Consider the following 57,671-nt stretch of genomic DNA (forward strand, 5'->3'; position numbering starts at 1 on the left):
ATCTTGTGCTGTTTAATTATTGAAAAAGTTTATTTAAAGAAACTTTTAATTTTTTTAAAAAATTATTTCGAAAGGCGAGTTTAAATGGAAGAAAAAGAACTACCAGAACAACAAATTTGGGATCAAATTTTAAAAGATTTGTCTCTTATTTATAGTAACGAAGTTTTTGAAGAAACTTTTTCTAATATTAAAACTCCATATAAAATAGAAGATGGAATTATTTTTATTTTAGTTGAAAACGATTTTATAAAAAATAAAATTGTTTATATTTATTTAAAAAAAATTGAAGAATTATCGAAAAAATATTCTAAAAAAAAAATAACTTTCAATTTTATTACTAAGGAAGAAATTAAAAAAGAAAAAGAAGAAGAAATTCAAGAAAAAAGAATAAATTTTAACAGTTATCATTTAGGGAAATTAGAAGCTGATTATAAATTTGATAATTTTGTTGTTGGTCCGAGTAATATTTTCGCCTTTAAAATGGCTAAACAAATCGCTGAAGCTAAAGTAGTACAAACAAATCCTTTATATATTTTTGGTTCAGTGGGTTTAGGTAAGACTCATCTTATGCAAGCGATTGGTAATTATATTTTTGATAAACATCCTCATAAAAAGATTTTATATGTTAAAGCTGATGGTTTTATTGAAGATTTCACTAATCAATTAAGAAAAGATAAAATGGAAGATTTCAATAATAAATACCGTAATATTGATGTTCTTTTGGTAGATGATATTCAAATAATGGCTGATGCTAAAAGAACTCAAATGGAATTTTTTAAACTTTTTGATTATCTGAATTTGAATAAAAAACAAATCATTATTACCAGCGATAAACCCATTTCTGAATTGAATAAAATTATGGAAAGATTGACTAATCGTTTTAAAGCGGGATTAATAGTAGATATTAAAAAACCCGATTCTAAACATCGCTTAGAAATTTTAAAGAAAAAAATATTTGAGATTGAAGGCGCCAACACCAAAATAAAAAAAGAAATTTTAGAATTTATTTCTTCACGTTTTGGCGATAATATAAGGGAAATGGAAGGAGCTTTGTTAAGGCTTTTAAATTATACTCAAATTTATGGGTTAGAAATTAATTTAAAAAATGTAACAGAAGCTCTAGATCCTTTATTAAAAAATAAAAAAATTCTTTCCAAAGAAGAGATAGACGCTAAAAAAATAAAAAATATAGTTAGTGAATTTTATAATATCAGTGTACGCGATTTAATTAGCGAAAAAAAACATAATAAATTTTCTCTACCTCGTCATATCGCTATTTATTTAATTAAAAAAATAAATAATGCTTCATATGAAATAATTGGACTACACTTTAATAAAAGGCATCATTCTACTATTTTAAAAGCTTACAGAAAAATAGAGAAAAAAATCAAAGAAAACGAAGAATTGAAAAAAACTGTTGAACTTATTATAGAAAAAATCAATAGTTAAAATTAATTTTAAAGAAAAGAAATATAAAATATGAATTTTGAAATAAAAAAAGAAGTTTTATTGCATTTTTTACTCCAAATTCAAAAAATACTTCCTACAAAAACTTTTTTCCCAGTTTATTATAATATTAAAATAGAAATTCAAGAAGATGTTTTATTTTTAGAAGTCATTAACATGAATATAGCAGCAAGATTAGAAATAAAAGATGAAAGTTTAAAAGTTAAAAAAACTGGTTCTTTGATTGTAATTGGAAAGTATTTTATTGATATTATTAAAAAAATTGATTCACCTCTTATCAAGATTTCTTCTATGGATAATAAGTTATTAGTTATCAAAACTTTACCTTCTTCGGAATATAAATTAAAAATGATGAATTTTAACGATTTTCCTTCTATTGATTTTGCTTTTAATTTTGAAAAATTCTTCCTTTTAAAAAGTGATTTTTTAAAGAAATTAATTAAAGAAGCTGTTATTGTAACTTCTAAGGATAAACAAAAAATTATTTTAACAGGAGTTAATTTAATTTATAAAAAACCTTTTTTAACCGCTTTATCTACTGATTCTTTTCGTATAAGTCAAAAAAGAATAGAATTGAATTTAGATTATCCTGATTTTAATATCGTTATTCCTAGTAAGAGTTTAGAAGAAATGAATAAACTTTTAGAACAACAAAAAGATGAAAACATTAAAATAGCCATTAACGAACAAAAGCTTTTTTTATGTTCTGAATCTTTATTGTTTCAAACAATTCTTCTTGAAGGCAATTTCCCTTTGATGCAACAAATTAAAGAAGAAAATTTTTCTTCTTTTGTTAAATTAAAAAAAGAAGATTTAACTAAAACATTGGAAAGATTATCTTTATTTTTACCTAAAGAAGAAAATATTTTCAATAATATTGTTCATTTAAATATTGATCAAAATCAAAAAATAGAAATTTTTTCCGGAAGTGAAGAAATAGGAAACGCATCAGAAGAAATTTTACTTTTAGAAGATAAGGTTGAAGAAAATATTAAAACAGCCTTTAATGTGAAACATTTAGAAGAAATTTTAAAAGTTTTCCCCACTAAAGAAATAAAAATTCATTTTGATAATTCAGCCAAACCTTTTATCATTTCTAGCGAAGAAGATAAAACACTTTTATATTTAATTTTACCATTTTTATAAAATAATTGTTTTTAATTTAAAACAATTATTTTTAATTTAAAACAATTATTTTTTTACTTTTTGACAATGATTTATTTAAAAAAATTAAAGAAAGAGGAGAAGAAAGGTGAAAAATTTAAAAAAAGAAGATTTAGAAATTTATGAATTAATAAAAAAAGAAACCCAAAGGCAAGAAGAGCATATAGAGTTAATTGCCTCAGAAAATTACGTTTCTGAAGCTGTTTTGGAAGCTCAAGGGAGCGTTTTAACTAATAAATATTCTGAAGGTTATCCACAAAAAAGATATTATCATGGTTGTGATTATGTTGATGAAATTGAAAATATAGCGATTGAAAGAGTTAAAAAATTATTTAAAGTTAAATACGCTAATGTTCAACCTCATTCAGGTTCACAAGCTAATATGGCGGTTTTTCAATCTTTATTGAAACCTAATGATACTATTTTAGGAATGTCTTTAAACGCTGGTGGTCATTTAACTCATGGTTCAAAAGTTAGTTTTTCTGGTAATTTTTTAAATTCATTTAGTTATGGCGTTTCGCCAGACAACGAAATGATTGATTACGAAGAAGTTAGAAGAATAGCGCACGAAACCAAACCTAAATTAATTATCGCGGGAGCTTCTGCTTATTCTAGAACTATTGATTTTCAAGAATTTAGAAAAATAGCTGATGAAGTCAACGCTTATTTAATGGTAGATATGGCTCATATTGCTGGTTTAGTGGCAGCAAACTTACATCCTTCTCCTTTTTTAGCTAATGCTGATGTTGTTACTTCTACTACTCATAAAACTTTAAGAGGTCCAAGAGGGGGAATAATTTTAACCAATAATGAAGAAATAATTAAAAAAATTAATAAAGGTGTTTTTCCGGGCATTCAAGGTGGTCCTTTAATGCATGTCATTGCTGCCAAAGCGGTCGCCTTCAAAGAAACTTTAAAAGATGATTTTATTGTTTATCAACAACAAATAGTTAAAAATGCAAAAGCTTTAGCTAATGCTTTAAAAGAATTAGGTTATCGTTTAGTCAGCCAAACAACTGATAATCATTTAATACTTATTGATTTGAAGCATAAACACCCCTTTTTAAATGGTAAATTAGCAGCAGATGCTCTTCATAAAGCTAATATAACTGTTAATAAAAATTCTATTCCTTTTGATAAAGAAAAAATTTCTTTAACTAGTGGAATCAGAATAGGAACGCCAGCTATGACGACAAGAGGATTAAAAGAAAAAGATTTTGTTCAAATTGCTTATTTAATTGACCGAGTTTTGAATAATTATGAAAATGAAGCAGTTTTGAAAGAAGTTAAAAAAGAAGTATTGACGATAACAAAAAAATTCCCTTTAAAGAAAAATTAAATTTTTATTATTTTTTTAATAAAATATTTTGAAAAATGTTTTTTTAATGTTAAAATTAAAGGTGATAAATATTAAAAAGTTAATTCATAATTTTTTAATAAAATAAAAAGGGGATTTTATTTATGAAAAATAAATTACAACAACCCGAGTTTTATGAAATAGAAGTTTCTTGTGCTACTTGCAAGAAAACACATAAAATAGGTACAACAGTTAAAACTATGAAAATTGAAACTTGTTCCAATTGTCATTCTTTTTACACTGATTCACAAGTTTTTGTAACTGTCGCTGGACAAGTAGATAAGTTTCACAAACGTTATGGTTATGATCAAAAAAAAGACGATAATAAACAACAAACAGAGGAATAATTTTTTTAACATAGAAAGGTTTTATAAAAAATGATTTTAGATCAAGAAGGATTTATTGAAGTCATTTGTGGACCGATGTTTTCCGGGAAGACGACAGAATTGATTAAACGTATTGAAACATTGAATTCGTTGAGAAAAAATTTTTTAGTTTTCAAACCTTCAATTGACAATCGTTATTCTCTCAAAAGCGAATTAGTAACTCACGATTTAAAAACCGTTCCTTCTTTGTTAGTTAATAAAAGTTCAGAAATTTTAGATATTCTTAAAGAAAATGAAAACATTGAATATTTAATCATAGATGAAGTTCAATTTTTTGATAAAGATATAGAAAAAATTTTAAACAATTTATCTTATAAAGGGATGAAAATTATTATCGCTGGTTTAGAATTGGATTATCGTGGAGAACCATTCGGTTCTATGCCATATTTATTATCAATATCTGATAAAGTAACTAAGTTAAAATCTTTTTGTTTTATTTGTGGCAAAGAGGCAACAAGAACGCAAAGAATATTCGCTAACGAAAAAGAAAATAATGAAGAACAACCTGTTATTTTAATAGGTGGCAATAATTATCATGAATCTTGTTGTCGTAAATGTCATAATTTTTAAAAAAATTTATTTTAAAAATTAATGTAAGGAATTTAATGTATAATTGAATATAGAAGAAAAGCATTTTTTCTTTATGAAAGAAGCTTTTAAAGAAGCCAAAAAAGCTTTTTTAAAAGATGAAGTTCCTGTTGGCGCTGTTGCTGTTATGAATGATAAAATAATATCAAGAGCCCACAATAATATAGAAAAAAGTCAATTATTTTATGGTCATGCTGAATTTTTACTTTTAATGAAATTAAATAAAAAATTAAAAACTTATCGAATGGATGAAGTAACTATTTATATCACTTTGGAACCTTGTCTTATGTGCGCTGGCGCTTTAATTCAATCTCGGATTCAAACAATATATTATAGTACTTTTAATCCAAAATCATATTTTTTTAAAAAATTATTTGTTCTTTTGGAAGAAAAAAAACATAAACAAAATAATTTTATTAAATTAGAATTATTGGAAAAAGAAAATGAACATATTTTAAAAAAATTTTTTTACAATTTAAGAAAGAAATAATTTTTATATTTTATTTAAAAATCTTCTTAAAAATCATCATTCAATGTAAAGATAATGAATCTGGTCAGGTCTTGATTGAAGCAGCCATAAGTTTAATTTCATGTGAGTGATGATTTTTAAGAAGATTTTTTTATAATTGAAAATAAACCAATAAAAGGAATCTATTTGATTATGAATTTATTTACAAACAAAAACAAAATTCAACTTTTACCTTTTGTTTTTAATTCCGTTGAAGGAAATGCTTTTCGTGAAGAAAATTGTCTTTTTAAAGATCAAGAAAAAAAAATTGAGTTTTTTTATTTAAAGCAAAGCAAATATAATTCTTTTTTTTTGAATATGAACCAATATGTTGTTTGGACTTATTTAAATGGCGTTTTTAGAGTTTTGATTCATGAAGAATATTATGATAAATTCAACGCTTTATATCAAAAAGAAATTAATTCTTTTTACATGAATTTTATTTATGAATTATTAAACAAACGCGCAAACATAATTAAAAAAAACTTTTTGTCTTTAGGGATTGGTTTTGCTGCTTCTCTTGTTTTATCTACTTTAGTTAAATCATTAATTCCAAATTTAAATGGTTATAAGGTTGTTATGTTATTCGCTTTACCGATTATTTTATTTTTAATCATTTTGATGTTTTTTATGAAAAAAAGCGATAAGAAATTCCAATTAGATAAAAAAAAATTATTTATCCAATTTATTCAAGAATCTGAAAATTTTTTAGGCAAAGAAGAATTAGAAAATATTTTATCCCAACATAGACTTTACAGACATGTTCCAGAAAACGAATAAAAATTATTTTTTATGAAAAAATTTTTAAAAAAGGAGGTTATCAGAAAATGAATTACGAAGCTATTGTTATTGGCGGCGGACATGCCGGCGTAGAAGCCGCTTTAGCCTTATCCAAAAAACATAAAACTTTATTAATTACAGGCAATTTAGAACAAATTGCCGCTCTTCCTTGTAATCCTTCTATTGGCGGACCGGCCAAAGGTGTTGTTGTAAGAGAGATCGAAGCTTTAGGCGGTATTATGGGAAAAGCAGCCGATTTATCACAAATTCAAATGAAAATGCTAAACACTTCTAAAGGACCTGCTGTAAGAAGTTTAAGAGCTCAAATTGATAAAGTAAAATATCCTAAAGTAGTGATTCAAATGTTAAAAGAAGCTGATAATTTAACTTTATTAGAAGGTTTAGTGGAAGAATTAATTATTGAAAAACAACAAGTTAAAGGGGTTAAATTACAAGACGGAACACTTATTTATAGCGAAGTTGTTGTTATGACGACAGGAACTTATTTATCCAGTAAAGTTTTGATGGGAAAATCAAAAACTAACTCTGGCCCTAATAATGAACCAACCACTTATGGCATTAGCAAACAACTGAAAGAACATGGTTTTGAAGTTATTCGTTTGAAAACGGGCACTCCACCTAGAATTCAAAAAGATAGCATTGATTATACTAAAGCTAAAATGCAATTTGGCGATGGTATTTTACAAACTTTTAGCTCTCCTTCAGTTATTGATGATTTAGGCGTCCAAGAACCTTGTTATTTGCTTCACACTAATGAAGAAACTCACGAATTAATCGAACAAAATTTATACGAATCGGCGATGTATGATGGTCAAATAGAAGGAACGGGTCCGCGTTATTGCCCTTCTATAGAAGATAAAGTAGTGCGTTTTTGCGATAAAAAACAACATCAAATTTTTATTGAACCAGAAAGTTTAGAATCTGATGAAATGTATTTGCAAGGTCTTTCCACAAGTATGCCTAAAGAAATACAACATAAAATTTTAAAAACTATTCCGGCTTTAGAAAATGCTAAAATAGTTAGATATGCTTATGCTATTGAATATGATGCGTTCAATCCTAATCAATTAAAACATACTTTAGAAACTAAAAAAATAAATAATTTATTTTTTGCTGGTCAAATTAACGGTACTAGTGGTTATGAAGAAGCAGCTTGTCAAGGTTTAATAGCTGGAATTAACGCTAGTTTAAAACTGCAAGATAAAGATGGTTTGGTTTTAAACAGAAATGAAGCTTATATTGGCGTTTTAATTGATGATTTGATCAATAAAGGAACAAAAGAGCCTTATCGTTTATTGACTTCAAGAGCAGAATTTCGTCTATTATTAAGACATGATAACGCTGACTTAAGATTAACTCATTATGGTTATGAATTAGGTTTAGTGGACGAAAAAACTTATAAAAACGTAGAAACAAAACGTCTAGAAGTAAACATGTTAAAAGAAAAATTACAAGCAACTTTTTTTGAAGTTAATGAAAAGAATTTAAATTATTTAAAAGAACATAACTCTTCTTTAATTGCGGAAAAAACGAGTTTATATAAATTATTAAAAAGAACAGAATTAAATACAAATATTTTGAAATTTGTTTTTGACCAACAGTATACGCCAGAAGTTTTAGAACAAGTTGAAATTCAAGTTAAATACGAAAATTACATTTTAAAAGCCGAAAAAGAAGCGCAAAAACTTCTTCAATTAGAAAACAAAACAATCCCTATTGATATTGATTATTCAGTAATTCACAATTTATCTAAAGAAGCTAAAGAAAAATTAACAACAATTAAACCTTATAATTTAGGTCAAGCGTCCAGAATTTTAGGTGTTAATCCGGTTGATATCTCTATTTTATTAGTTTTCTTGCAAAGGACTCAAAATTTTGATGAATCAAATATTAAAAGAAACATTTAATTTAAACGAATTACAATTAGAACAATTTAAAACATATTATTCTTTTTTAATAGAATACAACGAAAAAACCAATTTAACCGCTTTATCGAGTGAAAAAGATGTTTATTTAAAACATTTTTATGATTCTTTATTGATTTCTCAAAATATTGATTTGAATAAAATTGATACTTTAAGCGATTTAGGCACTGGAGCCGGTTTTCCCAGCATTCCTTTAAAAATTTTATTCCCTCATTTAAAAATTTTTTTAATTGATTCTTCTTTAAAAAAAATTAATTTCTTAGAATCATTAGTTAAAAAACTGAATTTAACTGATGTATTTTTATTTCATCAAAGGATTGAACAACACGATAAACAATATGATTTGGTAATCGCTAGAGCTTTAGGTAAATTAAAATTAATTTTAAAATTAGCTTCTCCTCTTATTAAAAAAAAGGGTTATTTTATAGCAATGAAAGGACCTAATTACGAGGCAGAATTGAAACATCTTAAAATGACGAAAATAAAATTAAAACAAAAATTCTTTTTAGAATTACCGGAAGAATTAGGTAAAAGAGTTAATTTATTATTTCAAAAAATAAATTAACTCTTTTTTAATATACCAAATCTTAAAATTGTAATTCTTTTGGGACAATTTATTGCTTATTGCTCATTATCTCCATTGGGGCAAATATTTTTTCAACAGTGAAGAAAAGAAAAAATCCATCGTTACTTTTTAAAGTTAACGATGGATTTTATTATTTAATCAACAAACGATTATTCATTTTTTTTAAAAACAGTTACTCGACGTTGTTCGGTGTAAATAGCTTGGTTTATATTTTCTGTTTTGGTAGGTTCAATATCTTTGGCTTCTAAATTTTTAATTAAGTCTTTAATAACATCTTCTTTATTTAAAACAAAATTAAAAGCGAATGCATTCCAAAATTCCCATCCATTACGTTCTAAAACCCTTTGACGGTTTAAATCATGATCATCTTGTTCGGCACTTTGTAATCTATCACCGTGACAATCAATAGCTAAACGGTTATCATTATCCCCTTCAACCACTAAATCAATTCGGTAAGAACCGACTTTAACTTGAGGAAGAACACGGTAACCTAAATCAACTAAAATATCATAAATTTGACGTTCAAAATCTGTTTCACAAAGAGTTCTGAAATTTTTAATTTTTTTCTCTTCTTGACTAAAAGGTAAACTAAAATGTTTGATAATTCCACGTCTTAAGACATCTTTATTGCTGAGTTGATTTTCATTCATTTCTATACTGCGGACTAAATACATACGATCACGAGCACGAGAAGCAGCAACATTGAAACGTTGATAAGCGTCTTCTTTAGTCAAAGGCATTGGTTTTTTACCGTTAGGACGGAAAGAAACCACTAAAGAAAGGAAAATAATATTTCTTTCTTCACCTTGGAAAGTTCTAGCATTACCACATTTAATAGCATGACGTTCTAAAAGATCATTAGGCAATTCTCGTTCTAACATATCGTAAATATAATGTTCTTGACGATCACCTTTTAAAGTAACAACCCCAATAGTTTTATCTTTCATCGTAGGATCGGCACAAATTCTTTTGATCTCATCCACAATATAACGCGCTTCTGCTTTATTAATTTCTTGTTTTTCATCTTCACAAGCTCCATCAGTCACTAAAACATCGATTAGCGGCGGATCAAGACGTTCAGATTTTTTCGGCAGACGCATCGGTTGGATTTCATTATGGTAAAATTCTCTATTAGAATATTCAATAATAGGAGAAACAGAACGGAAATGTTCTTTTAACATAATTTTTTCATGAGCGAAAACTACTTGAAATAATTCATAAATAGAAGAACCTGAGCTTAAATGCCCTTGATAACGTTTGACTTGATTTTTAAGGAAACGTTGAGATAAAATTTGTGTTTTACTCACATCAGAAATATCATGCGGACCAACCTGTTTATCATCACCAACAATTAAAATTTTATCAGCTCTTAAAAAAGCCGCTAAAGCAGATAAATCGGATTGTGAAGCTTCATCGATAATTACTAAATCAAAATTACCTATTTGAGAAGGTAAAACTTCCGAAATTTTATCATGAGGCATAATCCAACAAGGAATAGCATTAGATTCTAAAATATTAGTTAAAGCTTGACGGGCTTGACGTCTATGAATAGGAGCTTTTTTACCAGTTCCTTTTCCTATTTTAGCGATATGAGTGATAAATGATTGTAAAGCCGATTCCATATCAGGAGTACTTTTGCGAGAGACTTGTAACCAAGTTTTTTTAGATACTATTTGTTTATAAACTTTTTCCAAATCAATAATTTTTTGTTTTCTCTTGGCTTCCATTTTGTTTAAATAGTCGCGAGTTTGCAAATTATAAAGATGAACTTCAAGTTGTTTTAACCACCAAATTTCATCCCAATCATTGGGCAAAAGATTATCAGAAGAAGAACTTAGAGGCGGTTTATTTCTTAAATCATCAGCCCATAAAGGAGCTCCTGATTTTTCAATCATTTCAGAAACGGTTTTAATGGTTTCAAAATTTTCTTTTAAAGCGTCTAAATTTTTGATTTCTTTTAAAAAGGAATCGGTTTCTTTTTTCAAGGTTTTAACGTTTATTTCTGGATTGCCACATTTTTCTTCAATTAAATTTTGGACATTTTCAAATAATTCAGCAGAAGATATTGCAAAAACATCCTTAATTTTATTTTTCTGTTTATAAGCGTCTCTAACATTATGAAATTCAATATTTTTTTGTAAATCATTTTGTAATTGAGTTAATAAATCAAGCCTATTAGGAACTTGCTTTATTTCTGGAAATTTAGGCAATAATTCAGAAACTAATTTAATTATTTCTGCGTCTCTAACATCTTTCTCAATTAAATATTGATAATGATCAGACACTTTTTTCAAACGTAAAATATGTTTAGGGTTGAAAGTACTTGGATCAGAATTATCATAGTTCACTAATTCATCACTTAATAATAAATTAGAAGCTAAACCGTTTTGCCAAATGATAATTAAATTTCTCATCTTTTTTCTTAAACGGAAATATTTTTGCACATGTTTCCAATCTTCTTTATTTTCAGGTCTGTTAGAAATAATGACAATTGAAGACAATTTTTCTTTTTCCGCTTTTTTGCCAAAACTAAATAAACCAAAAGCGCTTTTTCCTGAAGCTTTTTTATTAATAGCTCTCATCATTTCAGCATCTAATTCTAAATTAGCGAAACTAGCGACAGGTCTTGTTAAAAAATCTTGTTGTTGTGCTACTGCTTCTTGAATATCTTTATAAAAAACGGCGAATTCTTTTAAAGGTAAGTCGTGTCTAGATTTTTTTAAAGTATTTTTAATGGATCCATGCCAAGCAAATTTTTTCTCACCATCAATTAAAGATTGGTTTAATTTTATTTGGTATTCTACCATTTCCAGAAGATGTTGAGCTTTTTCTAAAATTTTATCATTTTTAAATTCTAAAGAAAAAATTTTATTCTCTTTGATTTCTTCTTTAATAGAATTATAAGTAATAATATTGGTGTGAATTTCCATTAAATTTTCTACTAAATCAGGCTCAATTGTAGGTATTTCTATATTTAAATAAGAAATTTTTTCGCCCACTTTAAGACGAGCTTTTTTTAGTTCAGTAATATCTTCTGATTTAAATAAAGGAGCATTTGTTAATTTCAATTCATCTTTAAACCATTCAATTTTGTGACGTTTTTTTACTAATGTTTTTGAAGCATCTAAAGGTTTGATAGGAGGACGAGATTGTTCCGGTAAAAAAACAATTAAATCAAAATTACGTTGAAAAAATTCTTTAATCTTTTGTTCAATATGAGCTAATTCATTTTGAATGAAATCTATTGCTTTTTCTAAAGAAGAAATATCTTTTTCAAATTTATCTTCATCAATAGAGTTAATTTGATCTTTAATAACTGAAACATTATGTTCCAATTGTTTTAAATCTTCTTGTTCGCTTGATAAAAAACTAACCGCTAGAGGTCTTATTTCTGGAAGTAATTTATCTCTTAAAACATTAAGAGCGGTTTTTTTCATAGATGTAACTAAAACTCTTTTACCTAAAGTTAAATAATGAGAAAGAATATTGGCGATTGTATGGGTTTTACCAGTTCCTGGTGGCCCTTGAACTACTAATCCTTCATAACTTTCTAACTTTTGAATGATTTTAACTTGTTCTTCGTTAGAAGCCATAGTGAAAAATAAATCTTTCACAGGAACAGCCTCAGGATCTTCGTTAGAAGGGTAATGAATTTCCAAACTTCTAAATTCCGGCATTTTAATTTTTTTACGGGAATCTGATTGTTCTTCCAGGATAGATAAAATTCCTTTCGGAATATCAGGTAAATTTCTTGTAGCTACTTGAAATTGACTTTGAAAACGTTCTAAATCTTGAATTAAAAATTTATTATCACGCGGACGAATGAAAACTACCCAATTATCAGTAATTTTTAATTCTTCTGTTATTGGTAATAAAGTGCGATCATTATTCCCTTGTGGCTTATATTCCCCTTGCGGATCAAGATGAGAAGCCGCTATTTTAAGAATAGAATCAAAAGTTTTAGGATTATAAGGAGAAAAAACCACATTTCTACCTTCTTGAGAAACTAATGAAGATTTTTTCCAAGCAGTTTCAATAGCGGAAACACCAGGATTTTGAATAAAAGTGTAAATATCTAACTCTAATTGAGGCTCTCTAAGAGGCATTAATTCCATAGAATTAGTTCTTTCGTTCATATGGATTTCTAAAGCATGACTAATTAAAGGATAACGAATTTTGGATTTTTTACCATCTGAATTCCATAAAACAATTCCTACTCCTAAAACTAATTCACGATGAGAATCATCTTGATTGCTTCTAAATTCTTGTTCTAATTTATATAATTTTTTATATAATTGTCTTGTTTTGCTAATTTCGGCTTCTTTTTCAGCCCAAACTTTCCAAGTATTTTGGTAATAATTGTCAAAATCAGTTTGAAGAGATTGATTTAAAGGTAAAAATTCTTTTAGAAAAACATAATCTTTTTCGTTTTCTTCGTTAAAATTGGTTGTGATAGGAAAACCTGATTCTTTTAGTTCTGATTTTTTGACTTTATTTTTTAAAACAGGCAATATTCTATAATCATCAGAAATATTTAACCATAATTTTAATAAAGGGTTTTTAGTAATTTGAGGAGCCACAGGAGGAGCGAAACGTTCTATTGTGATCCAAACATCTCCTTCTTTCGCTTTAGGATTCATATACACTCCTGGCAAGGCTAAGAGAGTATTCTCATGATAAAACCATTCATGACTTTCGACATCAATTATAATTTTATCACGTATTTTTTTAGTTTCTTTTGTGAAATCCAATAACGACAAAAGACGTTTGTATTCTATGTTCATATAAAATTTTCTTTTTCTTTCTTTGAAGTTTAAGAAGAAGTGAGATGAGATGTTTAAAAACAATTTTAAATATTTAAAAAAATAATAAAATATTAGAAAATTAAATATTTTTAAAAAATAGAGTTTTTTAAAAAAATTAAGATATAATAAAATTAATATATTATTATTTAATTATAATAAAAACAGCTTAAAAAGTCAATTTTTTTATCAATTAAATAATATGATTTAAAGGAAATAAATAAAATTATTAAATAATATATATATTTTAAGTTATAAAATTTTATATAATAAAAATGTATAAGTAAAAATATTTTTGATTAAATTTAAGGAGAAAAAACATCATGTCCAAAAAAATACCTGTAGGCGTGTCCGGAAGACACGTTCATTTAACGCAAAAAACATTAGATATTTTGTTTGGTAGCGAAAATTATCAATTAACTGTTTTTAAAAATTTAAAACAAGTGGGTCAATACGCTGCTGAAGAAAAGATTGATGTTATGAGTCCTGAAGGTAAATTAATTACAGGCGTACGTATCGTTGGTCCGGTTAGAAACGTTGACCAAGTGGAAATTAGTCAAAGCGATAATTTAAGATATAAATTTAAAGCTCCTGTAAGAAGTTCTGGCGATATTAAAAATTCTGATAAAGCCACTTTAATCGGTCCTAAAGGACAAGTAGATATTGCTGAAGGAGTTATTTTATCAGACAGACATATTCATTTTTCCGAAGAAGAAGCGAAAGAATATGGCATCGTAGATAAAGAAATGGTAAATGTTAAAATAGACGGCATTAAACCAGGTGTTTTAGAAGATGTTTTATGTCGCGTACATAAAGATTACAGATTAGAATGTCATTTAGATACTGACGATGCTAGCGCGTTTTTATTAAAAAGCGGCGATTCAGTAACTTTAATTAAGAAATAATTGGATTTATAACTTTTTTTTAAATAAGGTTATTTGGTCAAAATTAACCAATCATCGAAAATATATAATTATGATCAAAATATTTTTTATTCCATATTTCTCAAAAATAACATTTTTTTGGATAAAAAAGAAAGAGTCATATATATAATGTGTAAAAAAAATAATTTTAAAGAACCGGAAAAATTCCATAGACCAGAAGTTTTTAGAGATCCAATTTATGGTTATATTTATTTAGATTATCTTTTCTTAGAAAAATTGATCAATACTAAAGTTTTTCAACGATTAAGACGCATTAAACAATTAAGTTTTGTTAATGTAGTTTTTCACGGCGCGGAACATTCACGTTTTTCTCATAGTTTAGGAGTTTATGAGTTATCAAGAAGGTTTATAGAAACTCATAAATTTCAACTATCAGAAGAAATTTTTTCTTTAAGAAATAAATTAATTTTATTGACCGCTTCTTTACTGCATGATATCGGTCATGGAGCTTATTCTCACATGTTTGAACGTATTTTTAAAACTAATCATGAAGAAAAAACTGCTGAAATTATCGTTCATAATGAAGAAATAAGAGCTATTTTAGATTCCATAGATCAAGATTTTAAAAAAGATGTAGCTTCGGTTATTAAAAAAGAAAAAGATAACGAATTTCAATTGATTCAACAACTTTTAACCAGTCAATTAGATTTTGATCGCTTGGATTATTTAAAAAGAGATTCTTTTTTTACAGGCGTTTCTTACGGACATATCGATACTGATCGTTTGATTAGAATTATTGATATAGAAAAACGCGAACAAAAATATCAAATAGTTTTTAGAAAAAACGGTATTTCCGCGATTGAAAACTATTTAATCAATCGTTATCATATGTATAGACAAGTTTATTATCATCCAAAAATTAAAGGTTATTCCATCATTTTAGAAAAAATTTTTATTAGAATAAAAAAATTAATTTCTGAAAATTATTTTTTTGATAGCGATATTATCGTTCTTTTGAAAGAGTTTTTAGATCAAAAACAAGATTTAAATAAAAATTTAGAAACATATTTAAAAATAGATGATTTTTACGTTAATTCTTTAATTGTTCGCTTACAAGATGATAAAGACGTTATTTTAGCGAATTTATGTCAAGATTTTTTAAACCGTAGGATATGGAAATATAAAGAAAATAACGATAAGAATAAAGAAATTATAAATAAAATTAAAAAACATTATGGTGCTAATGGCGAATATTACACTTTTGAAGATAACTCTATTACGCAAGATGCTTATAGAGAAGATGACGACAATATTGGCGAACAAATTTTTATTTCATCCCATACTTCGTCTAATAATAAAATTCAGCCATTAAGTCGCGAATCAACCATTATTAGCAGTCTAATGGATGGTGTTATGCAAAAAGAAAACCGTAAGTTTTTTTATTATAGAGAGTATTCAGATAAAAAAGAATGAAACCAAAACACATCATTAAAAAACAATACGGTCAAAATTTTTTAAATGACATTAATTTATTGACTTATATAGTGGAAAAAGCTGGCTTAGATAACCAAAATGTTGTGGAAATAGGTCCCGGAAAAGGCGCTTTAACTAAATTAATCGTTAAAAAGGCTAAAAAAGTTGTGGCTTACGAAATAGACGTTTCTTTAAAACCTTTTTTACAATTTGATTCTCATTTTGATATTAATATTATTTACGATGATTTTTTAAAAAGAAATTTAGAACACGATTTTCAAACTTATTTTCAAGAAGAGGATATTGTTTTAATTGGTAATTTGCCTTATAATATTACCTCTCCTATATTATTTAAAATTTTATTTTTGCCGCAAATAAAAACTTTCACTATTATGGTGCAAAAAGAAGTAGCTTTACGTCTTTTATCTAAACCACATAATACTACTTATAATTCTATAAGTGTTATTTTTCAGTCTTTAATGGTAATTAGTAAAATTAAAGATGTGAAAAATACTATGTTTTTTCCTAAACCGAAAGTAGATAGTACGGTTTTAAAATTCGAAAGAATCGCTTTAGAGGCAACAGAAAAAGCTTTTATAGAAAAGAAGTTTTTTAACTTTGTTAAAGCTTCTTTCCAACAGAAAAGAAAAAAATTATTAAATAATCTACATTCTCATTTTAAAATTTCTAAAAAAGAATTAATACCTTTTTTTGAAAAAAATCAACTTTCTTTAGATATAAGAGCAGAACAAATAGGAATTATACAATTTCAACAAATAGCGACCTCTTTTTTTGATTTTTTTGTTTTATAAAGAAAAATTTCTCACTTTAATTTGAAAAATAAAATAATAAACTCTCAATATTTTTTATAATTATGTTAAAATAGATTTATAGTTTAATTAGATTTATTTTAAAATAAAATATAAGAGTTAGGGGAACAATATAAATGCAAGTTACCGATGTTAGAATCAAATTACACAAGGGCGAAAACAGATTAAGAGGTGTTGCTTCTGTTGCTTTTGATAATGCCTTTGTTGTTCATTATATTAAAATTATCGAAGGAGAAAGAGGCATTTTTATCGCAATGCCTAGTATTAAAACCAATTCTGAAGATGTTAAAAAACCTAATTATATCGATATAGCTCATCCTATTAACACTGAAACAAGAACTATGATTGAAAATGCTATCATAGAAACTTATAAAGAGATAGTTGAAAGAGCAGCATAAGTATGAAAAAAAATAACTTGAGATATATTAATTTAAAGCAATTAGTGTTTGTTTCTTCCTTGTCGGCTTTATCCATCGCTTTAAACGTGATGACACCTAAAATTTTAGGTTTTGCCCGACCGTTACAAAAATTCCTTTGGTTAGATTTTTTAACAGTCATCCCTTTTTTGATTATGCCTTTGTATAACAAAAATTATTTTGTGGTTTCTACAGCGGCTTTTTTATCAGAATTCGTGAGTTTTTGGTTTAGGAAATCACTTTATCCTTATAATCCCCTCTTAAGTGTTTCTTTCGCTTTTTGTTGGGGTTTTTTACCTTTATTAATGTTAAAAAATAAGGAGATGTCCTTTTTAAAACATTATTTGATTATTACCTTTATTGCGGTGATGCATTTTTTCCTTTTTATCCTTTTAAACTTCTTTTTTATAGACGCTATTTTCAGCAAAAAAGAAGGCAGTTTTACAACTTTATTACAAGATAATTTTATGGGAAGGTTTTTAACACCTTTTTTATACATTAAATTTATCAGCGTTTTTTTCGTTTCTTTTTTAATTACTTATTTATACCGTATTATTAAAAGACAACTATTAAACGTGTTTTCCTTTAATTAAAAATATTCCCCTTTAATTAAAAAAAAGATTTTTGTCTCGTTGAGAAGAATTGTTCCCTTTTAGGTCTTTAACCCTTGAAGTTGATGGTTCTTTTTTTATTGTAAAATCAGCAATAAATTTATTTTAAAATAATAAAAAAACCTTCTTTCTTAAAGAAATTGTTAAGAAAAAAAGAACATGAATAAAAAAAACAAACTATTTAATTTTCATTAAATAATTTGTTTTTTCTTTTTATACAGGTATCTTTTACAGATGAGATATTTTTTTTAATAATAATTGCGTTACATCTTTAATAGACATTTTAGGATCGTTAACAATAATTTCTATTATTTTGTTTTCTTTTTGATAATATTCCACTAAAGGAAGAGTTTCTTGTTTGTAAACATTTAAACGTTTAGTGAAAGTCTCTAAATTATCGTCTTTTCTTTGAATTAAAGGTGTTTGGTCTTTGTCGCATAAATTAGCCTTTTGAGGGACTTTAGTAGACAAGTGATAAATTTCTCCACATTTAGGACAAATAATTCTCCCTAAAATTCTTTGTTTTAAACATTCTTCACTAGAATTGAAGTAAATAACTTTGGTTAAATTGATCTTTTTGTCTTCAAATTCTTTAGTTAAAAATTTAGCTTGTGATAAATTACGAGGAAAACCGTCTAAAACAAAACCATTTTTAACATCATCTTGTGCTAAGCGCTCGCTTATCATAGCATTTGTCACTTCATCAGGAACTAAAGAACCTTGTTCGATATAAGAATTAGCTAATTTGCCTAATTTAGTTTTTAACACAAAATGTTTTCTAAATATATCTCCTGTAGATATATGAGGAATATTGAAATGTTTAGACAAAACAGAAGCTTGTGTTCCCTTACCAGTAGCGGGCGGTCCTATTAATATTATATTCATTTTTTGCCTCTCTTATTTTGTCTTTATATTCATGTGGGTAATTGATATCTTTTTTACCATAAGAGATCGAAAAGAATTATTTCTTTTGATTGATAATGGATAATAATGTCTGATACTTACTCATCAATATAAATTTAAATATGAATTATTTTATTTGATATAATTTTAGTAGTTAATATTCGCAAAAAGATTAATTTATATTTTTATTAACTTTATTTTTTTAGCTCACAGTTATAATAATAACTAAAAAATAATATTAAAAAAAGAAAAAATAAATATTTTTTTAATATTGAAAAAAACATTAATAAAATATCTTTTTAAAACAATATTATAACATCAATAAGAGCCATTATCAACATCAAATTTATCTTTTTTTGTAAAAAGGTGTAAAAAGGAATAAAGATGATTCAAGGAAGTCAAAAAACGGATAAGAAACAAAAATGACTTAATCATTTTTTTCATAATAAATCTTTCTTTATCTTTTGAAGTGTTAATTCTTTCTTTTACTGTTTTAACCTTTATCATGTTATTATTATTTAAATCAAAAACCCCTTAATAAGGTCTTTTTTTGTAAAAAAAATTGATTCAAGAAAAGTATAAAAAACACTTGACATTATAATGAAAAGGTGTATAATATACCTAACCGTATAAAGAATATGGTTTCATCGCAAATCATTATAATGATTATTATAAAAAAAGCGTAGGTTTGGCGATTGAATTTCCTTCTGAAAATGTTGTTCAAATTCATCATTTTTTTAAAGATCAAAATGGAAACCAAAAATACGAAACTTATACTAGAAATATTGAAGAATCAAGGGGCAAAGCTAGAATATTAAACGTTTTTTATGTGAAAAAAAATAAAAATGATTAATGTATATTTAAAAGGTTTTTTTGTCAAAAAAACCTTTTAAACTTTTTTTATTTTTTTATTTTATTTATATGATTATATAATACATTAATTTTTAAAAAAATTAACAAGAAAATGAAAAAAAATAAACACGAAAAGGCCTATTTTAATATTTTATTAAAATAAGCGAATAAAAGGGATAAAAGTTTTAAAAAAAACTAATAAGAGAGAGAATTATTAATTTTTTGTGGAAAAAGATTATAATAATTGTTAATGTCTAAAAAGCGCATTTGTTTGTCTAAATTATTGACAAAAGGTTTATGTTGTTTAATTTTAGTTAAATTAAAAACTTTTTGCATGCGGTTTTGGGATTGAAGTGTTTTTTTATGTTTAAGAGTAAGATCTTTTTTATCAGAATAATAAAAAATACCATACATTAAAGCATTGTTTCCTTGGTCTTGAAAATATTTTTTCAATAAACGAGGTTTATGTTTCTCATAATAAGTGAGAGATTTGGAAGGAATAGAAAGAGATTTAAGAGGTTTAATTTTATTATGTTTTAAAATATGATTAATTTGCATAAGGTTTAAAAAATTACTTTTGTCAAAGTTTAAAACAGAAGTATAATAAAAATTAATTAAATGCATGTTTTCAATGTGTAAATCAAAAGGAGCTAAGGCAAGGATCTTTTTAACAATAGGATTTTTACAAGATCTTGAAAAAACAAAAAAATGACGGCCTAATAAATTATCTTCTTTCATTTTAAGCATTTTTTCTAAATCATCTTTATTTTTAATACCAGCTTCATATTTACTAACATAATCCGCGATTATAGTAGCAATATCACTTTTAATTAAGCTAAAAGACTGAACAGCCTCTTTAATTTCCATTTTGAAAGTTAAAGCTTTGTTGTAATATAATTCTTGGTATTGTTGTTTTTCTATTTTATCTTTGAAAGTTTTATTTTTTAAAAAAGCTTTGATTTTGAAATCGTCTTTATAAAAAACTTGTAAATTCTGCGCTAAAGGATTTAATTTTTTTAATAAAGGAAGGTGTTTATGAACAACATCAGACCATATTTTAAAAACAGAAGGAATAATTAAAGGTCTTAAAAGAGACTCTTTAAAAGGTTTGATATACTTGGATTTTTTCTTTTTAAAAATATCATGTTGAGAAATGTAATAAGCTTTATGAGTGATAAAACCAGGCTTTTTATCAAACTCAGAATTAAGGAGGCGTCCTTGTTTATTAACTTGTGAATACATAAAATGAGTCTTACCAAAGATTTTTAATAAATCAATATCAAACATCGTATGAGAATGCCAAACGCTGTTTTTTTCGGTTAATTGAAAAGCAGAGAAATATTTAAAAGAGCTTAAAAGCTTTTTAATATCATTGGTAGTTTTACCTTTAAAAAGTAAATAATTTTTATAATGCTTCCTTAAATCTTTAATAAAGAATTTAAATAAATGATGCATAATATCAATGTTTTTAGTTTCTAAAGAAATGCTTCCATCAGCATTATTTAAAGGCAAAGTAAGAGTTAAAAAAGAAATTAAAGGCTGATTGACAAAATTAAAGATAGCTTTATGTTTAGCGTTTTCACGGCTGTTTTTAAGGTTTCTTTTATTATTGCGACGTTTTTCATTTAAATCATTTTGATAAGTTAAAGAATGTTTGGAAGGTAAAAAAACTTTTTCCATAGTAGCGGAGAAACCTAAATAATAAACTAATTCTTTATAAAGCTTTTTCAAAGCTTTAATTTTAATATCTTCAAAATAAGAGAAAAAAGCAGCTTTTGTCAAAGTTTTAATTTTAAGAGATTTAACAAAAAAATTAATAATATATTCAGTTTTTTGAGTATCTAAGATTTTTCCATATAAAGAAAAAAAGGGATTAAAAATAACATCTTCAAAAAAATTAATAATTTGGTCACGGGTAATTTGTTGTAAATGCTTAGTAAGTTCTTTTTTTAGAGTGTCATAATGCTCCTCAATATAAGCATCTGTCAACTCAATCTTTAACGATTCATAGGATGAGTTTAAACAAACTTTAATTAAAATTTTTCTTTTGTCTTTTGTTTTTTTATTGCGTAAATTTTGATGAGCCATTAGATTTTGAAAAACAGGAAAAGAAAAAGTTTTACCGATGGCATTTTTCTTAAAATCTTTGGTTTTAAGATATAAAAGGTTTTGATCAATGTTTTTCTTAAAAAAATCGTCTTTTTTGTTTTGATGGTATAAATTAAAAGAATTTATTTTATAGTTAAAATAAGCTTCAAAAGTCTTTTTAAACTCTTTTCCAAATTCAATATCATCGCGGCCCGCTTGATATTCTTTTTCTAAAAGAGTTTTAAATTGTTGTTTAATTTCGTCGTTTAATTGATATTTAAGGTCATTATTTAAAAGGGTTGATGGTTTCATCTCCTGCCAAAAATCCAAAGGAGTTAAAGGCGTGTTTATCCCATGAATTAAACGCTTATCAACGCTTAATAAATGGAGTTGAATTTTAGCACGTGTTAAAGCAACATACATTAAACGGCGTTCATTAGGAATTTTGTCAGGAGTATTAAAAAAGTTGTCTTTAAAAATTTCGTTTTCAAAACCAATAATGAAAACAGTTTTATATTCTAAACCTTTGGAGCTATGGATAGTAGATAAGCGAACTTTGTCAAGTTCGTTTTTAGAGGAAAAAGGGACGTTGTTTTGAGATAAAAAAAATTGTAAAGATTCCATTAAAGCTTTGTTTCTTGCAAAAATAGCAATATCTTCATAAGAATAACCATTTTTAATTAAATGTTGGATTTGATTTAAAAGATAAAGATTTTCATAATGATTAGAAGGAAAATTTTGACGAGTAATTAAAGCGTCTTGATCTTGAAAAGTACTTTTTAATTTGAAATGGTCTTTAAATTGAGGTATATAATTATGATTAATCAAATTATTAGCAAGGTTTAAAATAGGTTGAACACTCCTATAATTAAGAGATAATTTTTTAGTTTCCATATTAAACTCTCTTACAAGTTGAGAGACATATTTATTGTCAGCGCCCCTAAAAGAATAAATATTTTGGTTAGGATCTCCGACCATAAAAAGAGTGTTATTTTGTCTAGTTAAAAATTGAATGATTTTATATTGGTAATAATTAATGTCTTGGGATTCATCAATAAAGATTTGTTTATAATTGTGAACTTGATTAAGGTTTAAATGATTGAATTTAGTTAATAATTCATAAGCATATATAATTAAATCATCATAATCCATGATATTATTATTGATTTTATAATTTTGATAGGTTTGGTAGATTTCTAAAATAAGAGGGTTGGTTTCATTAAAAACTTTGTTTTTAATACTGGAAAAATGTTTTATTAAAGGAGTGGAATAAGGGTATAAAGCTTTATAATCATGGTTATTTTTAATGATTTCTTTAATGATGTCTTCGGCTTGAAGGTCTTCAATAATTTTAAAATCTTGGGTTAAAGGGGTTTCTAATAAGTCAAGATGGTTTTTAACTAAGGAATAACTAAAACCATGGAAGGTTTTAACATCCGGAGAGATTTCTAATTCTTTTAAGATTTTGTTTTTGATTTGACTTAAAGTATCTTTGGAAAAAACTAAGATTAAGATTTCATAAGAGTTATAGAGGAAACGGCTTTTATGAGTTAAATAAGCGTATCTATTAAATAAAACGGTGGTTTTTGCCTTGATTAAGGCGTGTTTCTTTTATTTTTTTCAACGGCGTTTTTTTCGATGATTTTTTTTCATCATTTTTGTAATTTTTTCATTTGGAACAACGATCTCTTTTTTTCATTTCGTTTTTTTTGGTAAAAACAAAAAAACCAAACTGTTTATATTTTTCATAAACAATTTAGCCTTTATTTAACATATTTAATTCAATTTTAACGGTATTGCTTTTTTTAATACTGCGAATTGTGTTCATTTTTAAATGGTTTAATTTTTTTTCAATCATAAAAATGAATTTCACCACAACAACCATCCTAACCAGCCTTTTTTCTTCGGTGGTGTTTTTTTCTTCGGACGTTTACGTTTTTCAACAACTTTAACTTTTTCTACTTCTTTAAATTTGATTTTTCTACGTTTCAGTTTCTTTGGTTTAACCACGAACTTATAAACATATTTAGCATCGGTTTTTCTTACCAATTGCAAAAATGTCATTTGATTATGTAATGGTTCACGTTCGCCGCCGTCAAAATAAACGCCGATCAAATCCGTATCGGGATTTTTAAGCCTCCATTGTACGCTATCGCTGTTATTAGCGTTATAAGATGCCACGTTAACTACTTTAATCTCGCGTCCGGTTTTAACTTTTAAATAGTCTTGCATAAAAAGCATGCCATTCGTGTGCGCCGCTTCGCCTTTATAGGCTGGCACATAATAAACTTTTGTCACTTTTTTAGGTTTTTTAACAGCTTTAACGACTGCATTGGATGTTGTTTGTTTGATGTCCACTTGATCATAACCTCCTTTGATGTTGTGCTTAATTTTTTATTTGTATGATGATTCATAAAATATAAGATAAAAGGGATCAACAAACTGATCAAATACGAACTCTCATATAAATAAAAGATTTGATATTTGATAAGTAGCTTATTATCCTGTTGTTTTAAAAAAGAAAACATAATCTTTTAACCTCTGTGTGATATTTATCATTACTTTTAAATCATTTTTACTTTTAGAATGCTTCCACATTTTTAAAAGGATGATTTAAAAGTGATGATAAAATATGATGTTTCAACTTAGATAAAGATTACTCTTTATCTTTTGTTGATTTAACATGTTCAGCAGCAGCAGTTTTAACATTTTCTAATGTTTTTGCTAATGCTACACCTTCTGCTATAGCTGCTTTCTTCTTTTCTTGAAGAACTTTTTTATCATCTTCATTTCCTGCCGTTACTTCCATAGTTTCTAACGCTTTTACGTAAGCTTTGTTTTCAACCATTTTTTCATTCAATGTCATCTTAACGTTTTGAGCATAGTTAACTTTTTTGGATTGCCACATATAACCGCTGTTTTTATAAGTCATTACTACATAATTAACTAATAAAGTTACTACTAATAACCTAACAACCCATTTAACAACCGTAATCACTAATTGCGCTTTTTTTGCCTTACTCATTGCCATTTTATCTTTACCTCGTTTTTTCTTTTTTAAGAAATTATTTTTAAAAATTAACTAAAATGACTTTTTAGTTAAATAAATGATAAATGGCAGGTGTTCGTGCTACCTTCCGAAAAACCATTTACCATTTATTTAACTAAAAACTTAAGGTTTGCTAAAAAGCCCTTTTTTTATGTGTTTAAACCTCTTAAAAGTAATAAATTTTTATAAACATATAACATCTGAAAAATTATAATTCAAAGAAAGAAAACGGCATTACGATAAATTTTACAAAAAAATGGGTTGATTTTATTTTTGCCTTTTTCACACCCTTTTGCGCTAATTTATTTTGAAAAAGATAACGATAATGAGTAAAATTGACTTTTATGCTAGATATAAATACTTTATTCTATTGCTTTCCCCTTTATATAACCATCTTTTGTAGCAATTTAACGGCTTAATTCATTAACTGTTGTCCTGAATTATTAATGAAACAACAATTTTCCAAAGGGATGGTGCGATTGGACACCCTTTTTAGGTTTTTGATAGGGAGAATAATTTAATGACATTTTTTGATTCCTTTTTTTTACATTTCCTTATTTTATATTCATTATATCTTTTTTTTTTTTTGCAAGCGAAGCGCCAACATATCCATCAAAAAAGAGTTTAAAACACGAACTCTAAATTCTCAATTATTTTAAAAACACGGTAAATAGAAGGAAATGTAAATTATTTCTCTTTTTTTACCTATGTAATTGTGACTTATAAAAATAATTGCGATAAAAATCAATAAAAAGGATAATTTTTTCCCAAAAGGCTTGTTTTTTTTTTTTTTTGTGTAAAATATTTTAATATAGTTTTTTAAATAAAATAGCTATACAATAAAAATTAAAAAATATTGATATCGTTTCAATATAGAAAGAGAAAAATATGGATTTTAAAAAAATTATTAATAAAAATAAAAAAATGATTTTATATGCAACGATTCTATTTGCGTTTGCACTTATAATTATTTTATTTTTTGTTTTCAAAAATAAAAACAAAAAAGACAATCAACCAGAGAAGGTTAAAAATGAACAATCTTTATCGAGAGTTTATAAAAAAAGTTTATTGGAACCCAACCCGAATACAGAAACCATTTTCCATATAAATCCTTATATAAATCCTTATAGCGGAAATTCTAGTCAAAAAAAATTGTTTTTATCTCACGTTACATCTCCTTTTTTAGAAATTGGTATAGATTGGGACGATGCAATTCGTTCTAATTTGGCAACCAAAGAGAATGATTTTTCAAAATTTCAAAATTATCCTGAGGAAAGAAATAAATTTTCTCCAGAAATGTTGAAAAAAAGTTATCATTCTAACATGATAGAATTAAAGATTAAAAACAATGAAGGACAAGAAATTGATTTAAAGGGTTACGAAAATTTTAATAAAGACGAAAAGCAAAAATCGCTTTTTTATGAATTTAGTTTGAAACCAGGTTTAAAATTTTCTAATGGAGATCCAATCAATTCAGATGTAATAGTTTTTTCTTTCAATACTTTTAAACAAGTGAACAATAGAGCGTTATCGGACATAGATTCCATTGAAAAAATTGATGAAAACCATTTTAAAGTAAACTCTAAAACAACTACAAATCCTAGAACTGGACAAACCAATCCTTCTAGTTTAAAACAAATTATCGAAGATTTAAATAAATTATATTTGGTACCAAAAAATATATGGGAAGCTTCCTCAATTGGCAATGAAAGTCAATATGGGACTCAAGAAAGGCCTTTTGTGTCTTATGGAAAATATGAATTAACAAACTATAATGATCCTAAAAAATTTGTTTTCAAACGAAACCAAAATTACAAAAAGGAATTACCATTTGATGAAATTCAATATTTAGTTTTCACCAACAAAGAAGAAGAATATAAAGCTTTTAAAGAAGGGATTATTAACGATTATACTCCTGAAAAGACGAATATTAAAAAAGTTTTAGAAGAATGTAAAAACATTCCTAATCTTAAAAGCGTATATATACCAGAAAGTCAAATTACAAATTTATTTATCAACCACAACTCTTCAAACGAAAAATTAAAAGAAGAAGGTTTTAAAAAGAATTTGTTTAAGAATATTAAAAGAGAACAGTTAGTTGAAGATTTAGCCTTTTTCAACGTCCCTACTGTTAATTTTTTGCCAGAAGATAAAACTTTTTTCGATGATTTAAAAACTTATAATCAGACAGAACAACATACAGAAAATATTAATTCTTTTAATGCAGAAAAAAATGATTACACAAACAATGATAATACTGTTTTGAAATTGATATATCCGAAACAAGATGCTACCGACACTTTTAAACAAATAGCCCAAAAGTTAAAAAATTATTTCGAAACAGATGAAGAAGGAAAAAAATCAAAAATAACTTTGGAAGTGAAAGAGCTGAGTAATGAAGATTACGCAGTAATGCTAACGCCGAAGCTGGTAAGAAGTGTTTCTTCTCCGATGAAAAACGAAACTTACGATTTACGCTTAGACAAAATCACTTATACAAATACAGAACAATTACCTTTTTTTGTTAATTTTTTATCAAAAGAAGAGGGTAAGTTGTCAGAATTAAATAATTTAGCTATAAACTTAGATTTAACACCTTTTAAAGATGATTTAATTAATTTGGAAGATAATCTCAAACCTTCATTTTTTCAAACATTAATCGAAGGAAAGAAAAAATTTGGGGTTGTCCAAATGAATAACTGGAAATGGGAAGGTAAAATTTCTGAATTAGAAACATTTTTAAAAAATTATTTTGCTTCGAAAGAGCAATATCCCCACAAAGAAAAAATTTTAACTTATATTTATTCGGAATTAGAAAAAAAATTATATTCTCATATACCAACAATACCATTGTGTACCGAAAAAACAATAAGAATATTTAGAGATTTAAATAAAGATATATATAATTTTTATTCCCCTTTAATGAAACAATTAAACTTTAATTTAAACATTTAAAAGAGAAAAATAAAATCAATGTTCTTAACTATAAAACAAACACCAAATAAATAGAAAGAAAATATTCAAATGAAAACATATTTAAAATACTTTTATCTAACTATTTTAATAATATTTATTAGTTGGCTTGTTTTTGATTTATTTAATGATGTTTTATTTCAGTTCGAAAAACAAACGCAAAATGAACTTTTATTAGAAATTAAAAATAGCAAAACAAATAAAATTACTTATGAAGAAACAGGAGATCGTTTGTTCGGCGAAAATAAATACAAAATTACATCTTATAACAAAGAAAACAAAATCAAAATAACTTATGGCGAAACAATGTTTGTAAACCTTTTGTTACAAAGTTTAAAAGACAAAACGGATATAAAATTCGAATATAAGAATTCTTATAAATTTTTAAAACTTGTTATAAATGCTATTCCAATCGTTTCTTCTTCTATTTTTATGATTTATATAATTTCTAACATTAAAAAACAATCGAATAAACTCAACAAAGATCCTAAAGTTTCCTCTTCCCAAAAATCTTTATTTACCTTTAAAGATGTGGCTGGTAATGAAGAAGAACAAGAAGAAATGAAAGAATTAATTGATTTTTTAAAAAAACCACAAAAATACAAAGATATGGGAGCTTCTATTCCTAAAGGAGTCTTATTATCAGGACCGCCAGGCACTGGCAAAACCTTATTAGCGAAAGCTGTTGCTGGCGAAGCAGGAGTCTCTTTTTATTCAGTAACAGGAGCTGATTTTAAAAATCAATATTTCGGTGTTGGAGCTGCTAGGGTGAGAAAATTATTTCAAGAAATTAGAGCAAACGCGCCTTGTGTTTTATTCATCGATGAAATAGATACTATCGGAAGAAAAAGAGGTTCTATCGCTAATGATGATGGGAGCACTATTAACCAATTATTAACTGAAATGGATGGTTTTACCGAAACTTCTGGCATTATAATAATGGCAGCAACTAATAGAATAGATGTTCTGGATGATGCTTTACTTCGTCCCGGCAGATTTGATCGCCATTTTACAGTTGGTTTGCCGGATGTTAAAGCAAGAGAAGCTATTTTAAAAGTACATGCCAAAAACAAAAACATTGCCAAAGATGTTGATTTTAACCAATTAGCGAAACAAACTCCAGGAATGAGCGGAGCTCAATTGGCTTCAGTTTTAAACGAAGCTTCCATTTTAACTGTAAGAAATAAAAAAACTGAAATAAATAACGAAGAACTTTTGGAATCAATAGACCGTGTTTTAATGGGTCCAGCTAAGAAGTCTAAAAAATATGACGAAAAAGAACGTAAAATGGTTGCTTATCATGAGGCAGGTCATGCTATAATTGGTTTAAAATTAGAACATGCTCAAAAAGTGCAAAAAATAACTATTATACCTCGTGGAAATGCAGGAGGTTATAATTTAATGATGCCTGAAAAAGAAACCTTCTTTTCTTCTAAAAAAAGAATGTTAGCTAATATTACTTCTTTCTTAGGAGGAAGAGCGGCTGAAGAATTAATTTTCGATGACGTTTCTAATGGAGCTTTTGACGATTTCAAACAAGCAACTCAAATAGCTAGGGTTATGGTCACAAAATACGGTATGTCTAATTTAGGACCTGTTCAAGATTCTGAATTTTCTGATAAAAAAGCTATTAATGAAGAAATTAATAAAATAATTAATTCATGTTATAAACAAGCTAAAGAAATCATACAACAAAATAAAAATTTATTAGACAAAATAGTTGATGAATTGTTAGAAAAAGAAACTATAAATAAAGATGAATTGCAAAAATTAATAACTAATTAAAAATTATTTTTAATAATAAGAAAAAAACCGTCTAAAAATGGCGGTTTTTTTCTTATTAATGGTTGAAATGTTCAAAAACATAAAATTAAAATATTGTTTTTATTTTTTCTTTAAAGTTTTAATTATAATTATATTTTAATTTGGGTTTGTCTTCGTTATTTATATTTTCTCTTTTTTCGTTTTTTGGAAATTCTATTAACTTTTTATCATTTGTATCAAGAGGATAAATTAATTTTTTCTCTGATTTTTCATTTTTAACGGATGCTACTGAAACAAGGACAAGTTCGAATTCTTTTAATTCGGCCGAATCATTATGAAAAATATACATTGCTTTAGCGCCATCACCCATTCGCTTCAATTCCTCCAAAGTATAGTGCGTCCCTAAAAAAGATTTAAACCTCTTTCCTCCGTCAAAATAAACTGCTTTAGTATATTCGCCAGGGTTTTTAATCGGAGTATCAATGTTTTCCGATAAAAAAGCACTATCAGCGTTATAACTTGGAGTTTCCGAAACATAGCCGATAAAATCGGGATTAATTTTTGTCTTAATAAAATCTCGAATATTTTCAGTTTCGTCACCGATTGTTCCGATATTAACGTGGAAAATAGTGAATGGTTTTTGAACGGCTTTGAAAATATACATTTTATTAGCTCCATTTCCCATTGTTTTTAAATCTTCTAAATCGTATCGGGTAAACCAGGATGATTTTTCCCTTTGACCTCCGTCAAAATAAATAGCTTTTATATTGTCGTTAGGGTTTTGAATGGAAGAGTCTATTTCGTTCGTTGTAAAAAAATCCTTAGAATTAGAATTATAACTTGGTTTTTCTGGCACTTCTCCGATGAAATCCTTTTTGATATTTTGTTTAATATATGTTTTTATAGCCCTGGGAATGTGAAAAACTTCGCCTAAGTCGATTTCAACTACTTCTGTTTTGTTAGTAGTAATTGATTGTTGTAAGTCATTGTATTCTTTCGGCTTTGTTATAACTTTGTTAAGCTCTTTTTGTTTATCCATTGGATTCGGATAGTCCAAAATTTTTCCATAATCCCAAACAATAGGTTTTTTCTTAGCTTTAAAAAGATACATTTTATCAGCTCCGTTTCCCATTTTTTTTAATTCTTCCAAAATATAAAGTGGCGAAAAAGTTTCATTTCTCTCTGCCTTATCAAAATAAATAGCTTTTATATCGTCTGGAGGGTTTTTAATCGGAGAATTAATGTTTTGATCACTATATTTATTAGAATTATAACTAGGAGTTTCGGAAACTTCACCCTTAAAATCAGGATTAATATTTTTCTTAATATATTGTTTAATAGTGCCTGGAATATCTTCAACTTCTCCTAAATTAATTTCCACCTCTTGAGTTTGATGTTTTGTTGTTGTTGGATGAACCGCTTGATGAACAAACCATATTAACGGAATAATTACAAAAATAAACGGGATTACAATATTGAAAAATACAAAAAGAAGATTGATTTTTTTATGAATTGTAGGTTTGAACATCTTTTCACCTTTTTTTCTTTCTCTATATAATATAATCTCATTATATCTTTTTTTTTGCAAGTGAAACTCCAAAATATCCATCAAAATATAGTTTAAAAGAATATCAATAAATTAGTAATTCTTATAAAAAACACGATAAAATGGTAAGAAAAAAAATTAATATTTATTCCAAAAGAAAAGCGATGCTTCTTGTTTTTCTTTAATAAAAAGATATATTTTTGTTTTATAATAAAAGTAAGAGTAATATTTTTTTAAATAATATTATATTTTCATTCGCTTTCAATTATCCATTATTTTCTCCCCTTAAAATATATCTTTTTTTAATCAGACACAACATAAAGCAAAAAAAGAGAAAAATAATATACCTGATTTGTCAAAAAAAATAATTATTCAAATTAATAAAAAAAGGACGATTACGAAAATGGTAAAAAAATATTTATATTATTTTTTTATTGCAATGGGTTTTTTATTCATCTTATTCTTTGCCATCAAAATGTCCCCTCACAACAAACATCACTATAACAACACTTCTCATCATGAATCCGCTAATTTAAAAGATAGTTCTTTTGCGAATATCAAAAAACATTATGATGACGAAGTAAGTAATTTAAAGCAAGAAAAAATCAAAAATTTCACAAACATCAAATTATTGCCACTTTTAGGGCTGGAAGAATTTATGAAAAACTATAACAAACAAGAAACTTATCCCATTATTTTCACTCCTGATGCAGAAGAAATGATCCAATTTATCGATAAAACTTTTCAAGGGCGTTTGAGTACTGCTTGCTTGACTTTAATCCAAGGAACAATCGATTGGATTAGCCAACAATTGAGAAAAAATATTATTTTAAAAATTGAAAAACATATAGTAAAAGAGAATGAAAAGCATTCTCATAATGAAGAATATAGTGCGACAAGTAAATTCAAAAAGCAAATAATATGCCAAATGAAAAACACAAATAATTCACATTTTTATATTGAGGAATATAACGACACTCCAGGCGATGGTTATTGTTTTTTTCACGCTTTAAACAGTATTTTAAAAAAAGCAATAAATGAAAACGAGTTTAATAAACTTCAAGAAAAGATCCAAAAAGCCTTTAAAAACGGTTAAAAAGTCTTTAATAAACAAAAAAACCATCCTCCAAGCTTTTATCAATGCAAAGAGGATGGTTTTTTTAAAAAAAATAGAAACATAAATGTTTCTAAAAAGGATTATCTATTATATTATAATTGTTAATTTAATTATTATGATTTTTGGGTTTAATTATTAATCTTTTTAGTTAAAATAAAATTATTAATTTTGGTCTTTTTTTATGTTAGAATGATTTTGGATGATTTCATTTTTTTATTATTTCGTAAAAATAATTTTATTTTGGAAAAATAAAAATTTTATCAATAAATTGATATACATTTTCTTGCTTCGTCTCCAAACGATGCGAGTATTTTTTTGGTTCCACAAATTTTTTCATAAGTTTACGGTAAGTGGGATGGATCCTTTAGTTGAAATATTTCAACTGACAGGCAGAATGAACCTACAAACTTTGACGAAAATCATTACGGTAAGTGGGACGGATCATTGAGATAAAAACTTTTGAACCGTTCAAAACAATCAACCAAAAAAGGTTTATAAAAATGATAACAATTTAATGAAATCAACCAAATAAATTATAACACATTCGTTAATATTTATTCCTAATTAAAAATCAATATTTTATCTATTATAAAAAATACTTCAAATAATTATTTATTTGAAGTATTTTTTTGCTTTAAAAAGGTTTCGAATGTCTTTTTTAAAAAGAATGATTGACCCGAAAAGAAGAAACTTATTTATAAATCGATCTTTTCCAGACGTTCAAACAATTTTTCTCCAGGTTGTAATTCTTTGGTTTGAGTAGTGCCGAATTTTTCTAAACTTTCCAAAGTCTCTTCTTCAGCCTTAATTTGTTTTAAAATTGATTCAGATGTTTCAGGTAAAAAAGGTTTTAATAAAACGCCTATAAAACGTAAAGTTTCCACTAAATTATATAAAAAAACATCTAATTTGGCTGAATTATTTTCCTCTTTAACAAGGTTCCAAGGTTCAACAATATCCACATATTTATTAGAATAACGAGCTAATTGAACGATATTTTCCATCGCTTCCGCCACACGATAAGAATCCATTGCTTTTTTAACTAACTTTACAGCATCAAGCGCTTTTTGAGGCAAATTAAAGTCATCTTTTTCTTCTGTCGTTGTTTTGGTTAATTGAGAATTACGGTAGGCTTTAATCATACCTAAAGTACGGCTTAACAAGTTTCCTATCGTGTTCACAAGATCAGCATTATATCTTTCTAATAAAAGATCATAACTTAAAGTTCCGTCAGAAACATAAGGTATTTCGTGTAAAACGAAATATCTAATAGCATCAACAGAAAAAAACTTTAACAAATCGTCTATATAAACCACATTATTAGTTGATTTAGAAATTTTATTGTTATTGAATAAAATCCAAGGATGGATTAAAAATTGTTTCGGCAGAGGGATTTCTAAAGCCATTAATAAAATAGGCCAATAAATCAAATGAAATCTACTAATATCTTTCCCAATAACATGTAGATCACAAGGCCAATATTTTAAAAATTGTTCATTAGGCAAGATTTCTCCGTCTTCAGAAAGTTGAAAACCTAAACCCGTAATATAGTTGCTTAAAGCATCAATCCAAACATAAACCACATGGTTAGGATCAAAACTTAAAGGAATACCCCATTTAAAAGAAGTCCTAGAAATAGATAAATCAGTTAAAGGTTCTTTCAACAAATTTAAAACTTCTTTTCTTCTTTCTTTCGGTAAAATTAAATGAGGATTGTCATTTAAATAAGTTAACAATCGTTCTTGATATTTTGATAATTGAAAAAAGTAGACTTCTTCTTTGGTGGACCAAACTGGTGTTTCACCACTAGCAGTTTTACCGTCAATTAAGTCCTTTTCTGCTATATAACTTTCTTCAACGACAGAAAACCAACCTTCATAAGTTCCTAAGTAAATATCGCCTTTTTTTAAGAGTTTATTGATAATAGCTTGAACTGTTTTTTTATGAGATTCATCGGTAGTTCTAACAAAATTATCATAATTAACTCCTACGGAATCATAAATTCTTTTAATTTCAGAAGAAATATGATCTACATATTTTTGAGTATTTATTTTTTCTTGAGAAGCTTTTTTTTCAATCTTTTGACCGTGTTCATCGGTGCCCGTTTGAAAATAAACATCATAATGATCCATTTTTTTAAAGCGAGCTATCGAATCGGATAAAATCATTTCATAGACATTACCGATATGTGGAATGCCTGAAGCGTAAGCGATAGAAGTAGAAATGTAAAACTTCTTTTTGTGAACTGTCATATAAACAATAAATCTCCTTTTTTATACATTATCTTTTTGAATTTTATATTTTTGATAAATCTCTTTTTTAGAAATATTTCTCGCTTTAGCGACTTTAGAAAAAGACTCTTTTTCCGAAAAACCTTGTTGTAAAAAAAACATAATATGTTCGTCTAAAGAAAAATCTTGATAAGAAAAAGGCTTTTTATTGCCTTCAATAACTAAAACATATTCTCCTTTAGTTTTCAACTCTTCTTTTAAAACACTATCAATATCGCCATTAATAATGGTTTCAAATTTTTTGGTTAATTCGCGTGATAAAGAAATATTACGTTGAGGATAATGAATTTGAACCATTTGTAAAGTGTCTTTAATTCTTAAAGGCGATTCATAGATAATTAAAGATCCTTCAAAAAAACGGTGTTTTAATAACATTTCTGTTTTCGCTTTTTTATTTTTAGGTAAAAAGCCTAAAAACAAAAACGGAATATCAAAAGAAGAAATGCTGAAGGCGGACAAAAAAGCTGCCGGTCCAGGAACAGAAGTAACATAAAATCCTGCTTTTTTAACTTCTTGAACCAATAACAAACCCGGATCACTAATTAAAGGAGTACCGGCATCGCTAATTAAAGCTATTTGTTTACCATCCTCTAACAAAGTCAAAATCTTTTGCACCCTTTGCTTTTCGTTATATTGATACAAAGAAAGTAAATTGTTTTTAAATTGATAAAATTCTAATATTTTATGAGCTCTTCTGGTATCTTCTGCCAAAATATAATCCACTTTTTTTAAAATTTCTAACGCACGAAAGGTTAAATCTGACATATTGCCGATAGGAGTGGAAACCAAATATAAAGTCGGTTTCGGTTCAATAAAGGTTTTTTGTATTATTACCATATTTTAATGATTTTTAAATTTTAAATTAAATTTAAAAACTCCTTTTGTTTTTCTATTTCTAACAATAAAGCCATAAAGCAAAAATTAGCGTTGACAAAAACATTCTTTTGTTCTATTTGCTCTAATATCGCTAAATATTTATTAATATGTTCTAAAGACAATTCATCAAAAAAAGGTTTTTCTAATAATTCTATAGGAAAAGAAAAAGATAAATTATTTTTTTTATAATATAAATCTAAGAAAAATTGCATTATAACTTTTAAAAAATCACTCACAAATAATTTATCTTCGGCTAAAGATTTAGCTTCTCCGAATAAATAAACAAAATCATTCTTTTTTTTAAAATTATCTAAAAACAATAAAAAGAATTTTTTAAATTCTAAATAATAATTAACATTTAAAACATCTTCTTTTACGTTGTTAAAACGGTTTAATAAACTAATTAAAACATCATCTAAAACCTCGCCTTTATTAAATGCTGGCGAAACTTCTTCTTCATCTTCCGTCATATTATCTAACGAAAAAACTTGTGTACGCGAAAGAATGGTAGGTAGGACAAGATCGCGATTATTAGTTAATAAAATCCCTAAAATATTCTCACTAATAGGGTTTTCTAAAAAATAAAGCAAACTGTTAGCCGCTTTAACATGAAGATGTTCAATCCCTTCAATAACATAAACTTTTTTTTGTTGAAAAAAAGAAGTTTGGTTGAAATAATTTTGCATTTCCAAAATTTGTTCTTTTTTAATGGAATTATTTTTTTTATAACTTAAAAAATAAAAATTAGGATACGAAAAATTTTTAATTAAACTTTCTAATTGAGGATCCAAAGGAGTAGTTTGTAAAAATTCATGAACTAATTCCAACATAAATTCATGTCTAGCTTCTTCGCTGCTACCTTCTATTAAATAAAGATGAGATAATTTTTTTTGTTCAATAATAAATTTAAATTTTTCCAATAAACGTTGATTTTTATTCATAATTTTATTTTAAACAATCTTTGTATTTCTTTTTCAATGATGGATTGTATTTCTTCCAAAGGCTGGTTAGCATCAATTTTAAAAATTCTCTGTGGGAATTGTTGATGCAAATTTAAAAAACCTTCTCTCACTTTTTGATGAAAAGATAAAGTTTGCAAATCAAAATATTCTCTTTTATCTTCTCTTTTGTCTTTTATTCTTTGCAAGCCTATTTGAGGATCTAAATCTAAATAAAAAGTAATATCCGGCATCGTTTTCAACGCAATAACATTAATTTTTTTAACAAAATCTTCGCCTAACTCTCTAGCGTAACCTTGATAAGCTAAAGAAGAATCTAGATAACGATCGCAAATCACTATTTGACCTTTTTTTAAAGCTGGTAAAATAACCTTCTCCAAATGTTCTGTTCTATCGGCTGCGTATAATAAAGCTTCCGTATGAACGTCTATTTTATTATCAGAACTAAATAAAAGTTTCCTTATAGGAAGGTTAGTTTCACAACCGCCCGGTTCTTTAGTTAAAATAACTGCATGTTTTTGAATCATTTTTTTAAACAAAGCGTTTGCGAGAGTGGTTTTACCAGTTCCTTCGCCACCTTCAAAAGAAATAAACATATCGAACCACCTTTTTAATAAAAAATTTTTGTTAAAACCAGTCCACAAGGAGGAGCTAAATAAGAAAATTGTTTGTCATATGTTAAGTTTAACATATTTTCCAAGTCTAATAAAGTCTTTTTTTTCTGCCCGATCCTAATTAAAAAACCTACTAAAAAAAGAATCATATGTTTTAAAAAACCTTTACCGTGAAAAACCAAAATATATTGATCTTCAGTTTCTTCTAAAAAAGCGTCATAAACGATTTTAACAGTAGATTTTTTTTCGTCTTTATTATTGGTAAATAAAACAAAATCATGTTCACCTTTAATTAAAGATAACGCTTTTTCAATTAAGGAGAAATCCAAAGATTCAAAATAAGTTTGAAAACGGTTATTAAAAGGCGTTAATTCTTTTTTAGAAAAAAAATACTTATAAATTTTGGATTTAGTATGATAACGCGCATGAAAAGCGTCATACACTAAAGAGAGTTCCTCAACCTTAATATCTTTCGGCAAGGTTTTATTTAAAGCTTTTTGAAAAAAATAATTATCAATCAAAAAAGAAGTATAAAAATGAACTACTTGACCTTCAGCATGAACCCCTTTATCCGTGCGACTAGCGGCGTAAGTTAGCATTTTTCTTTTCGTAAGACGGGATAAAACGTTTTCTAAAACGGACTGAACTGTGACCACTTTAGGTTGTTTTTGATATCCGTGATAATTAGTACCATCATAACTTAAAACCAATTTATAAGTAAATTTTTTCAAATCAAAAACCTCTCTTTTATTTTATAATAAATCATAAAATAAAAAAATATTTCTTCCCTTTTTTAAAAAAAACTCCATATAAAAAACGATAAAATAGTTATTAAAAAAAGATAATCTTTTTTGGTCATTTTATAATGATTTAATTTAGTGCGTTTTTCGCCTAAAACATATCCACGTGCTTCCATAGCGTTCGCTAAAACTAAAGATTTTTGAAAAGATATCACAAAAATAGGAATTAATAAAGATAATAAATTATAAATCTTTTTAAATAAATTTTTAGTGTATAAATCCAAACCTCTAGACATTTGTGCTTTAATAATCTTTTTAGTTTCTTCCATTAAAAAAGGAATAAACATGAAAATTAAAGATATCATGATGGAAAAAAATTCTAAAGGAAATTTTAATTTTTTCAAAGGTTTTAAAACGATTTCCAAACCATCATTTATTTCCATAAAAGAAGTTGTTTCGTTAAACAAAGTGATAACCGTTAAAATCAATAAAATCCTAATAAAGATTAAAATAATTTTTAATAAATCTGTTTTTTTCAAGAATAATTGAACTGTATAATTTTCATCTATAAAAGGTATTTTATTTGTTTTCCACAAGTCCAAATGAGAAATAAGAAAAGGCATTGCCAAGAAAAAAATAACGAACAAAAAAGGATAAATATTCTTCGGAAAGATCTTTTTAAAAACGAAATAAAAAACCCCTAAACTGAACAACATTAAGTAAACATTCCACACTTGAAAAGAAATGTCTGTTCCTGCTTCTCCTTTTAAAGAAATATGAAAAATTAAACTTAATACAATAAGAAATTTCAAATGAGAAATGCGTTTTAACATTTTAACGACAGAAAAATTAAGATGTATTAACAAAAAAAATAAAACCAAAGTTAGAAAAACGAAAGGTCCAAAAAATAAAGCTTTTTCTAATAGGTTGGTTTCTTTGGAAAAAAAAGAGACATCTAAGCTAAAAATAATTTTAAAAAACGCAATGATAGCGATAATTTTAATCGCCGGATTAACGCTATATAAAAAAGATTTTTTCTTTAAATCAGGTTTTTGTTGTAAATCGGAATTAATCATCTAAACCATTATTTCCTTTATAAAATTTTTTTAAATATTTCAACATTTCTTCAAAAGAATAAGTAGGCACAAAGGGAATATTCAATTCTTTTTCTAAAAAATGCGCCAGTTGGAAAGTTTGTGGTTTATAAGGTGCAAATTTATTGAATTTTTCGTTCATAAAAAAATCTTCTTTAGAACCATCAAACATAATTTGACCTTTTTCTAAAAAAATCACTCTATTGGCATATTCTGCTACTAAATCTATATTATGAGTGATAAAAATAATAGTTTTTTTTTCTATTTGAAATAATTCTTGAAAAAAATTCATAATTTCAATTTGACTTTTAACATCTAAACCTCTCGTAGGTTCGTCTAAAACTAAAATAGCAGGACCCATAACTAAAATACCGGCAATAGCGACTTTTCTTTGTTGTCCGCCAGATAATTTAAAAGGAGAAGAAATAAATAAATCTTCTTCAATGCCTAACCTTTTTAAAACAGAAATAGCTTTCTTTTCTGAAGTGGCATTATTTATTTTCAAATTTTTAAGCGCAAACATCACATCTTTTAAAACAGTTGTTTCAAAAAGTTGATATTCAGGGAATTGAAAAACTAAGCCAATTTTACTCCTCAAAGAAGCTAAACGTTTTTCAGGCGTTTTGGAAGTTATTTTTTGCCCAAAAACTTCTATTTCACCTTCTGAAGGTGTTAATAAACCGTTCATCAATTGAACCAAAGTAGATTTTCCCGAACCAATTTGACCAATTAACGCGATAAATTCATTATTTTCGTTAATTTTTAAATTAATTTCTTTGATAGCATGTGTTTTTGTTTTATCATAATAATAACTTACATTTTTAAACTGTATTGCCATAAGATTTCCTTTATTTTTTGCAAAGATTCTTTTTTTTCATGAGATACATTTTCATCTTTTTTTAATAATTCATAATAAAGTTTCAAAGATAAAGGTAAATTAACAAAATATTTTTCCAAAAAAGAAGGTTCTTTGATCAAATTCGCTGGTTTATCGTGTTTCAAAAGATGACCTTTTTCTAAAATAATAATCTCATCACTTTGCAAAGCAAAAGATAAATCATGGGTGATAGTGATTAAAATCTTATTTTTTTGTTGATGAATGTTTTTGATAATATTATGAATTTCTTTAACTCCTTGGGGATCTAAAAAAGCGGTCGGTTCGTCAAAAATAATAATTTCTGGTTCCATCGCTAAAACAGAAGCAATAGCGACTTTTTGTTTTTGGCCACCAGATAGTTCTTGAGGTTTTTTGTCTAATAAATCATCAATGCCTAAAGAATGCGAAACGTCAAAAATTTTTTGTTGCATTTCTTCTCTTGGTAAATTTTGGTTTTCCAGACCGAAAGCGATATCGCTACGCACATCAAAGCCGATAAATTGATAATCAGGGTTTTGAAAAACAATCCCCATAAGAGGACGAATAACAGACAAATTATCTTCATTCAAATCTAAACCATTGATCGTAATTTGTCCTTTTTGATATTGCAATAAACTAATTAAAATTTTAACTAAAGTAGATTTGCCTGAACCATTATCACCTATTATAGAAACCCATGTTCCAGGATTGATCTTAAAATTCAAATCATGCAGAATTTGTTTTTCTTTGTAACTAAAATTTAAACCTTTAACAATTATCATTTTATAACCTAATTTTATTTATTTTAACCATTATAAAAATAAGAATAATTAAAATAAACTGGACCATTTTAAATATTCTTATTATAAAAAATATATTTTTTATAATAAGAATTGAATCTAATAAGAAAAAATATACTTTTTTAAATAAAAAATTAATTATTTGGCACATAAAAATGCACCCGATGAATCAATTTTGTTTCATTTTGCAGAAAAAAGAGAAATAACTTTTCTCTATTTAATAAAAAAACTTATTTGATCAAAGATTAAACAAGTTGTATAATTGCCATAGGAGCAGCGTCGCCTTTACGAGGTTCAGTTTTAATGATTCTCGTATAACCGCCCGGTCTGTCTTGATATTTGGCAGATAATTCGTTAAATAACTTTTGTAAAACAGTTTTATTTTCATCTATTTTTTCGTCAAACATTAAAAGAGATGCTTGTCTTCTTGCATGTAAAGTGTTTTTTTTACTTAAAGTTATAGATTTTTCAACTGCTCTTCTCAATTCTTTAGCTTTAGAAAAAGTAGTTACAATTTGTTCGTTTGCGATCAAACTGGAAACTAAACTTCTTAATAAAGATTTTCTTTGAGGGGTAGTACGTCTTAATTTACTGTAAGCCATTTTTTAATTTTAACCCACTTTCTAAAAAAATATTTTATTTGTCGTTTATTGGCATATTGAAACGAAGTTCTAATTCGTTCATTTTTGCTTTTAATTCATCAAAAGATTTTTTACCTAAACTATTTAATTTAGAAATATCTTTTTCTTTTTGACTCACTAATTCTTTTACAGTATTAATGCCTGATTTTTTCAAACTATTTAATAGTCTCACAGACAATTCTAATTGTTCGATTTTTAAATCTAAAGCATGATTGTAATTTTCAATTTCTGCTTCATAAATAAAGTCATTTTGTTGTTCTTGTTCGCATAAGTTAACTAAAACATTAAAATGATCTGCTAAAATTTTAGAAGCTGTCGATAAAGCTTGTTTAGCGGTAATAGCTTTATTAGTTTCGATATCAACTACTAATTCTTCTTTGTTACCTAATTTTTGTTCCACAGTGTAAGTTGTTTTTACAACTGGTGTATATAAAGAATCGATCGCTATAACTCCGAATTGGCTTTTATTAAAAACCTTGTTATTCGCAGCACTTTCATAACCAATGCCTCTTCTTACTGTCACTTCCATACGGAAACGAGTGTTTTCTGATACATGTGCTATGACTTGATCTTTATTAATGATATCTACTCCATCAACAACATTAAAATCTGCAGCTGTTACTGTTTTTTCTCCTGTAATATCGATTTCCAACTTTTGTTCAAAATCTTCATCTTGGGAATCAACAGCAATCACGACTTTTTTTAAATTTAAAATGATAGTCATAATATCTTCATAAACACCGTCCATAACGGTAAATTCATGTTCTACACCATCAATATGAACGTTTACAATAGCGGCACCTGGTAAAGAAGATAATAAAACTCTTCTCAAAGAATTTCCGATTGTAGTTCCGTATCCTTTTTCTAAACGTTGGATAACGAATCTTTTATCAAAAGCATCATCATTTTCATTGTCAACTAACATAATAGGTCTTAAAAATTTTAATTTTTTCATTTTCTACTCCCTTAATTAACCACGAGGACGTTTAGGTGGTCTACAACCATTATGAGGAATAGGAGTAACATCTTTAATAGCAGTAATTTCTAAACCTGATTCTTGTAAAGAACGGATAGAAGTTTCTCTACCTACTCCTGGACCTTTAATAAAGACTTCAACCTTTTGCATTCCTTGGTCTTTAGCCAATCCTGCTACTTTTCTAGCTACTTGTTGAGCTGCGAAAGAAGTTGATTTTCTGCTACCTTTAAAACCTAAAGAACCTGCGCTGCTCCAAGTGATTACATCACCTTCTAAATCGGTAATAGTCAATATGGTATTATTAAAAGTAGTATGAATATGAGCTATACCAAAAGGAACATTTTTTTTAATTTTTTTACGCTTTATGCGTTTTTTTTGAGCCATTTATTATCTCCCTCTTTTCGCATTCTTATTACTTTTTTTATCTTTATTAACACTTGAAGCCAGTTTTTTACGATTTTTCTTAGCCGTTTTAGCGTTATTTCTAGTTTTTTGTCCTCTTACTGGTAAACCTTTACGATGATGTATTCCTCTATCGCAACCGATTTCCATTAAACGTTTAATATTTACTAAAGCAGTCTCACGTCTTAGAGCGCCTTCACTCATTTTACTTAATTCATTTCTTATGCTAGACAATTGTTCTTCAGTTAAATCTTTAACACGAATATTTTCATCTATATTTAATTCGCTTAAAATTTGCTGAGAAGTTTTAAGTCCAACACCATAAATATAAGTAAGTGAAATCACTACTCTTTTATCACGAGGAACATCTATTCCTGCAATTCTTGCCATTTATAAACTCCTTTCCAAATTACCCTTGTCTTTGGTTATTGCGACGATTTTTTTTATTTATAATATAAACTCTTTTTTTACGACGTACAATGATGTCATCAGCACTACGTTTTTTAACAGAAGCTCTAACTTTCATTTTAAATATCTCCTTTTATTTAAAAAAATATTATTATCTTTTATCGATATAACGATAAACAATACGCCCTTTAGAATCTACTTTAACTTTATCACCTAACAAAATACGAATGTTATTGCTACGTATTTTGCCTGAAATATGAGCAATAATAATTTTTTTATTAGAAAGTTCTAATTTAAATTTAGCATTAGGTAAAATGCCAACTACTATAGCATCATCAAATTCAATAATATTTGGATTAACCATATTTATTTTTATTTTCCTATTTCTTTGTTTATGTTAATGTTAAAATTTCATATCCGTTTTCGGTCACTAAAACTGTGTGTTCAAAATGAGCACTTAAGCTTTTATCTGCTGTTATAGCAGTCCAACCGTCATTCAATATTTTAACTTCTTTAGTACCTAAAGTAAACATAGGTTCAATGCAAAAAGTCATTCCTGGTTGTAAGATGTAATCTTTATCAACAAAATCAAAATTAAAAATATAAGGTTTTTCATGCAATTGCAAACCAATTCCATGTCCGGAAAAAACCTCAACTATACCGTATTTATTCTTTTTACCAATTTCAAAAATAGCTGCAGAAATATCAGAAATACGATTGCCTGGTTTAACTTGTTCTATTCCAGCGAATAAAGACTTTTCAGTGTTTTCTAAAAGAGTTGCTACTTTTTTAGAAACTTTACCGATGGTATAAGTCCAAGCCGAATCAACGTAATAACCTTGATATTTGATCCCCATATCAATCGTAATGATATCGCCTTTTTTTAAAATTTGTTTTTTAGATGGTATTCCGTGCACGATAGCTTCGTTAACAGAAGTGCACATATAACCATCAAAACCTTTATAACCTTTAAAAGCGGAAACCACTCCATGTTTTTTAATCAATTCACGAGCAATCATATCTAAAGCAAAAGTAGAAATACCTTCTTTTAAAGAAAGAATTAATTCTTTTCTGATAGAAGATAAAATTTGACCTGCTTTTCTCATTATAGCAATTTCATTCTCTGATTTAATTATTATCATAAAGGGTAACCTGCCTTAAATCTAAACATAATGATTTCTTTTTCATTTATAAAATTTATTATTTAAAATAATTTTTTGTATAATTTCTTAACGTTAGTTTGAGTCGTTATACGTTGCATTACTTCAACAGCTACACCTACAACAATTAAAAGACTAGTACCACCTAATTGAACTTTAACTGTTCGGTGAGATGCATTACCCCAAACAAAAAATTTAATCAATTCAGGTAAAGCAGCTAAGACAGTTAAAGAAAAAGCGCCGATGACTGTTACTTTAAATAATTTTTGAGTAATTTTATAAACTGTTTCGTCTCCAGGTTTTACCCCTTCTAAGTAAGCATCTTGTTTTGATAAATGTTCGGCAATATCTGCCGGATTGATAGTTATAAAAGTAGAAAAAACTGAAAATAACAAAATTAATAATAAGTAAACAAAAAAACCTAAACCTAAATAACTACTTTGAGAGGCCTGAAATTGAGTTACCCATTTGGAAAAACCATTTTCTGGTCCCAACAAAAGCGAAATAGTGCCAAAAACTTGCAATAAACTGTTGGCTAAAATTACTGGCAAAATTCCTGAAGTATTAAGTTTTAAAGGGATGTGATTGTTTATTTTATCATTATTTTGTTTAGTGGCGTAAGTGATTGGAACTTTTAAATAAGCAGCTGATAAAATAACTGTTAAAATTAATAAGATTAACAGAACTACTAAAGTCAAGATTCTTTTAACTACAAAGTCTGAATTGTCGATGTTTGTTAAAAAATACAGTGTTTCAAATAAATTCTTACTGACACTAATTGCTACGAAAATAGAAATACCGTTTCCTATTCCTTTAGAAGTGATTAAATCAGCTAACCAAATGCTAATGAATGCTCCGACCACTAAAAAAAACACTATTTCTAAAACATGTGCTTTATTGTTAGCGAGTGTGGCAATTCCATCACGTTGAATAGAAGATAAAGCCGATCCTACTGCAAACAGCAAAGTCAAAGAACGAGTGACTAAATTGGTTTTATATTTTCCTCTTTCACCTTGTTCTTGCCATTCTTTCATAAAAGGAAATAATTTTTGTGCAAATTGGACAATAATAGAAGCAGTAATATAAGGATAAACTCCTAAAGATAAAAAATATATAGAACTATTAGTTTCGAACAAGCTAACTTTGATTTTCAACAAGTCTTTAATTTTTTCTTGTAAAGAAATTTGTTGTTTAAGCAACTCAGAAGGAATAACTAATTTATTACCGATAACAAAGATAAATAAAATAACCAAAGTAAATAAAATTTTTTTAATTATTTTACTTTTATCACGAAGAAAATCTATTACCATTTTCATCTTATGCTACCTTCAATATTTCGACATTTCCGCCAGCTTGTTGAATCAATTCTTGAGCTTTATTAGAAAATTTAGATGCTTGTACTGTTAATTTTTTAGTGAAAGTACCATTTGCCAATACTTTAATATCAGAAGTGTTTTTCTTGATAAGTCTTTTTTTCAATAATAATTCTCTAGTAACTACAGTATCATTGTCAAAAATTTCTAAATCTTTTAAATTAATTAAAAAATATTTTTTTTGATTAAAATTGTGGAACCCTCTTTTAGGAATTCTTTGGAAAAAAGGGATTTGTCCACCTTCAAAACCTGGTCTAACACCACCGCCAGAACGAGCCAATTGACCTTTATGTCCTTTACCAGAAGTTTTACCATTACCACTACCTGGACCACGACCTAAACGTTTAGTTGTTTTTCTAGCGCCTTTAACTGGTTTTAATAAATGTAACATAATTAAACTCTCCCTTCCAATACTTCTTTTACCACAACTAAATGATGTATTTTTTTAAGAACTCCTCTAACAGTAGGAACATCTTCTTTAATCACTTTTTGGTTAATTTTTCTTAATCCTAAGTGGTGAGCGTTTTTTACTTGATTGGGAGTCCTTCCGATCAAACTTTTATATAAAGTAATTTCTAATTTTTTCATTTCGCTATTCCTTTAATTTTCGCTTCTAAAGAAACTCCTCTTGCTTTTTCAACGTCTTTAATAGTTCTTAAGTTTTTTAAACCATCCATTACAGCTCTTAAAACGTTAATGGAAGTTCTTGAACCTAAAGACTTAGTTAAAATGTCGCTAATTCCTGCTAATTCCAAAACAGTTCTGGCAGCTTTACCACCAGCAACAATACCTGTTCCTTTGGAAGCTGGTTTTAAGAAAGCTTTTGTTGCGCCAAAATGACCAGTAATTTGGTGAGGAATAGTAGTTCCTACTAAAGCGATATCAACCATTTCTTTTTTAGCTTTTTCTAAAGCTTTTTTAATAGCATCAATGATTTCTTGCGCTTTACCAGTAGCAAAACCTACTTTTCCTTTTTTGTCACCGACAACAACTAAAGCGGAAAAACGAAAACGACGACCACCTTTAACAACTTTGGTAATTCTGTTAATTTTAACTACTTTTTCTTCGATTGAAGAAGCTTTTTTATTAACGAATTCTTTTTTCATTCTATTTACTTTCAAAATTGTAAACCTTCCTTTCGGGCAAAATCAGCTAAAGCTTTTATACGACCATGGTATAAACGTCCTCCACGATCAAAAACAACATTAGTAATGCCTTTTTCTAAAGCTTTTTTAGCAATCAGTGTGCCTATATCGGAAGCAACCTTTGTATTAACTACGTTGGCATTTATTTCTTTACTATGAGCACTGCACAAAGTAACTTTACGTTGATCATCGATTATTTGTGCATAAAAATATTTATTAGAATAAGAAACATTTAAACGTGGTTTAGCATTAGTTCCTATCACTTTTTTTCTTAAACGTAAATGACGTTTTTTACGTAAAACTTGTGAAGATTGTTTATTAATCATAGCTTAAATAAATGTCCTTTCTTATTTTTTAGCACTCTTACCAGCTTTTCGATGAATATATTGACCAACATAACGTATCCCTTTGCCTTTGTAAGGTTCTGGTTTGGATAATTTGGCAATTTTAGCAGCGAATTCGCCTACAAATTGTTTATCTACGCCTTTAACGGTAATTTCTGTGCTTTTAACGATTTCTACTTCTAAACCGGCAGGAATATTCATAACGATCGGATGCGAAAAACCTAAATTAAAAGTTAAAGTTGAGTCTTTCTTTTGAACGTTATAACCTAAACCAACGATTTCCATTTTTTTAACAAAAAATTGATCTAAACCGGTAATCATATTATTTAATAAAGCTCTTGTAGTGCCGTGAATTTTTTTCATAAAAATTTCATCATTAGGTCTTTTTACAGAAATTAAATTATCTTTATAATCGATTTTTAAAGAAGGATTAAATTGATATTCTAATTGTCCTTTAGAAGATTTAACTGTGATAAAATTGTTATCTTGAATGTCCACTTCTACACCTTTAGGAACTGTAATAACTTTATTTCCTACTCGTGACATGTCTTTCTCCTTAATAGTTACCAAATATAAGCTAAAACTTTGCCACCAATTTGAGATGATAAAGCTTCGTGATCAGTTAAAATTCCTTTTGAAGTAGATATTAAAGCTACTCCTAAGCCGCTTAAGACTCTAGGGATTTCATCAACGCCAACATATTTAGAAACTCTTTTTAAACCTTTAATAGTTCTTTCTTTTGTTTCGGAATTATATTTTAATTGGATAATAACGTTTCTTTTGGTTACATCTAAATTAAAATCTTTAATAAAACCTTCTTTTTTAATAACTTCTAACATTTTAATTTTTAACTTGGAAGCCGGAACTAAAACTTTTGCATGACGCATCGTATTAGCGTTGCGGATTCTTGTTAATAAATCAGCAATAGGGTCTGTCATAACCATATTTGTGTTCTCCTTTTTTTATTACCAACTAGCTTTTTTAATACCAGGAATTTCGCCTTTATTAGCTAATTCACGAAATTTAATTCTAGATAATCCGAATTTTCTCATATATCCTCTTGATCTACCATCGATCTGATCTATATTTTTAAGACGGACAGGGGAGGATTCCACAGGAAGACGAGATAAACCTTTATAATCTTTTTTTTGTTTTAACTCAAAACGTAAGTCTTTATATTTTAAAAATAAAGCTTTTTGTTTTTGGTTTTTAACTATTCTTGATTTTTTAGCCATAAAAACTCCATTTTATTTATTTTTTTGAAAAGGCATGCCGTGAAATTCTAATAATTTTCTAGCATCTTCATCATTTTTTGCCGTAGTGACAATACAAATATCCATTCCAAAAGTTTTTTTAACTTTATCAAAACTAATTTCAGGGAAAATAATTTGTTCTTTAATACCAAGTGCGTAATTCCCTCTACCGTCAAAAGACTTAGTAGGAACTCCTCTGAAATCTCTTACACGAGGTAATGCGATATGGATTAATTTGTTTAAAAAAGATTTTTGTTTGTTACCTCTTAAAGTAACTTTTAAACCGATTGGCATTCCTTCTCTTAACTTGAAGTTAGAGATAGATTTTTTAGCTTTAATAATGACAGGTCTTTGTCCGCTGATAGCAGTTAATTGTTCTGAAAATTCATCCAAAACTTTAATGTTAGTAACAGCTTCCCCTATCCCTACATTGATCACTATTTTGTCTATTTTAGGAACTTGCATTACTGATTTAAAATTAAAAATTTCTTTTAAAGCCAAAAACGAATTATTTTCAGTATAATTATTCTCTTTTTTCATTTATTCAAACCTTCTTTATTTAGAAATATCTAAAGTAGTGCCTGATTTTTTTGCATAACGTACTTTTTTACCTGACTCAAAACGGTAACCCACACGTGTAGGTACGTTTTTAACAGGATCTATTACAGCAACATTAGAAACATGAATAGGCAATTCTTCTTTAACGATATTTCCTTTATTTTCGTTGTCTGAAGGAGTTTTATGTTTAGTAGCAATATTTATTCCTTCAACTAAAACTTTTTGTTCTTTAAAAAAAACTTTTACTACTTTTCCGCTTTTAAGAGTTTTTTTACCTTTTTCATCAGTTGAAAAACGATCTTTTCCAGCAATAATAGCAACTGTATCTCCTACTTTAATGTACATTCGTCATACCTCATATTATAAATACTTCTTCAGCTAAAGACAGAAATTTAGAAAAATTATTATCTCTTAACTTTTGATTTTTAACAACAGGTCCAAATATTCTTGTTCCTTTAAGTGTCATATCATCTTTAACAATAACAACTGCGTTATCATCAAATTTAATGTAACTACCGTCTTTACCTTTTAAACCATGTTTAGTGCGTAAAATTAAAGCTTTGGTAACTGTTCCTTTTTTAACTGCGCTAGAAGCGATAGTTTTTTTGACAGTCACTACAACTAAATCACCTATATGAGCGTAACGTTTTTTACTTCCACCAGGAATACCAATAACTAAAACTTCTTTAGCTCCGCTATTGTCTGCCACTACTAAACGAGTATTTTTTTGAATCATATTTGAGACTCCTTATTTTTGGCATTGACAACTTTGAATAAACGGAATTTTTTAGTTTTAGAAAGAGGTCTTGTTTCCATAAAATTAACTAAATCGCCTACTTTTGCAACTTCTTTTTCATCATGAACATGAAATTTGTTAGTTTTTTTCACTCTTTTTTTGTATAAAGGATCTTTTTTGTAAGTATCCACAGCAACAGTGATTGTTTTTTGCATTTTATCAGAAACTACTACGCCTGATAAAATCTTTCTAGAATTACGCATTGAAATCAACCTCCTTTTCTTTTTTTTGAATTTTATTGAAATAAGGAATCTACAAAAAAATTATATATTTTATTTGCAAAAAATATATATTTATTTTTGTGTATCTGATTCTTTATTTTTTTCTTCGTTTTCCACTTGTTCAGTTTCAACTTCTGTAGTTTCTGTGTTTTCCGCTTCTACTTGAACCGCTTCAGTCGCAACTTCTTGCGCTTCTGCTTCTTGAGTTTCTGCTTGTTCAGTTTCTACCTTTGGAGCTTCCACTTGATCTTTTTCTAATGGATTATTTTGAATTGATTTTTGCTCTTCAACTAATGTTTTAGACTCTTGTGGGTTATTCTCAACAACTACATTGTGAGATAACTTTCTTTCGTTTAAAACTGTTTTCATTTGTGCAATTATGATTCTTATTTTGCGCACACGAGAAGTATTTTTTGTTTTAGATAATTCTAATTGTAATTTAGTGTCAAATAATTCTTTTTTAAAATGAAGAATTTTAGCATTTAATTCTTCGTTTGTCATTTTGCGAACGTCTTTGATTTTCATTATTCTTGACCTCTTTTAACGATTTTAGTTTTAATAGGTAATTTATGAGATGCAAGTCTTAGAGCTTCTTTTTCTGTTTTTTCTAAATTATTAAGATCACTAACTTCAAAAAGTACTTTGCCTTTTTTAACAACCGCTACCCAAAATTCAGGAGCACCTTTACCGGAACCCATTCGAACTTCTAAAGGTTTTCTAGTTAAAGATAAATGAGGGAAGATGTTTAACCAAACTTTACCTTCTCTTTTCATATGACGAGTCATAGCGATACGAGCAGATTCTATTTGTTGGCTAGTAATCCAAGCCCCTTCTTTTGCGATAAGACCATAATTACCATTATTGATCTTATTTTTACCTTTAGATTTTCCTTCGTAACTTACACGATGTGGGCGACGGTATTTAGTTTTTTTTGGCATTAACATAATTATTTACCTCTTTCCCCATCTAGGACGTTATTTTTGTTTTAACATTTTTAGTATTGTTAACTTTTTTTGAAAATGGTTTTTTATTTTCAAATTTTGATTTTCTATCAGAAAATTTAGCTCTTCTGTCGTCAAATTTTGGTTTTCTGTCTTGAGGATTAACTCTTTTTTCATCATGTTGAGAAACTAATAATTTTCTAGTATCTTCGATAGTTTGTTTAGGTAAAACTTCACCATGATAAATCCATACTTTAACGCCTAAAACGCCATAAGTAGTGTGAGCTTCTTCAAAAGCATAATCAATATCCGCTCTTAGAGTGTGAAGAGGAACAAGTCCTTTAGAAAGGGTTTCTTGTCTAGCTATTTCAGCGCCGCCTAAACGACCGGAAATAATAATTTTAACACCTTTAACGCCTGTTTTTAAAACTTTTTGCACTGTCATTTTTTGAGCAGCGCGGAAAAAAGCTCTTTGTTCTAATTGGATAGCTAAATTTTGTGCTACCAATATAGCTACTTTATCAGGGTTTTTAATTTCTAAGACGTTTAAAATGATATCTTTTTTAATTAATTTTTTGATTTTTTCAACTAATTTATTTTTTTCTTTGTTTTCAGGTCCAACAACTATACCTAATTTTGAAGTGTATAAAAAAATTTGGATTTGTTCTTTGTTGGATTTTTTAAAACGTTGAATTTCGATGCGGGAAATAGTTGCTTTAGGATAATGGTTATTAATTAAATTTCTGATTTGATAATCTTCAAGAATTAAATTAGGAACTTGTTTATCTTCGGCGTACCATTTGGAATCCCAATTTCTAATGATTCCTAATCTTAAACCGGTTGGACTACTCTTTTGACCCATTTTCAACTATCTCCTTTTCTTCTATTTGTTGGATGACTGATTGCTTTTTAACTGTTTTCTTTTCTTCTACCGTTTTGGAAGAAACAACTATTGTAATATGAGAAGTTCTTTTCTTAATTTTATCAGTTTTTCCTTTAGCTCTTGGCAATAAACGAGTTAAACGAAGACCTTCATTAACAAAAATTTCTTTCACGTATAATTCTTCTTCTTTAAGGCTAAAATTATGAACAGCGTTGGCAACAGCACTTTTTAAAAGCTTTGAAACGATTGGAGATGCTGCTTTTGGAGTAAACATCAAAATTGCTTGCGCTTCTCTAACATGTTTGCCACGGATTAAATCCGCTACTAAACGTGTTTTTCTAGGAGCAACAGACATCTGATTTGCAATAGCTTTTACATTCATATGTTTAATGCCTTTCTAAATTATTTTTTTTGAATTTTTTTATCTTTTTTAGCATGTCCACGAAAAGTACGAGTTGGAGAAAATTCACCTAATTTGTGACCCACCATATCTTCTGTAATGGAAGAAATAATGTATTCTCTTCCGTTATAAACAGCGATTTTGTGACCGATAAATTCTGGTAAAATAGTGGATCTACGTGAACGCGTTTGAATAACTTTTTTATTTTTTGTTGCGTTCTGTTTTAGTACTTTTGCTAATAAATGTTCATCATAAAAAGGACCTTTTTTAATCGAACGAGCCATAAATTTACCTCTTTATTTTATTTCTTACGACGTTTTAAAATTAAACTATTAGAAAATTTATTTTTTTTACGTGTTTTAACTCCACGAGCTTTTTTACCCCAAGGAGTCATAGGTGACTTACGTCCAATAGGAGCACGACCTTCACCACCACCATGAGGGTGATCGTTAGGATTCATCGCAGAACCTCTAACAGTCGGTCTGATAGATAAGTAACGCGTTCTTCCTGCTTTACCGTTTCTAATTAACTTATAAGTTTCATTCCCTATAACGCCGATAGTGGCTCTACAAGTGGATAAAACTTGTCTAATTTCTCCGGAAGGCAAACTAAGAACAACATATTTTTCTTCTTTTTTAACGATTTGAACAGAAGTTCCTGCACCACGTGCTAATTGTCCACCTTTACCAGGTTTTAACTCAATATTATGTACGAAAGAACCAGCAGGAATATTTTTTAATGGTAAAGTATTACCTACTTTAATTTCAGCATTAGAACCGGCAGAAATCTCAGTTCCTACAGTTAAACCTTTAGGAGCTAAAATATATCTTTTTTCTCCGTCTTTATAATGGATTAAAGAAATATTAGCGTTACGATTTGGATCATATTCAACAGTAGCAACTTTACCAACTATATCGTCTTTATTACGTTTAAAATCGATAATACGATATTTTTGTTTTACTCCGCCACCATGATGCCTTACAGTAATTTTTCCTTGATTATTTCTTCCGCCTGTACTTTTTTTAGGACGTAATAAACTTTTTTCAGGTTGGGAAGTAGCGATCTCGTCAAAACTTTGCAGTCTCATATTACGACTACCATTAGATATAGGTTTATATTTTTTAATAGACATACAATGGATAACCTTTCTTTAATTTTTAAAAAAAAATTAATCTTTTATTTTTTTTATTTTGAATCAGAATCGCTAAAAATGTCTATTCTTTGACCAGGAACTAATTTAATGATAGCTTTTTTATAAGATGCCGTATAACCTTCGTATTTACCCTTTTTTTTGTATTTAGGTAAAACGTTGCTAGTACGTACAGCTAAAACTTTAACATTAAAAATGTGTTCAACAGCTTTTTTAATTTCTATTTTATTAGCTCTTTTATCCACTTTAAAAGTGTATTCGTTTTGTAATTCTAATTTTTTATTAGTAGCTTCAGTGATAACAGGAGTTTTAAGCCATTCATAATATTTAATCATTGTTTAAAACCTCCTCAAAATGAGCAATAGCGCCTTTAGTTACGAATAAACGTTTAGCGTTCAAGATTTGATAAACACTTACATGAGAAGCGCTTTCTAAAGTTACTTGAGGTAAATTATTAGTAGAACGCATTAAATTTTCAGTTATTTCTGTAACTATTACTAAAACTTTTTCTGTAATTTGTAAATTTTTTAAAATTTGTTGAAATTCTTTAGTTTTTGGTGTTTCTAATTTTAAAGATTCAACTACGGTTAAGTTATTGTTTTGAGTTTGCAATGACAAAGCGGAATTTAAAGCTAATCTTCTAACTTTCCAATTCATTTTAAAATCATAATCTCTTGGTTTCGGACCAAAAGCAACTCCACCGCCTCTCCATAAAGGAGAACGAATCGTACCGTGACGAGCATTACCTGTGCCTTTTTGAGCCCAAGGTTTTCTTCCTCCACCGGAAACTGCAGATCTATTTTTAGTTGAATGAGTTCCTTGACGCATTGCTGCTCTTTGTTTGTTAACCACATCATATAAAACTTGTTGATTAGGTTTTATACCGAAAACTTGGTCTAACAAAACAATTTCTGAACTCATTTTACCATTTTGATCAAAAACATTACATTTAGGCATTTGGATTCTCCCTTGTCATTTTTTTCACAGCAGTTTTAATTATTAAATAACCTTTTTTAGGTCCTGGTACATTACCTTTAATTAAAAATAATTTTTTATCAGAAACAACAGAAACTATTTTTAAATTTTGAACAGTAACTGTGTCACAACCCATGTGTCCAGGTAATTTTTTACCTGTAATATTACCTTTAATAGGTCCCATTGAACCAGGTCTTCTGTGATAACGAGAACCGTGACTCTCAGGTCCTCTACTTTGGTTGTGTCTTTTAATTGAACCAGCAAAACCTTTACCTTTGCTAACTCCTACAACATCAACGATTTCTCCTGTTTGGAAAATATCTTGCGTTAATGTTTCTCCTACTTCTAAAGAAGCTAATTCGTTTTTAAAGTCAGGTAAAAAAGATAACTCTCTAACAAAATACTTAGGAGCAGTTCTGGCTTTACCAAAATGACCGATAAGTGGTTTTGTGGACGATTTTTCTTTTTTAGAAGCGAATCCTAATTGAGTAGCTTGATAGCCATCTTTTTCTATAGTTTTTTGTTGTAAAACAACATTATCAGAAACATCCACAACAGTAACAGGGATTGCAAATCCTTGTTCATCAAAAATTTGAGTCATTCCTAATTTTCTTCCCAAAATTCCTTTAGCCATTTTGTTCCCCTTTCTTAAAATTATCAAAATAATTTTTTTCTTTTTTTTAATTATTTATTTATTTTTTTAAATAAATATTTACTGAATATGGTAAATTAATGTGCATTAAAGCATCGATCGTTTTAGCATTCGGATTAATAATTTGAATTAAACGTTTGTGAGTAGAACGACCAAATTGTTCTCTACTATCTTTATTTACAAAAGGCGAACGTAAAACAGTAAAAACCTCGTTTTTAGTTGGAAGAGGTATTGGACCTTTTATCTGAGCTCCTGTTTTGGAAATACTAGTGATAATTTTTTTTGCTGCTTGATCTATCAAATGATGATCGTAAGTTTTTAAAAGAATTTTAACAACTTCTTGTTCTTGAGCCACTGTTCTTATTCTCCTTTCTTGATTTTGATAATGACAATAACTTCCCAAATATATTTTTTTATAAAACAAATATTTTTTTAATGTGATAAATAGTTAGTTTTTATAAAAAATAAAATATTTTATATTATTTTAAAAAAAGACACGTTTTGAAATAATATAAAATGTTATAAAATTTAAATAATTTTTATTATATCATAACTAAAAAAAACAAGCATTTTTATTATATATTAAATTTAAATTTATTGCAAATAAAAAGATGTTTTTATTACAAAAATAATGTTTTTTTTAAAAAACAAATACTTTACCTTCTTAAAGGCGTTCTAAATATTTTGTTTTTTAAAAAAATTTTTAAATATTTTTAACAGCTGCTCTTAATTTTGCCGAACGACTGCGAAGATTTAATTTTAATTCTTCCTCACTAGGACAAATAATTTTTTTAGTTAGAATTTTCAAAGGAGAAGGAGGAATGTCTTTTTCTTTAATAGGCAAGTTAGGAAGAACATGAGTATGACTGTTTTTTTTAAAAAAGTTTTTAACCAAACGATCTTCTAAAGAATTAAAACTAATCACTACCATTTTACCATTTTTTTTCAATAATTGAAGACCTTGTTGCAAAGCTTTTGTTAAAACTTGCAATTCTTGATTGACCTCTATCCTTAAAGCTTGGAAAACTCTTTTAGCGCTGTGACCTCTTTTGTCCTTTTTACCGTAAGAAAAATAAAATTTATCAGTAATTTCTACCAATTCTAAAGTATTTTTTAAAGGGCGTCTTTTAATAATTTCTTTTGCTATTAAAGTTGATTTAGGTTCCTCGCCATAAATGAAAAAGATATCTCTCAACTGTTCGTAACTGTAAGTATTAATAATAGTTTGAGCCGATTGGCTTTGGTTACGATTCATTCTCATATCTAAAGAAGAATCTTTTAAATAACTAAAGCCTCTTTGAGGGTCATCAATTTGAAATGAAGACAAACCTAAATCAAAAATAATACCATCAATAGCATCGATATTTCTTTTCGCCAATTCTTCTTTTAAAAAAGAAAAATTATTATGAATTAAAGTAATTCTTTTTTCTTCTTTAAAAATGTCTTGACATTTGGAAATAGCGAATAAATCTTGATCAAAAGAATACAAAGAACCTTCGGAAGAGAGTTTTTGCAAAATCGCTGAACTATGCCCTCCTCCGCCTAAAGTGGCATCAACATAAATGCCTTGAGGATTAATATCTAAATATTGGATGACTTCCTTGGTGAGAACGGGAATGTGAATATCTGGTACCACTGGTTTAGTTCCTTTTTCGTCTTTAGCGATAACCATTTTTTATTTAAAAACTATTTTAAAATTATCGTTAATAATTTCTGATAAAGCTTTACTGACGATTTTTTTACTAGGAAGTTTGACAGAAGATAAACTATTGTTTTTCTCTATCACGTGAGCTATTTTACCAGATAAAAAAGCTAATTTATATTTAGAATCAATTCTTTTTAATAATTCATCAATAGAAGGACGGTTAATGCCTTCGTTTTTATCTTTTAACATATTCTTTTTCAACCTTTTTTATTTAAAATTTCTGTTAAATAATAAGAAATACTGTTTTTAACTTTAGAATGTTCGGCAATAATGATCGAAATTATTTTATCAACAGCTTTATCAATATCATCGTTAACTACGATATAATCATATTTATAAGCTAATAAAAACTCTTGATCCGCTTTGTCCATTCTTTGGCGAATAATTTCTTCGGATTCTGTATTTCTTTTCTTTAAGCGATTGTATAAAGCTTGTTTTGTAGGAGGAACGATGAAAATAAAAATAGCGTCTTTACTAATTTTATGTTTTCTAATTTGCAAAGAACCTTGGACATCGATTTCTAAGATAACTTCTTTACCTTCTTCAACTTGATCTAAGACTTTGTCATAAGGTGTTCCATAATAATTGCCAATAAATTTATTATGTTCTAAAAAATATTTTTCTTTAATTTTTTGTTGGAAAAACGCTTGATCAACGAAAAAGTAATCTTTTCCTTCTATTTCCCCTGCTCTAGGGGCTCTTGTTGTCATGGAAGAAGAATAAACAAAATTATGACCTTCTTTTTTCAACAAAGCCTTTGTAAGAGTGCCTTTTCCAACTCCTGATGGACCTGAAATTACTATAACTAATCCTTTTTTATGTAATCTCATATTTGCCATATTCTTTCTAAATAATTTTTATACATTTTAACACCTTGAATCAAAACGAACAACCAAATTCAATAATTTATTAGAAACATAAATAGTTTTAACGATTTGACCTTTTTCCACTAAGTTAGCGATTTTGTTGTCTTTCAATGCTAATGCTAAAATAGCTTCTTTTTCTTGATCTTTATCAGCTTGTATTTTAGCTTTAACTTTGCCGTTAATTTGAACCACAATATCCACCGTATCAGCCGTCAATAATGTTTCATCATAAGTCGGCCATTGAGAATAAACCAATTCTTCTGAAGATTCTAAAACTGTTTGGTTTAATTCTTCTGTTAAATGAGGTGCTAAAGGGTTTAATAATTGTAAAAAGATTTTCATTTGTTTTTGATCTATTTTTTGATGTTTATAAGCTTCATTAACAAAAATCATCAACTGACTAACGACTTTATTGAATTTTAAATTTTCATAATCTTCTGTCACTGTTTTAATCGTTTGGTTCATTATTTTCTTTAAAGGTGCGAACTCTTGCGCAACCACT

Annotated in this window: 65 protein-coding genes and 1 other RNA gene (1 of these 66 running past the window's edge); 19 read left to right on the forward strand and 47 right to left on the reverse strand. The window is 27.4% G+C overall.

Annotation, left to right across the window (positions count from 1 at the left end):
• Positions 1-84: 84 nt before the first annotated feature.
• The 10 genes from dnaA (at position 85) to rsmG (ending at position 8,761) form a co-directional block, all read left to right on the forward strand.
• Positions 85-1,449, forward strand: a complete 1,365-nt coding sequence (gene dnaA / locus HR065_RS01760) for a chromosomal replication initiator protein DnaA (RefSeq protein ID WP_178734196.1) — start codon at positions 85-87, stop codon at positions 1,447-1,449.
• Positions 1,450-1,479: 30 nt separating this feature from the next.
• On the forward strand, positions 1,480-2,613 hold the full coding sequence (gene dnaN / locus HR065_RS01765) for a DNA polymerase III subunit beta (protein ID WP_178734197.1): 1,134 nt from the start codon (positions 1,480-1,482) through the stop codon (positions 2,611-2,613).
• Between the two features lie 106 nt (positions 2,614-2,719).
• On the forward strand, positions 2,720-3,970 hold the full coding sequence (gene glyA, locus HR065_RS01770; RefSeq protein WP_178734198.1) for a serine hydroxymethyltransferase: 1,251 nt from the start codon (positions 2,720-2,722) through the stop codon (positions 3,968-3,970).
• 122 nt (positions 3,971-4,092) lie between these two features.
• Positions 4,093-4,335 (forward strand): 50S ribosomal protein L31, encoded by a 243-nt coding sequence (gene rpmE, locus HR065_RS01775; RefSeq protein WP_178734199.1) that lies wholly within the window; start codon positions 4,093-4,095, stop codon positions 4,333-4,335.
• Between the two features lie 30 nt (positions 4,336-4,365).
• On the forward strand, positions 4,366-4,944 hold the full coding sequence (locus tag HR065_RS01780; RefSeq protein WP_178734200.1) for a thymidine kinase: 579 nt from the start codon (positions 4,366-4,368) through the stop codon (positions 4,942-4,944).
• A 43-nt stretch (positions 4,945-4,987) separates the two neighbouring features.
• A complete protein-coding gene (locus HR065_RS01785) occupies positions 4,988-5,452 on the forward strand; it encodes a nucleoside deaminase (RefSeq protein ID WP_178734201.1) in 465 nt (154 codons plus the stop codon).
• 27 nt (positions 5,453-5,479) lie between these two features.
• An RNA gene (ffs, locus tag HR065_RS01790) (signal recognition particle sRNA small type) lies at positions 5,480-5,574 on the forward strand.
• 49 nt (positions 5,575-5,623) lie between these two features.
• On the forward strand, positions 5,624-6,250 hold the full coding sequence (locus HR065_RS01795) for a hypothetical protein (protein ID WP_178734202.1): 627 nt from the start codon (positions 5,624-5,626) through the stop codon (positions 6,248-6,250).
• Positions 6,251-6,297: 47 nt separating this feature from the next.
• Positions 6,298-8,178: a tRNA uridine-5-carboxymethylaminomethyl(34) synthesis enzyme MnmG gene (mnmG, locus tag HR065_RS01800; protein ID WP_178734203.1), complete on the forward strand. Its 1,881-nt coding sequence runs from the start codon at positions 6,298-6,300 to the stop codon at positions 8,176-8,178.
• The gene (rsmG, locus tag HR065_RS01805) at positions 8,144-8,761 is read left to right on the forward strand and encodes a 16S rRNA (guanine(527)-N(7))-methyltransferase RsmG (protein ID WP_178734253.1); all 618 of its coding nucleotides are present in this window, start codon (positions 8,144-8,146) and stop codon (positions 8,759-8,761) included. The genes mnmG and rsmG overlap by 35 nt, the downstream gene beginning before the upstream one ends.
• Positions 8,762-8,931: 170 nt before the next feature.
• Here the strand turns inward: rsmG and HR065_RS01810 are convergent, their stop codons facing one another.
• Entirely contained in the window at positions 8,932-13,566 is a 4,635-nt protein-coding gene (locus HR065_RS01810; RefSeq protein ID WP_178734204.1) for an AAA domain-containing protein, read from the reverse strand.
• A gap of 341 nt (positions 13,567-13,907) precedes the next feature.
• Between HR065_RS01810 and pduL the strand changes: the two genes are divergently transcribed.
• The 5 genes from pduL to HR065_RS01835 all read left to right on the forward strand — a co-directional run bounded on the left by pduL (position 13,908) and on the right by HR065_RS01835 (position 17,780).
• Positions 13,908-14,489, forward strand: coding sequence for a phosphate propanoyltransferase (gene pduL, locus HR065_RS01815; protein WP_178734205.1), 582 nt, complete (start codon positions 13,908-13,910; stop codon positions 14,487-14,489).
• A 147-nt stretch (positions 14,490-14,636) separates the two neighbouring features.
• A complete protein-coding gene (locus tag HR065_RS01820; RefSeq protein ID WP_178734206.1) occupies positions 14,637-15,941 on the forward strand; it encodes an HD domain-containing protein in 1,305 nt (434 codons plus the stop codon).
• The gene (gene rsmA / locus HR065_RS01825) at positions 15,938-16,753 is read left to right on the forward strand and encodes a 16S rRNA (adenine(1518)-N(6)/adenine(1519)-N(6))-dimethyltransferase RsmA (RefSeq protein ID WP_178734207.1); all 816 of its coding nucleotides are present in this window, start codon (positions 15,938-15,940) and stop codon (positions 16,751-16,753) included. Before HR065_RS01820 ends, rsmA begins: the two co-directional genes overlap by 4 nt.
• Before the next feature lie 134 nt (positions 16,754-16,887).
• Positions 16,888-17,169, forward strand: coding sequence for a SpoVG family protein (locus HR065_RS01830; RefSeq protein WP_178734208.1), 282 nt, complete (start codon positions 16,888-16,890; stop codon positions 17,167-17,169).
• Positions 17,170-17,171: 2 nt separating this feature from the next.
• Positions 17,172-17,780, forward strand: a complete 609-nt coding sequence (locus HR065_RS01835) for a hypothetical protein (protein ID WP_178734209.1) — start codon at positions 17,172-17,174, stop codon at positions 17,778-17,780.
• A gap of 246 nt (positions 17,781-18,026) precedes the next feature.
• Here HR065_RS01835 and HR065_RS01840 read toward each other — a convergent pair whose 3' ends face one another.
• Positions 18,027-18,683, reverse strand: coding sequence for an adenylate kinase (locus HR065_RS01840; RefSeq protein ID WP_178734210.1), 657 nt, complete (start codon positions 18,681-18,683; stop codon positions 18,027-18,029).
• 706 nt (positions 18,684-19,389) lie between these two features.
• Here HR065_RS01840 and HR065_RS01845 point away from each other — a divergent pair.
• Entirely contained in the window at positions 19,390-19,554 is a 165-nt protein-coding gene (locus HR065_RS01845; protein WP_178734211.1) for a hypothetical protein, read from the forward strand.
• 194 nt (positions 19,555-19,748) lie between these two features.
• On the opposite strand, the gene HR065_RS01850 is transcribed toward HR065_RS01845, so the two are convergent.
• The 3 genes from HR065_RS01850 to HR065_RS01860 all read right to left on the reverse strand — a co-directional run bounded on the left by HR065_RS01850 (position 19,749) and on the right by HR065_RS01860 (position 24,672).
• Entirely contained in the window at positions 19,749-23,237 is a 3,489-nt protein-coding gene (locus tag HR065_RS01850) for a UvrD-helicase domain-containing protein (RefSeq protein ID WP_308704519.1), read from the reverse strand.
• Between the two features lie 273 nt (positions 23,238-23,510).
• Positions 23,511-23,999, reverse strand: a complete 489-nt coding sequence (locus HR065_RS01855; RefSeq protein WP_178734213.1) for a hypothetical protein — start codon at positions 23,997-23,999, stop codon at positions 23,511-23,513.
• A gap of 298 nt (positions 24,000-24,297) precedes the next feature.
• Entirely contained in the window at positions 24,298-24,672 is a 375-nt protein-coding gene (locus HR065_RS01860) for a hypothetical protein (protein WP_178734214.1), read from the reverse strand.
• 906 nt (positions 24,673-25,578) lie between these two features.
• Here HR065_RS01860 and HR065_RS01865 point away from each other — a divergent pair.
• The gene (locus HR065_RS01865; protein ID WP_178734215.1) at positions 25,579-27,645 is read left to right on the forward strand and encodes an ABC transporter substrate-binding protein; all 2,067 of its coding nucleotides are present in this window, start codon (positions 25,579-25,581) and stop codon (positions 27,643-27,645) included.
• Positions 27,646-27,714: 69 nt separating this feature from the next.
• Positions 27,715-29,448, forward strand: coding sequence for an ATP-dependent zinc metalloprotease FtsH (gene ftsH, locus HR065_RS01870; protein WP_178734216.1), 1,734 nt, complete (start codon positions 27,715-27,717; stop codon positions 29,446-29,448).
• A gap of 118 nt (positions 29,449-29,566) precedes the next feature.
• Here ftsH and HR065_RS01875 read toward each other — a convergent pair whose 3' ends face one another.
• On the reverse strand, positions 29,567-30,955 hold the full coding sequence (locus HR065_RS01875; RefSeq protein ID WP_178734217.1) for a hypothetical protein: 1,389 nt from the start codon (positions 30,953-30,955) through the stop codon (positions 29,567-29,569).
• 421 nt (positions 30,956-31,376) lie between these two features.
• Between HR065_RS01875 and HR065_RS01880 the strand changes: the two genes are divergently transcribed.
• Positions 31,377-32,069 carry a hypothetical protein gene (locus HR065_RS01880; protein WP_244948337.1) on the forward strand — a complete coding sequence of 231 codons (693 nt, stop codon included), beginning with the start codon at positions 31,377-31,379 and terminating at the stop codon, positions 32,067-32,069.
• A 716-nt stretch (positions 32,070-32,785) separates the two neighbouring features.
• On the opposite strand, the gene metG is transcribed toward HR065_RS01880, so the two are convergent.
• The 41 genes from metG to leuS all read right to left on the reverse strand — a co-directional run.
• Positions 32,786-34,342 (reverse strand): methionine--tRNA ligase, encoded by a 1,557-nt coding sequence (metG, locus tag HR065_RS01885; protein WP_178734218.1) that lies wholly within the window; start codon positions 34,340-34,342, stop codon positions 32,786-32,788.
• 21 nt (positions 34,343-34,363) lie between these two features.
• A complete protein-coding gene (rsmI, locus tag HR065_RS01890) occupies positions 34,364-35,218 on the reverse strand; it encodes a 16S rRNA (cytidine(1402)-2'-O)-methyltransferase (RefSeq protein ID WP_178734219.1) in 855 nt (284 codons plus the stop codon).
• 20 nt (positions 35,219-35,238) lie between these two features.
• Positions 35,239-36,198, reverse strand: coding sequence for a hypothetical protein (locus HR065_RS01895; protein WP_178734220.1), 960 nt, complete (start codon positions 36,196-36,198; stop codon positions 35,239-35,241).
• On the reverse strand, positions 36,195-36,812 hold the full coding sequence (gene tmk, locus HR065_RS01900; RefSeq protein ID WP_178734221.1) for a dTMP kinase: 618 nt from the start codon (positions 36,810-36,812) through the stop codon (positions 36,195-36,197). Before tmk ends, HR065_RS01895 begins: the two co-directional genes overlap by 4 nt.
• Before the next feature lie 14 nt (positions 36,813-36,826).
• Positions 36,827-37,561, reverse strand: a complete 735-nt coding sequence (truA, locus tag HR065_RS01905; RefSeq protein WP_178734222.1) for a tRNA pseudouridine(38-40) synthase TruA — start codon at positions 37,559-37,561, stop codon at positions 36,827-36,829.
• A gap of 62 nt (positions 37,562-37,623) precedes the next feature.
• Positions 37,624-38,646: an energy-coupling factor transporter transmembrane component T family protein gene (locus tag HR065_RS01910; protein WP_178734223.1), complete on the reverse strand. Its 1,023-nt coding sequence runs from the start codon at positions 38,644-38,646 to the stop codon at positions 37,624-37,626.
• Positions 38,639-39,502 carry an ATP-binding cassette domain-containing protein gene (locus HR065_RS01915; RefSeq protein ID WP_178734224.1) on the reverse strand — a complete coding sequence of 288 codons (864 nt, stop codon included), beginning with the start codon at positions 39,500-39,502 and terminating at the stop codon, positions 38,639-38,641. Before HR065_RS01915 ends, HR065_RS01910 begins: the two co-directional genes overlap by 8 nt.
• Positions 39,478-40,302 carry an ATP-binding cassette domain-containing protein gene (locus HR065_RS01920; RefSeq protein ID WP_178734225.1) on the reverse strand — a complete coding sequence of 275 codons (825 nt, stop codon included), beginning with the start codon at positions 40,300-40,302 and terminating at the stop codon, positions 39,478-39,480. The genes HR065_RS01915 and HR065_RS01920 overlap by 25 nt, the downstream gene beginning before the upstream one ends.
• Positions 40,303-40,565: 263 nt before the next feature.
• Complete coding sequence (gene rplQ, locus HR065_RS01925) at positions 40,566-40,922, reverse strand: 50S ribosomal protein L17 (protein WP_178734226.1); 357 nt, start codon at positions 40,920-40,922, stop codon at positions 40,566-40,568.
• Between the two features lie 34 nt (positions 40,923-40,956).
• The gene (locus HR065_RS01930; RefSeq protein ID WP_178734227.1) at positions 40,957-41,916 is read right to left on the reverse strand and encodes a DNA-directed RNA polymerase subunit alpha; all 960 of its coding nucleotides are present in this window, start codon (positions 41,914-41,916) and stop codon (positions 40,957-40,959) included.
• A gap of 15 nt (positions 41,917-41,931) precedes the next feature.
• Complete coding sequence (gene rpsK, locus HR065_RS01935) at positions 41,932-42,321, reverse strand: 30S ribosomal protein S11 (protein ID WP_178734228.1); 390 nt, start codon at positions 42,319-42,321, stop codon at positions 41,932-41,934.
• Positions 42,322-42,324: 3 nt separating this feature from the next.
• Positions 42,325-42,729 (reverse strand): 30S ribosomal protein S13, encoded by a 405-nt coding sequence (gene rpsM, locus HR065_RS01940; protein ID WP_178734229.1) that lies wholly within the window; start codon positions 42,727-42,729, stop codon positions 42,325-42,327.
• Positions 42,730-42,748: 19 nt separating this feature from the next.
• The gene (gene rpmJ / locus HR065_RS01945; RefSeq protein WP_017192653.1) at positions 42,749-42,865 is read right to left on the reverse strand and encodes a 50S ribosomal protein L36; all 117 of its coding nucleotides are present in this window, start codon (positions 42,863-42,865) and stop codon (positions 42,749-42,751) included.
• A 33-nt stretch (positions 42,866-42,898) separates the two neighbouring features.
• Complete coding sequence (infA, locus tag HR065_RS01950; RefSeq protein ID WP_017192652.1) at positions 42,899-43,111, reverse strand: translation initiation factor IF-1; 213 nt, start codon at positions 43,109-43,111, stop codon at positions 42,899-42,901.
• A gap of 28 nt (positions 43,112-43,139) precedes the next feature.
• Positions 43,140-43,889, reverse strand: coding sequence for a type I methionyl aminopeptidase (gene map / locus HR065_RS01955; RefSeq protein ID WP_178734230.1), 750 nt, complete (start codon positions 43,887-43,889; stop codon positions 43,140-43,142).
• A gap of 62 nt (positions 43,890-43,951) precedes the next feature.
• A complete protein-coding gene (gene secY, locus HR065_RS01960) occupies positions 43,952-45,223 on the reverse strand; it encodes a preprotein translocase subunit SecY (protein WP_178734231.1) in 1,272 nt (423 codons plus the stop codon).
• Position 45,224: 1 nt separating this feature from the next.
• The gene (gene rplO, locus HR065_RS01965; protein WP_178734232.1) at positions 45,225-45,671 is read right to left on the reverse strand and encodes a 50S ribosomal protein L15; all 447 of its coding nucleotides are present in this window, start codon (positions 45,669-45,671) and stop codon (positions 45,225-45,227) included.
• 2 nt (positions 45,672-45,673) lie between these two features.
• Positions 45,674-45,868, reverse strand: a complete 195-nt coding sequence (gene rpmD / locus HR065_RS01970; RefSeq protein ID WP_178734233.1) for a 50S ribosomal protein L30 — start codon at positions 45,866-45,868, stop codon at positions 45,674-45,676.
• Entirely contained in the window at positions 45,865-46,386 is a 522-nt protein-coding gene (rpsE, locus tag HR065_RS01975; RefSeq protein ID WP_178734255.1) for a 30S ribosomal protein S5, read from the reverse strand. The genes rpmD and rpsE overlap by 4 nt, the downstream gene beginning before the upstream one ends.
• A gap of 11 nt (positions 46,387-46,397) precedes the next feature.
• Positions 46,398-46,751, reverse strand: a complete 354-nt coding sequence (gene rplR / locus HR065_RS01980) for a 50S ribosomal protein L18 (protein WP_178734234.1) — start codon at positions 46,749-46,751, stop codon at positions 46,398-46,400.
• A 21-nt stretch (positions 46,752-46,772) separates the two neighbouring features.
• Entirely contained in the window at positions 46,773-47,315 is a 543-nt protein-coding gene (rplF, locus tag HR065_RS01985) for a 50S ribosomal protein L6 (protein WP_178734235.1), read from the reverse strand.
• 17 nt (positions 47,316-47,332) lie between these two features.
• Positions 47,333-47,713, reverse strand: a complete 381-nt coding sequence (gene rpsH, locus HR065_RS01990) for a 30S ribosomal protein S8 (protein WP_017192133.1) — start codon at positions 47,711-47,713, stop codon at positions 47,333-47,335.
• A gap of 21 nt (positions 47,714-47,734) precedes the next feature.
• The gene (rpsN, locus tag HR065_RS01995; RefSeq protein ID WP_178734236.1) at positions 47,735-48,004 is read right to left on the reverse strand and encodes a 30S ribosomal protein S14; all 270 of its coding nucleotides are present in this window, start codon (positions 48,002-48,004) and stop codon (positions 47,735-47,737) included.
• A 12-nt stretch (positions 48,005-48,016) separates the two neighbouring features.
• On the reverse strand, positions 48,017-48,562 hold the full coding sequence (gene rplE / locus HR065_RS02000) for a 50S ribosomal protein L5 (protein WP_178734237.1): 546 nt from the start codon (positions 48,560-48,562) through the stop codon (positions 48,017-48,019).
• A gap of 15 nt (positions 48,563-48,577) precedes the next feature.
• Positions 48,578-48,925: a 50S ribosomal protein L24 gene (rplX, locus tag HR065_RS02005; RefSeq protein ID WP_178734238.1), complete on the reverse strand. Its 348-nt coding sequence runs from the start codon at positions 48,923-48,925 to the stop codon at positions 48,578-48,580.
• Between the two features lie 10 nt (positions 48,926-48,935).
• The gene (gene rplN / locus HR065_RS02010; protein ID WP_178734239.1) at positions 48,936-49,316 is read right to left on the reverse strand and encodes a 50S ribosomal protein L14; all 381 of its coding nucleotides are present in this window, start codon (positions 49,314-49,316) and stop codon (positions 48,936-48,938) included.
• The gene (gene rpsQ / locus HR065_RS02015; RefSeq protein ID WP_026072016.1) at positions 49,313-49,585 is read right to left on the reverse strand and encodes a 30S ribosomal protein S17; all 273 of its coding nucleotides are present in this window, start codon (positions 49,583-49,585) and stop codon (positions 49,313-49,315) included. Before rpsQ ends, rplN begins: the two co-directional genes overlap by 4 nt.
• Positions 49,586-49,669: 84 nt before the next feature.
• Positions 49,670-50,122 carry a 50S ribosomal protein L29 gene (gene rpmC / locus HR065_RS02020; protein ID WP_244948338.1) on the reverse strand — a complete coding sequence of 151 codons (453 nt, stop codon included), beginning with the start codon at positions 50,120-50,122 and terminating at the stop codon, positions 49,670-49,672.
• Complete coding sequence (rplP, locus tag HR065_RS02025; protein WP_017192638.1) at positions 50,122-50,541, reverse strand: 50S ribosomal protein L16; 420 nt, start codon at positions 50,539-50,541, stop codon at positions 50,122-50,124. Before rplP ends, rpmC begins: the two co-directional genes overlap by 1 nt.
• Positions 50,542-50,563: 22 nt before the next feature.
• Entirely contained in the window at positions 50,564-51,400 is an 837-nt protein-coding gene (rpsC, locus tag HR065_RS02030; protein WP_178734240.1) for a 30S ribosomal protein S3, read from the reverse strand.
• Positions 51,384-51,803 (reverse strand): 50S ribosomal protein L22, encoded by a 420-nt coding sequence (rplV, locus tag HR065_RS02035; RefSeq protein WP_178734241.1) that lies wholly within the window; start codon positions 51,801-51,803, stop codon positions 51,384-51,386. Before rplV ends, rpsC begins: the two co-directional genes overlap by 17 nt.
• 20 nt (positions 51,804-51,823) lie before the next feature.
• Positions 51,824-52,105 carry a 30S ribosomal protein S19 gene (gene rpsS / locus HR065_RS02040; RefSeq protein WP_178734242.1) on the reverse strand — a complete coding sequence of 94 codons (282 nt, stop codon included), beginning with the start codon at positions 52,103-52,105 and terminating at the stop codon, positions 51,824-51,826.
• Positions 52,106-52,122: 17 nt separating this feature from the next.
• A complete protein-coding gene (gene rplB / locus HR065_RS02045; RefSeq protein WP_178734243.1) occupies positions 52,123-52,953 on the reverse strand; it encodes a 50S ribosomal protein L2 in 831 nt (276 codons plus the stop codon).
• Positions 52,954-53,006: 53 nt separating this feature from the next.
• The gene (gene rplW / locus HR065_RS02050; RefSeq protein ID WP_017192633.1) at positions 53,007-53,306 is read right to left on the reverse strand and encodes a 50S ribosomal protein L23; all 300 of its coding nucleotides are present in this window, start codon (positions 53,304-53,306) and stop codon (positions 53,007-53,009) included.
• Complete coding sequence (gene rplD, locus HR065_RS02055) at positions 53,299-53,928, reverse strand: 50S ribosomal protein L4 (protein WP_178734244.1); 630 nt, start codon at positions 53,926-53,928, stop codon at positions 53,299-53,301. The genes rplW and rplD overlap by 8 nt, the downstream gene beginning before the upstream one ends.
• Positions 53,921-54,580 carry a 50S ribosomal protein L3 gene (gene rplC / locus HR065_RS02060; RefSeq protein ID WP_178734245.1) on the reverse strand — a complete coding sequence of 220 codons (660 nt, stop codon included), beginning with the start codon at positions 54,578-54,580 and terminating at the stop codon, positions 53,921-53,923. The genes rplD and rplC overlap by 8 nt, the downstream gene beginning before the upstream one ends.
• Positions 54,581-54,638: 58 nt before the next feature.
• Entirely contained in the window at positions 54,639-54,953 is a 315-nt protein-coding gene (gene rpsJ / locus HR065_RS02065; RefSeq protein WP_017191823.1) for a 30S ribosomal protein S10, read from the reverse strand.
• Positions 54,954-55,301: 348 nt separating this feature from the next.
• A complete protein-coding gene (gene rsmH / locus HR065_RS02070) occupies positions 55,302-56,270 on the reverse strand; it encodes a 16S rRNA (cytosine(1402)-N(4))-methyltransferase RsmH (RefSeq protein WP_178734246.1) in 969 nt (322 codons plus the stop codon).
• A gap of 3 nt (positions 56,271-56,273) precedes the next feature.
• Positions 56,274-56,492 carry a DNA-directed RNA polymerase subunit omega gene (rpoZ, locus tag HR065_RS02075; RefSeq protein ID WP_017192260.1) on the reverse strand — a complete coding sequence of 73 codons (219 nt, stop codon included), beginning with the start codon at positions 56,490-56,492 and terminating at the stop codon, positions 56,274-56,276.
• 8 nt (positions 56,493-56,500) lie between these two features.
• Complete coding sequence (gene gmk, locus HR065_RS02080) at positions 56,501-57,133, reverse strand: guanylate kinase (RefSeq protein ID WP_178734256.1); 633 nt, start codon at positions 57,131-57,133, stop codon at positions 56,501-56,503.
• A gap of 36 nt (positions 57,134-57,169) precedes the next feature.
• A protein-coding gene (gene leuS, locus HR065_RS02085; protein ID WP_280527667.1) for a leucine--tRNA ligase crosses the window boundary here: on the reverse strand, positions 57,170-57,671 show its 3' portion. It continues 1,976 nt past the right edge of the window; 502 of the gene's 2,478 nt are visible here — the last part of the coding sequence; the start codon falls outside the window, past its right edge; the stop codon is at positions 57,170-57,172.

Source organism: Candidatus Phytoplasma pruni, from assembly GCF_013391955.1.
GTDB lineage: Bacteria > Bacillota_I > Bacilli_A > Acholeplasmatales > Acholeplasmataceae > Phytoplasma.

What these genes read in the sequence shown, in the direction of transcription:
- dnaA (WP_178734196.1), top strand. Translation starts at nt 85, where the DNA reads ATGGAAGAAAAAGAACTACCAGAACAACAAATTTGGGATCAAATTTTA.
- dnaN (WP_178734197.1), top strand. Translation starts at nt 1,480, where the DNA reads ATGAATTTTGAAATAAAAAAAGAAGTTTTATTGCATTTTTTACTCCAA.
- rpmE (WP_178734199.1), top strand. Translation starts at nt 4,093, where the DNA reads ATGAAAAATAAATTACAACAACCCGAGTTTTATGAAATAGAAGTTTCT.
- HR065_RS01780 (WP_178734200.1), top strand. Translation starts at nt 4,366, where the DNA reads ATGATTTTAGATCAAGAAGGATTTATTGAAGTCATTTGTGGACCGATG.
- HR065_RS01795 (WP_178734202.1), top strand. Translation starts at nt 5,624, where the DNA reads ATGAATTTATTTACAAACAAAAACAAAATTCAACTTTTACCTTTTGTT.
- mnmG (WP_178734203.1), top strand. Translation starts at nt 6,298, where the DNA reads ATGAATTACGAAGCTATTGTTATTGGCGGCGGACATGCCGGCGTAGAA.
- HR065_RS01810 (WP_178734204.1), bottom strand. Translation starts at nt 13,566, where the DNA reads ATGAACATAGAATACAAACGTCTTTTGTCGTTATTGGATTTCACAAAA.
- pduL (WP_178734205.1), top strand. Translation starts at nt 13,908, where the DNA reads ATGTCCAAAAAAATACCTGTAGGCGTGTCCGGAAGACACGTTCATTTA.
- HR065_RS01820 (WP_178734206.1), top strand. Translation starts at nt 14,637, where the DNA reads ATGTGTAAAAAAAATAATTTTAAAGAACCGGAAAAATTCCATAGACCA.
- rsmA (WP_178734207.1), top strand. Translation starts at nt 15,938, where the DNA reads ATGAAACCAAAACACATCATTAAAAAACAATACGGTCAAAATTTTTTA.
- HR065_RS01830 (WP_178734208.1), top strand. Translation starts at nt 16,888, where the DNA reads ATGCAAGTTACCGATGTTAGAATCAAATTACACAAGGGCGAAAACAGA.
- HR065_RS01835 (WP_178734209.1), top strand. Translation starts at nt 17,172, where the DNA reads ATGAAAAAAAATAACTTGAGATATATTAATTTAAAGCAATTAGTGTTT.
- HR065_RS01840 (WP_178734210.1), bottom strand. Translation starts at nt 18,683, where the DNA reads ATGAATATAATATTAATAGGACCGCCCGCTACTGGTAAGGGAACACAA.
- HR065_RS01860 (WP_178734214.1), bottom strand. Translation starts at nt 24,672, where the DNA reads ATGGCAATGAGTAAGGCAAAAAAAGCGCAATTAGTGATTACGGTTGTT.
- HR065_RS01865 (WP_178734215.1), top strand. Translation starts at nt 25,579, where the DNA reads ATGGATTTTAAAAAAATTATTAATAAAAATAAAAAAATGATTTTATAT.
- ftsH (WP_178734216.1), top strand. Translation starts at nt 27,715, where the DNA reads ATGAAAACATATTTAAAATACTTTTATCTAACTATTTTAATAATATTT.
- HR065_RS01875 (WP_178734217.1), bottom strand. Translation starts at nt 30,955, where the DNA reads ATGTTCAAACCTACAATTCATAAAAAAATCAATCTTCTTTTTGTATTT.
- HR065_RS01880 (WP_244948337.1), top strand. Translation starts at nt 31,377, where the DNA reads ATGGTAAAAAAATATTTATATTATTTTTTTATTGCAATGGGTTTTTTA.
- metG (WP_178734218.1), bottom strand. Translation starts at nt 34,342, where the DNA reads ATGACAGTTCACAAAAAGAAGTTTTACATTTCTACTTCTATCGCTTAC.
- rsmI (WP_178734219.1), bottom strand. Translation starts at nt 35,218, where the DNA reads ATGGTAATAATACAAAAAACCTTTATTGAACCGAAACCGACTTTATAT.
- HR065_RS01895 (WP_178734220.1), bottom strand. Translation starts at nt 36,198, where the DNA reads ATGAATAAAAATCAACGTTTATTGGAAAAATTTAAATTTATTATTGAA.
- tmk (WP_178734221.1), bottom strand. Translation starts at nt 36,812, where the DNA reads ATGTTTATTTCTTTTGAAGGTGGCGAAGGAACTGGTAAAACCACTCTC.
- HR065_RS01910 (WP_178734223.1), bottom strand. Translation starts at nt 38,646, where the DNA reads ATGATTAATTCCGATTTACAACAAAAACCTGATTTAAAGAAAAAATCT.
- HR065_RS01915 (WP_178734224.1), bottom strand. Translation starts at nt 39,502, where the DNA reads ATGGCAATACAGTTTAAAAATGTAAGTTATTATTATGATAAAACAAAA.
- HR065_RS01920 (WP_178734225.1), bottom strand. Translation starts at nt 40,302, where the DNA reads ATGATAATTGTTAAAGGTTTAAATTTTAGTTACAAAGAAAAACAAATT.
- rplQ (WP_178734226.1), bottom strand. Translation starts at nt 40,922, where the DNA reads ATGGCTTACAGTAAATTAAGACGTACTACCCCTCAAAGAAAATCTTTA.
- HR065_RS01930 (WP_178734227.1), bottom strand. Translation starts at nt 41,916, where the DNA reads ATGAAAAAATTAAAATTTTTAAGACCTATTATGTTAGTTGACAATGAA.
- rpsK (WP_178734228.1), bottom strand. Translation starts at nt 42,321, where the DNA reads ATGGCTCAAAAAAAACGCATAAAGCGTAAAAAAATTAAAAAAAATGTT.
- rpsM (WP_178734229.1), bottom strand. Translation starts at nt 42,729, where the DNA reads ATGGCAAGAATTGCAGGAATAGATGTTCCTCGTGATAAAAGAGTAGTG.
- rpmJ (WP_017192653.1), bottom strand. Translation starts at nt 42,865, where the DNA reads ATGAAAGTTAGAGCTTCTGTTAAAAAACGTAGTGCTGATGACATCATT.
- infA (WP_017192652.1), bottom strand. Translation starts at nt 43,111, where the DNA reads ATGGTTAATCCAAATATTATTGAATTTGATGATGCTATAGTAGTTGGC.
- map (WP_178734230.1), bottom strand. Translation starts at nt 43,889, where the DNA reads ATGATAATAATTAAATCAGAGAATGAAATTGCTATAATGAGAAAAGCA.
- secY (WP_178734231.1), bottom strand. Translation starts at nt 45,223, where the DNA reads ATGAAAATGGTAATAGATTTTCTTCGTGATAAAAGTAAAATAATTAAA.
- rplO (WP_178734232.1), bottom strand. Translation starts at nt 45,671, where the DNA reads ATGTTACATTTATTAAAACCAGTTAAAGGCGCTAGAAAAACAACTAAA.
- rpmD (WP_178734233.1), bottom strand. Translation starts at nt 45,868, where the DNA reads ATGAAAAAATTAGAAATTACTTTATATAAAAGTTTGATCGGAAGGACT.
- rpsE (WP_178734255.1), bottom strand. Translation starts at nt 46,386, where the DNA reads ATGAAAAAAGAATTCGTTAATAAAAAAGCTTCTTCAATCGAAGAAAAA.
- rplR (WP_178734234.1), bottom strand. Translation starts at nt 46,751, where the DNA reads ATGATTAATAAACAATCTTCACAAGTTTTACGTAAAAAACGTCATTTA.
- rplF (WP_178734235.1), bottom strand. Translation starts at nt 47,315, where the DNA reads ATGTCACGAGTAGGAAATAAAGTTATTACAGTTCCTAAAGGTGTAGAA.
- rpsH (WP_017192133.1), bottom strand. Translation starts at nt 47,713, where the DNA reads ATGGTTATGACAGACCCTATTGCTGATTTATTAACAAGAATCCGCAAC.
- rpsN (WP_178734236.1), bottom strand. Translation starts at nt 48,004, where the DNA reads ATGGCTAAAAAATCAAGAATAGTTAAAAACCAAAAACAAAAAGCTTTA.
- rplE (WP_178734237.1), bottom strand. Translation starts at nt 48,562, where the DNA reads ATGAAAAAAGAGAATAATTATACTGAAAATAATTCGTTTTTGGCTTTA.
- rplX (WP_178734238.1), bottom strand. Translation starts at nt 48,925, where the DNA reads ATGTACATTAAAGTAGGAGATACAGTTGCTATTATTGCTGGAAAAGAT.
- rplN (WP_178734239.1), bottom strand. Translation starts at nt 49,316, where the DNA reads ATGATTCAAAAAAATACTCGTTTAGTAGTGGCAGACAATAGCGGAGCT.
- rpmC (WP_244948338.1), bottom strand. Translation starts at nt 50,122, where the DNA reads ATGAAAATCAAAGACGTTCGCAAAATGACAAACGAAGAATTAAATGCT.
- rplP (WP_017192638.1), bottom strand. Translation starts at nt 50,541, where the DNA reads ATGTTAATGCCAAAAAAAACTAAATACCGTCGCCCACATCGTGTAAGT.
- rpsC (WP_178734240.1), bottom strand. Translation starts at nt 51,400, where the DNA reads ATGGGTCAAAAGAGTAGTCCAACCGGTTTAAGATTAGGAATCATTAGA.
- rplV (WP_178734241.1), bottom strand. Translation starts at nt 51,803, where the DNA reads ATGAATGTAAAAGCTATTGCAAATCAGATGTCTGTTGCTCCTAGAAAA.
- rpsS (WP_178734242.1), bottom strand. Translation starts at nt 52,105, where the DNA reads ATGGCTCGTTCGATTAAAAAAGGTCCTTTTTATGATGAACATTTATTA.
- rplB (WP_178734243.1), bottom strand. Translation starts at nt 52,953, where the DNA reads ATGTCTATTAAAAAATATAAACCTATATCTAATGGTAGTCGTAATATG.
- rplW (WP_017192633.1), bottom strand. Translation starts at nt 53,306, where the DNA reads ATGATTAAATATTATGAATGGCTTAAAACTCCTGTTATCACTGAAGCT.
- rplD (WP_178734244.1), bottom strand. Translation starts at nt 53,928, where the DNA reads ATGCCTAAATGTAATGTTTTTGATCAAAATGGTAAAATGAGTTCAGAA.
- rplC (WP_178734245.1), bottom strand. Translation starts at nt 54,580, where the DNA reads ATGGCTAAAGGAATTTTGGGAAGAAAATTAGGAATGACTCAAATTTTT.
- rsmH (WP_178734246.1), bottom strand. Translation starts at nt 56,270, where the DNA reads ATGGTTATCGCTAAAGACGAAAAAGGAACTAAACCAGTGGTACCAGAT.
- rpoZ (WP_017192260.1), bottom strand. Translation starts at nt 56,492, where the DNA reads ATGTTAAAAGATAAAAACGAAGGCATTAACCGTCCTTCTATTGATGAA.
- gmk (WP_178734256.1), bottom strand. Translation starts at nt 57,133, where the DNA reads ATGAGATTACATAAAAAAGGATTAGTTATAGTAATTTCAGGTCCATCA.